At 65.5% G+C, this 56,579-nt stretch carries 54 protein-coding genes and 1 pseudogene (1 of these 55 running past the window's edge); 22 read left to right on the top strand and 33 right to left on the bottom strand.

Features of this window, described 5'->3' with window-relative positions; all coding sequences use genetic code 11:
• The 4 genes in view from VIM54_RS00870 to VIM54_RS00855 are tightly spaced (at most 52 nt apart) and all read right to left on the bottom strand, a layout consistent with a single transcriptional unit that may run on beyond the window.
• On the bottom strand, positions 1-146 hold the start of the coding sequence (locus tag VIM54_RS00870) for a heavy metal translocating P-type ATPase (protein ID WP_331898346.1). 1,747 nt of this gene lie to the left of the window's left edge; the window shows 146 of its 1,893 coding nt (coding positions 1-146); its start codon is at positions 144-146; the stop codon falls past the left edge of the window.
• A complete protein-coding gene (locus VIM54_RS00865; protein ID WP_331898344.1) occupies positions 143-1,045 on the bottom strand; it encodes a universal stress protein in 903 nt (300 codons plus the stop codon). The genes VIM54_RS00870 and VIM54_RS00865 overlap by 4 nt, the downstream gene beginning before the upstream one ends.
• 52 nt (positions 1,046-1,097) lie before the next feature.
• A complete protein-coding gene (locus VIM54_RS00860; RefSeq protein ID WP_331898342.1) occupies positions 1,098-1,736 on the bottom strand; it encodes a response regulator transcription factor in 639 nt (212 codons plus the stop codon).
• Between the two features lie 24 nt (positions 1,737-1,760).
• Positions 1,761-3,467, bottom strand: a complete 1,707-nt coding sequence (locus VIM54_RS00855; protein ID WP_331898340.1) for a GAF domain-containing protein — start codon at positions 3,465-3,467, stop codon at positions 1,761-1,763.
• A gap of 201 nt (positions 3,468-3,668) precedes the next feature.
• On the opposite strand from VIM54_RS00855, the gene VIM54_RS00850 reads away from it, so the two are divergent.
• The 7 genes from VIM54_RS00850 to VIM54_RS00820 all read left to right on the top strand — a co-directional run bounded on the left by VIM54_RS00850 (position 3,669) and on the right by VIM54_RS00820 (position 11,573).
• Entirely contained in the window at positions 3,669-4,589 is a 921-nt protein-coding gene (locus VIM54_RS00850) for a universal stress protein (protein ID WP_331898338.1), read from the top strand.
• The gene (locus tag VIM54_RS00845; RefSeq protein WP_331898337.1) at positions 4,552-5,094 is read left to right on the top strand and encodes a flavodoxin family protein; all 543 of its coding nucleotides are present in this window, start codon (positions 4,552-4,554) and stop codon (positions 5,092-5,094) included. Before VIM54_RS00850 ends, VIM54_RS00845 begins: the two co-directional genes overlap by 38 nt.
• A gap of 163 nt (positions 5,095-5,257) precedes the next feature.
• Entirely contained in the window at positions 5,258-6,670 is a 1,413-nt protein-coding gene (locus VIM54_RS00840; protein ID WP_331898335.1) for a cytochrome ubiquinol oxidase subunit I, read from the top strand.
• A gap of 9 nt (positions 6,671-6,679) precedes the next feature.
• Entirely contained in the window at positions 6,680-7,696 is a 1,017-nt protein-coding gene (gene cydB, locus VIM54_RS00835) for a cytochrome d ubiquinol oxidase subunit II (RefSeq protein WP_331898334.1), read from the top strand.
• Positions 7,697-7,703: 7 nt separating this feature from the next.
• On the top strand, positions 7,704-9,362 hold the full coding sequence (gene cydD, locus VIM54_RS00830) for a thiol reductant ABC exporter subunit CydD (RefSeq protein WP_331898333.1): 1,659 nt from the start codon (positions 7,704-7,706) through the stop codon (positions 9,360-9,362).
• On the top strand, positions 9,355-11,100 hold the full coding sequence (gene cydC, locus VIM54_RS00825; protein WP_331898331.1) for a thiol reductant ABC exporter subunit CydC: 1,746 nt from the start codon (positions 9,355-9,357) through the stop codon (positions 11,098-11,100). The genes cydD and cydC overlap by 8 nt, the downstream gene beginning before the upstream one ends.
• 23 nt (positions 11,101-11,123) lie before the next feature.
• Positions 11,124-11,573: a pyridoxamine 5'-phosphate oxidase family protein gene (locus tag VIM54_RS00820; RefSeq protein WP_331898329.1), complete on the top strand. Its 450-nt coding sequence runs from the start codon at positions 11,124-11,126 to the stop codon at positions 11,571-11,573.
• A 75-nt stretch (positions 11,574-11,648) separates the two neighbouring features.
• Here VIM54_RS00820 and mgtA read toward each other — a convergent pair whose 3' ends face one another.
• Both mgtA and VIM54_RS00810 read right to left on the bottom strand, forming a co-directional pair.
• Positions 11,649-14,309 carry a magnesium-translocating P-type ATPase gene (gene mgtA / locus VIM54_RS00815; protein ID WP_331898327.1) on the bottom strand — a complete coding sequence of 887 codons (2,661 nt, stop codon included), beginning with the start codon at positions 14,307-14,309 and terminating at the stop codon, positions 11,649-11,651.
• Positions 14,310-14,318: 9 nt separating this feature from the next.
• Positions 14,319-16,790, bottom strand: coding sequence for a phosphoketolase family protein (locus VIM54_RS00810; protein ID WP_331898325.1), 2,472 nt, complete (start codon positions 16,788-16,790; stop codon positions 14,319-14,321).
• Positions 16,791-16,924: 134 nt separating this feature from the next.
• Between VIM54_RS00810 and VIM54_RS00805 the strand changes: the two genes are divergently transcribed.
• Positions 16,925-17,143, top strand: coding sequence for a hypothetical protein (locus tag VIM54_RS00805; RefSeq protein ID WP_331898323.1), 219 nt, complete (start codon positions 16,925-16,927; stop codon positions 17,141-17,143).
• Between the two features lie 157 nt (positions 17,144-17,300).
• Here the strand turns inward: VIM54_RS00805 and VIM54_RS00800 are convergent, their stop codons facing one another.
• Positions 17,301-18,032, bottom strand: coding sequence for a VIT family protein (locus tag VIM54_RS00800; protein ID WP_331898321.1), 732 nt, complete (start codon positions 18,030-18,032; stop codon positions 17,301-17,303).
• Between the two features lie 182 nt (positions 18,033-18,214).
• Here VIM54_RS00800 and VIM54_RS00795 point away from each other — a divergent pair, with 182 nt between their 5' ends.
• The 3 genes from VIM54_RS00795 (at position 18,215) to VIM54_RS00785 (ending at position 19,374) form a co-directional block, all read left to right on the top strand.
• Complete coding sequence (locus VIM54_RS00795; protein ID WP_331898320.1) at positions 18,215-18,592, top strand: hypothetical protein; 378 nt, start codon at positions 18,215-18,217, stop codon at positions 18,590-18,592.
• On the top strand, positions 18,589-18,798 hold the full coding sequence (locus VIM54_RS00790; RefSeq protein WP_331898318.1) for a hypothetical protein: 210 nt from the start codon (positions 18,589-18,591) through the stop codon (positions 18,796-18,798). The genes VIM54_RS00795 and VIM54_RS00790 overlap by 4 nt, the downstream gene beginning before the upstream one ends.
• Before the next feature lie 204 nt (positions 18,799-19,002).
• Positions 19,003-19,374 carry a VOC family protein gene (locus tag VIM54_RS00785; RefSeq protein ID WP_331898316.1) on the top strand — a complete coding sequence of 124 codons (372 nt, stop codon included), beginning with the start codon at positions 19,003-19,005 and terminating at the stop codon, positions 19,372-19,374.
• Positions 19,375-19,441: 67 nt separating this feature from the next.
• Here the strand turns inward: VIM54_RS00785 and VIM54_RS00780 are convergent, their stop codons facing one another.
• The 3 genes from VIM54_RS00780 to VIM54_RS00770 are packed head-to-tail and all read right to left on the bottom strand — an operon-like array spanning position 19,442 to position 23,942.
• Positions 19,442-21,463, bottom strand: a complete 2,022-nt coding sequence (locus VIM54_RS00780) for a glycosyl hydrolase (RefSeq protein WP_331898315.1) — start codon at positions 21,461-21,463, stop codon at positions 19,442-19,444.
• Positions 21,463-22,194 (bottom strand): HlyD family efflux transporter periplasmic adaptor subunit, encoded by a 732-nt coding sequence (locus VIM54_RS00775; RefSeq protein ID WP_331898313.1) that lies wholly within the window; start codon positions 22,192-22,194, stop codon positions 21,463-21,465. The genes VIM54_RS00780 and VIM54_RS00775 overlap by 1 nt, the downstream gene beginning before the upstream one ends.
• Positions 22,191-23,942, bottom strand: a complete 1,752-nt coding sequence (locus VIM54_RS00770) for a cellulose synthase catalytic subunit (RefSeq protein ID WP_331898311.1) — start codon at positions 23,940-23,942, stop codon at positions 22,191-22,193. The genes VIM54_RS00775 and VIM54_RS00770 overlap by 4 nt, the downstream gene beginning before the upstream one ends.
• Positions 23,943-24,337: 395 nt before the next feature.
• Between VIM54_RS00770 and VIM54_RS00765 the strand changes: the two genes are divergently transcribed.
• Complete coding sequence (locus VIM54_RS00765; RefSeq protein ID WP_331898309.1) at positions 24,338-27,490, top strand: beta-phosphoglucomutase family hydrolase; 3,153 nt, start codon at positions 24,338-24,340, stop codon at positions 27,488-27,490.
• A gap of 53 nt (positions 27,491-27,543) precedes the next feature.
• Here VIM54_RS00765 and VIM54_RS00760 read toward each other — a convergent pair whose 3' ends face one another.
• Together VIM54_RS00760 and VIM54_RS00755 are read right to left on the bottom strand one after the other, a co-directional pair.
• A complete protein-coding gene (locus tag VIM54_RS00760) occupies positions 27,544-27,753 on the bottom strand; it encodes a hypothetical protein (RefSeq protein WP_331898307.1) in 210 nt (69 codons plus the stop codon).
• A gap of 344 nt (positions 27,754-28,097) precedes the next feature.
• Positions 28,098-28,508, bottom strand: coding sequence for a hypothetical protein (locus tag VIM54_RS00755; protein WP_331898305.1), 411 nt, complete (start codon positions 28,506-28,508; stop codon positions 28,098-28,100).
• Positions 28,509-28,613: 105 nt separating this feature from the next.
• On the opposite strand from VIM54_RS00755, the pseudogene VIM54_RS00750 reads away from it, so the two are divergent.
• A pseudogene (locus tag VIM54_RS00750) lies at positions 28,614-29,438 on the top strand (transposase); the annotation flags it as partial.
• A gap of 173 nt (positions 29,439-29,611) precedes the next feature.
• On the opposite strand, the gene VIM54_RS00745 reads toward VIM54_RS00750, so the two are convergent.
• The 9 genes from VIM54_RS00745 to VIM54_RS00705 form a co-directional block, all read right to left on the bottom strand.
• Entirely contained in the window at positions 29,612-29,977 is a 366-nt protein-coding gene (locus VIM54_RS00745; protein WP_331898303.1) for an AAA family ATPase, read from the bottom strand.
• 724 nt (positions 29,978-30,701) lie between these two features.
• Positions 30,702-31,232 (bottom strand): hypothetical protein, encoded by a 531-nt coding sequence (locus VIM54_RS00740; RefSeq protein ID WP_331898301.1) that lies wholly within the window; start codon positions 31,230-31,232, stop codon positions 30,702-30,704.
• 275 nt (positions 31,233-31,507) lie between these two features.
• The gene (locus VIM54_RS00735) at positions 31,508-32,044 is read right to left on the bottom strand and encodes a hypothetical protein (RefSeq protein WP_331898299.1); all 537 of its coding nucleotides are present in this window, start codon (positions 32,042-32,044) and stop codon (positions 31,508-31,510) included.
• Between the two features lie 162 nt (positions 32,045-32,206).
• Entirely contained in the window at positions 32,207-32,695 is a 489-nt protein-coding gene (locus VIM54_RS00730) for a hypothetical protein (protein ID WP_331898297.1), read from the bottom strand.
• Between the two features lie 59 nt (positions 32,696-32,754).
• On the bottom strand, positions 32,755-34,518 hold the full coding sequence (locus VIM54_RS00725) for a hypothetical protein (protein ID WP_331898296.1): 1,764 nt from the start codon (positions 34,516-34,518) through the stop codon (positions 32,755-32,757).
• Positions 34,499-35,389, bottom strand: a complete 891-nt coding sequence (locus VIM54_RS00720) for a hypothetical protein (RefSeq protein WP_331898294.1) — start codon at positions 35,387-35,389, stop codon at positions 34,499-34,501. Before VIM54_RS00720 ends, VIM54_RS00725 begins: the two co-directional genes overlap by 20 nt.
• Positions 35,386-35,937, bottom strand: a complete 552-nt coding sequence (locus VIM54_RS00715) for a hypothetical protein (RefSeq protein WP_331898292.1) — start codon at positions 35,935-35,937, stop codon at positions 35,386-35,388. Before VIM54_RS00715 ends, VIM54_RS00720 begins: the two co-directional genes overlap by 4 nt.
• A gap of 49 nt (positions 35,938-35,986) precedes the next feature.
• Positions 35,987-36,283 carry a WXG100 family type VII secretion target gene (locus VIM54_RS00710; protein ID WP_331898290.1) on the bottom strand — a complete coding sequence of 99 codons (297 nt, stop codon included), beginning with the start codon at positions 36,281-36,283 and terminating at the stop codon, positions 35,987-35,989.
• 96 nt (positions 36,284-36,379) lie between these two features.
• Positions 36,380-40,912 (bottom strand): FtsK/SpoIIIE domain-containing protein, encoded by a 4,533-nt coding sequence (locus VIM54_RS00705; RefSeq protein ID WP_331898288.1) that lies wholly within the window; start codon positions 40,910-40,912, stop codon positions 36,380-36,382.
• Between the two features lie 368 nt (positions 40,913-41,280).
• On the opposite strand from VIM54_RS00705, the gene VIM54_RS00700 reads away from it, so the two are divergent.
• Entirely contained in the window at positions 41,281-41,676 is a 396-nt protein-coding gene (locus VIM54_RS00700; RefSeq protein WP_331898287.1) for a DUF4177 domain-containing protein, read from the top strand.
• Positions 41,677-41,816: 140 nt separating this feature from the next.
• A complete protein-coding gene (locus VIM54_RS00695; RefSeq protein ID WP_331898286.1) occupies positions 41,817-42,278 on the top strand; it encodes a DUF1643 domain-containing protein in 462 nt (153 codons plus the stop codon).
• A gap of 191 nt (positions 42,279-42,469) precedes the next feature.
• On the opposite strand, the gene VIM54_RS00690 is transcribed toward VIM54_RS00695, so the two are convergent.
• Positions 42,470-42,976, bottom strand: coding sequence for a GNAT family N-acetyltransferase (locus tag VIM54_RS00690; protein ID WP_331898285.1), 507 nt, complete (start codon positions 42,974-42,976; stop codon positions 42,470-42,472).
• A 25-nt stretch (positions 42,977-43,001) separates the two neighbouring features.
• Entirely contained in the window at positions 43,002-43,871 is an 870-nt protein-coding gene (locus VIM54_RS00685; protein ID WP_331898283.1) for a GNAT family N-acetyltransferase, read from the bottom strand.
• 239 nt (positions 43,872-44,110) lie between these two features.
• Here VIM54_RS00685 and VIM54_RS00680 point away from each other — a divergent pair, with 239 nt between their 5' ends.
• Positions 44,111-44,452: a ribonuclease E inhibitor RraB gene (locus tag VIM54_RS00680; RefSeq protein WP_331898281.1), complete on the top strand. Its 342-nt coding sequence runs from the start codon at positions 44,111-44,113 to the stop codon at positions 44,450-44,452.
• A 142-nt stretch (positions 44,453-44,594) separates the two neighbouring features.
• On the opposite strand, the gene VIM54_RS00675 is transcribed toward VIM54_RS00680, so the two are convergent.
• On the bottom strand, positions 44,595-45,773 hold the full coding sequence (locus VIM54_RS00675; RefSeq protein WP_331898363.1) for an MFS transporter: 1,179 nt from the start codon (positions 45,771-45,773) through the stop codon (positions 44,595-44,597).
• 105 nt (positions 45,774-45,878) lie between these two features.
• Between VIM54_RS00675 and VIM54_RS00670 the strand changes: the two genes are divergently transcribed.
• From VIM54_RS00670 to VIM54_RS00655, 4 genes are all read left to right on the top strand, one after another.
• Complete coding sequence (locus VIM54_RS00670) at positions 45,879-46,151, top strand: type II toxin-antitoxin system Phd/YefM family antitoxin (protein ID WP_331898279.1); 273 nt, start codon at positions 45,879-45,881, stop codon at positions 46,149-46,151.
• A gap of 156 nt (positions 46,152-46,307) precedes the next feature.
• Positions 46,308-46,862 (top strand): MOSC domain-containing protein, encoded by a 555-nt coding sequence (locus VIM54_RS00665; RefSeq protein ID WP_331898278.1) that lies wholly within the window; start codon positions 46,308-46,310, stop codon positions 46,860-46,862.
• A gap of 65 nt (positions 46,863-46,927) precedes the next feature.
• Complete coding sequence (gene pip, locus VIM54_RS00660) at positions 46,928-47,875, top strand: prolyl aminopeptidase (RefSeq protein WP_331898277.1); 948 nt, start codon at positions 46,928-46,930, stop codon at positions 47,873-47,875.
• A 74-nt stretch (positions 47,876-47,949) separates the two neighbouring features.
• Positions 47,950-48,270, top strand: a complete 321-nt coding sequence (locus VIM54_RS00655) for a DUF6966 domain-containing protein (protein WP_331898275.1) — start codon at positions 47,950-47,952, stop codon at positions 48,268-48,270.
• Positions 48,271-48,380: 110 nt separating this feature from the next.
• On the opposite strand, the gene VIM54_RS00650 is transcribed toward VIM54_RS00655, so the two are convergent.
• The 3 genes from VIM54_RS00650 to VIM54_RS00640 all read right to left on the bottom strand — a co-directional run bounded on the left by VIM54_RS00650 (position 48,381) and on the right by VIM54_RS00640 (position 49,864).
• Positions 48,381-49,226 (bottom strand): phosphotransferase family protein, encoded by an 846-nt coding sequence (locus VIM54_RS00650; protein ID WP_331898274.1) that lies wholly within the window; start codon positions 49,224-49,226, stop codon positions 48,381-48,383.
• Between the two features lie 81 nt (positions 49,227-49,307).
• A complete protein-coding gene (locus VIM54_RS00645) occupies positions 49,308-49,574 on the bottom strand; it encodes a hypothetical protein (protein WP_331898272.1) in 267 nt (88 codons plus the stop codon).
• A gap of 2 nt (positions 49,575-49,576) precedes the next feature.
• Positions 49,577-49,864 (bottom strand): winged helix-turn-helix domain-containing protein, encoded by a 288-nt coding sequence (locus VIM54_RS00640; protein WP_331898270.1) that lies wholly within the window; start codon positions 49,862-49,864, stop codon positions 49,577-49,579.
• Between the two features lie 275 nt (positions 49,865-50,139).
• Between VIM54_RS00640 and VIM54_RS00635 the strand changes: the two genes are divergently transcribed.
• Positions 50,140-50,988 carry an alpha/beta hydrolase gene (locus VIM54_RS00635; RefSeq protein WP_331898268.1) on the top strand — a complete coding sequence of 283 codons (849 nt, stop codon included), beginning with the start codon at positions 50,140-50,142 and terminating at the stop codon, positions 50,986-50,988.
• A 122-nt stretch (positions 50,989-51,110) separates the two neighbouring features.
• On the opposite strand, the gene VIM54_RS00630 is transcribed toward VIM54_RS00635, so the two are convergent.
• From VIM54_RS00630 to VIM54_RS00610, 5 genes are all read right to left on the bottom strand, one after another.
• The gene (locus VIM54_RS00630) at positions 51,111-52,046 is read right to left on the bottom strand and encodes a phosphotransferase (RefSeq protein WP_331898266.1); all 936 of its coding nucleotides are present in this window, start codon (positions 52,044-52,046) and stop codon (positions 51,111-51,113) included.
• Entirely contained in the window at positions 52,013-52,441 is a 429-nt protein-coding gene (locus tag VIM54_RS00625; RefSeq protein WP_331898265.1) for a hypothetical protein, read from the bottom strand. Before VIM54_RS00625 ends, VIM54_RS00630 begins: the two co-directional genes overlap by 34 nt.
• A gap of 70 nt (positions 52,442-52,511) precedes the next feature.
• On the bottom strand, positions 52,512-52,919 hold the full coding sequence (locus tag VIM54_RS00620) for a DUF4440 domain-containing protein (protein WP_331898263.1): 408 nt from the start codon (positions 52,917-52,919) through the stop codon (positions 52,512-52,514).
• Between the two features lie 211 nt (positions 52,920-53,130).
• The gene (locus tag VIM54_RS00615) at positions 53,131-53,646 is read right to left on the bottom strand and encodes a GNAT family N-acetyltransferase (protein ID WP_331898261.1); all 516 of its coding nucleotides are present in this window, start codon (positions 53,644-53,646) and stop codon (positions 53,131-53,133) included.
• Positions 53,647-54,117: 471 nt separating this feature from the next.
• Positions 54,118-54,639: a GNAT family protein gene (locus VIM54_RS00610; protein ID WP_331898259.1), complete on the bottom strand. Its 522-nt coding sequence runs from the start codon at positions 54,637-54,639 to the stop codon at positions 54,118-54,120.
• A gap of 225 nt (positions 54,640-54,864) precedes the next feature.
• Between VIM54_RS00610 and VIM54_RS00605 the strand changes: the two genes are divergently transcribed.
• On the top strand, positions 54,865-55,296 hold the full coding sequence (locus VIM54_RS00605) for a GNAT family N-acetyltransferase (RefSeq protein WP_331898257.1): 432 nt from the start codon (positions 54,865-54,867) through the stop codon (positions 55,294-55,296).
• Positions 55,297-55,947: 651 nt separating this feature from the next.
• On the opposite strand, the gene VIM54_RS00600 is transcribed toward VIM54_RS00605, so the two are convergent.
• Positions 55,948-56,370, bottom strand: coding sequence for a GNAT family N-acetyltransferase (locus VIM54_RS00600; RefSeq protein ID WP_331898255.1), 423 nt, complete (start codon positions 56,368-56,370; stop codon positions 55,948-55,950).
• Positions 56,371-56,579 lie beyond the last annotated feature (209 nt).

Raw genomic sequence — 56,579 nt, 5'->3', positions numbered from 1 at the left:
TCATGGGCGCCGGCGAGCCAGATCACTCCGCCTATGGCGCCGACCAGAATGGTCGCCGCGACGACCGGATACCGGGCGAAGACGCGCGACGCGGTGCGAACCTCGGCGACGACGCCCGTCGGGGGCTCCAGGCGCGTTTCGCTCACGTCGTGGCTGGCGCCGCCGTGCGGCTCGGCATGCTCGCCGGTGCCGCTCCGTCCGGCGCCGGGGTGTGCACCACGACCGCCGGCACGTCGAGATTGAGCATCACTTCGTGGCTGACCGAACCGAGCAGTGTGCGGCCGACGAGCCGGCGACTCTGGCTTCCGACAACGACGAGGGCCGCGGACGACGAGGCCTCGAGGATCGAGCGCGGGATGTGGCCGCGGGCGGTGCGTCCGGAGACGCGGGGGGTCGGGAATTCGTGCGAGATGATCGCGAGACACTTGTCGAGGATCTGGTCGTGGGCCTCCTGCAACTGAAGCAGGAACTCCGGCTCCAGCGGAAAGGCGTCGAGCCAGATGTTCGGTTCGAGCCAGCCGTGGATGACGGTGAGCACCTCTCCGCGGCGCTCGGCCTCGCGTGCTGCGAACCTCGCGGCGTTGAGGGATGCCTCGGAACCGTCGACCCCCACGACGACGCCCTCTCGTTGGCCGTGCGGCGCCGGGACAATGGCCACCGGCCCCGGCGCGGATGCCGCAAGTCGGAGTCCGATGGACGCGCCGCGGAGCACCCGCCTCGCCGTTCGATCGTGCACGCCGACCGCAATGAGCGACCCGGGTTCCGATCGGGAGAGGAGCCTGTCGTACGGCTCTCCCAGCACGACCTCGCTGAGGACCGTCACCCCGTGGGCCGACTCCATCGCCACTTGGGCATCCTTCGCGGCCAGCGTTCGTGCGGTCTCCAGGTCGTGCCGGCCGGTGGCGATGTCGCCGAAGACCCAGAGCAACGTGACCGTGCCGTTCCGAGGTCGTTCCCGGTCGATCGCCCAGGCAAGGGCCGCGTGGGCAGCAGGCGAACGGTCCCACCCAACGATGGTCTGTTCGGCGCGATTCGTTGCATCCATGACCCCATGCTCACGGCGTCCCGTTCGAGACGTTAGAGCACAAAGTCCCCCGCTACTGGTCGGTGTGCAGCGTGCCCAGGTGGAGCACCGCCGCCTGGGTCCTGCGCTGCAGGCCGAGCTTGCTCAGCAGGCTCGACACGTAGTTCTTCACCGTCTTCTCGGCGAGCGAGAGTTCGACGCCGATCTGCCGATTGGTGAGGCCGTCGGCGATGAGCGACAGGATCTGCCGCTCGCGGGCGCTGAGCGATCCCAGTCGAGGATCGCTGTCCCTGGTGTGCTCCATCCGCTGAACGACTCGCCTCGAGAGCGCCGGATCGATGAGAGTGCGGCCAGCGGCGACCTTACGGATGGATTCGACGAGCCCGCTGCCGCGCACGTCCTTGAGCACGTAGCCGGCCGCCCCGGCCACCACCGCGGCGGAGAGCGCCTCGTCGTCGTCGTAGGCGGTGACCATGAGGCACCGCACCTCCGGGCTCTTCGAACGCACGTCGCGGCACACGTCGATGCCGCTCCCGTCCGGGAGACGCACATCGAGCAGGGCCACGTCGGGCAGCGTCGCCGCGATCCTCGCCCGAGCCTGGGCAGCCGTGCCCGCCTCGCCCACGACCTCGATATCCGGCTCGGCGTTAAGCAGGTCGGCAATGCCTCGGCGCACGATCTCGTGATCGTCGACCAGGAACACTCGGATCATCGGGTCGCTCCGTCCTTCGGTCGTTCAGTCTGCCAGATCGAATGGGACGCTCCAGCACACACGCGTGCCGCTGTCGTCCGAGTCCAGGCTGAATGTACCGCGGCGGCGCACGGCGCGCTCCTCCAAATTAGCGAGGCCGCTGCGGCGCGGACTCGCGGAGACTCCCCCGGCGCCGTCATCTCTGATCTCCAGCACCACCCAGCCGTCGGTGGCTGCGAGCGAGACCATGGTGTTCTGCGCCCCGGCGTGCTTGGCCGCGTTCGTCAGCGCCTCCCGGGTCACGGCGATCACGTCATCGGCGAGGCCTTCGGTCACCACGAGGTCGACGGGACCGGAAAACTGCACGGTGGGGGTGCGGGCGAGGCCGGGTGCGAGTTCGTTGGCGAGGTCGATGATCCAGTGCCGCACGGTGTCGCGGCGATCTTCGGCCTGCGAGGAGAGCGCGAAGATCACCGTTCTGATCTGCGCGATCGCCGCGTCGAGACTCGACACGCTACGCAGCACCCTGTCCGCCTCAGGCGACGGTGCGATGACTCCGGCGAGGCTCTGCAGTTCGAGCCCCGTGGCGAAGAGCTGCTGGATGACGTGATCGTGCAGGTCTCGCGCGATGCGTCCGCGATCCTCGAGGAGCAGCATCCGCTGGCGGGTCGCCCGGGCCTTGGCGAGCTCCATGGCCACGCTCGCCTGCCCGGCGAAGTCGGCGGCCATTTCGAGGTCGGCTGGAGAGAAGCTCATCGCCCCGTGGACCCGGGCCACGATGAGGGCGCCCTCTGCCCGGCTGCCGACGACGAGCGGGAGGGCCATCACCGGCCCTAGCCGGTTGCCACTGGGCAGCGCGATCTCCTCGCGATCGCCATCGTTGACGAGGCGGGGATGCAGCCCCTCGAGCACGCTCCCCGCGATCGAGCCTTCGGCATCCAGGAATGTTCCCTCGAGGGACTCCTCGTCGACGCCGCGGGCTGTGCCCACCTCGAGTTTCGCCGGATCGTCGGTGGGCAACACGACGCAGACGAGATCCGCCTCGGCCAGGAGAAGGACCCGGCTGACGAGGATGGAGATCGAGTCGCTGCGCTCGGAGGAGAGAAGTGCGGCCGTCACCTCCGCGGATGCGGCCGACCAGGCCTGGCGGCGCCGGGTCTCGGCGAAAAGGCGGGCGTTGTCGATGGCGAAGCCGGCGGTGGCGGCAAGTGCCGTCACGAGTTCTTCGTCTTCCTTGCTGAACTTACCTGACGTCTGGTTGGTGAGGTACAGGTTGCCGTACACCTCGTCGCGAACCCGGACAGGGACGCCGAGAAAGCTGTCCATGTTGGGGTGCGACTCGGGGAATCCGGCCGAACGGAAGTCCTCGGAGAGATGACGCAGCCGGATGGGCCGCGGGTCGTCGATGAGCGCTCCGATCAGCCCGTGCCCCTCGGGAAGATGCCCGATCGACTCTACCTGCTCCGGCGGCATCCCGACGTTGATGAACTGCTCGAGTCCGCCCTGCGGCGCGATCACACCGAGCGCGCCGTACTGGGCGCCCACAAGACCCACCGCGGACTCGACGATCCTGCGCAACACGACGGGGAGCTCGAGCTGCTCGACCACCGCCTGGTTGGCCCGGAGAAGCGCGCGGAGTCTGCTCTGGGTGGTGAGCACGTCCTGGGCCCGGTCGACGAGTTCGCTGAGCGCCCGGTCGAGTTCGGCGCGCGGTTCGTCAGGGAAGTTCAGGGAGTCATCTTCGCTCGTCACGGCTGCACCTCAACTAACTGGCGACTCGGACATCCGCCTGGCCGGGTCCTCGTAACCGTGAGCCTATCCCCGGTTTGCCTACTTTCGGGGCACAAGGGGGCTCTTGCCGTCGGCGGTGGGACCAAAGCCCCTGTCGCGTACCGGCTGGGTTCGGCACGATGGACGAGCCGACAAGCGGCACACGGCAGGGAGGCCCGCACCATGGAACGCACCATCCTGGCGGGGATCGACGGGTCGTCACCCAGCCGCTCCGCGCTCACCTGGACGATGCGGCGCGCCGCGGCCACGGACGCTGGCGTGTTGCTCGTGCACGTGGTCGATGACGAATGGGGCATGATCGGCACCCTCGCTCTCGAGGAGATCCACCGATCTGCGCGCGAACTCGTCGAGACCGAGACGGAATTCGCCCGGTCACTGGAACCGACGGTGCCGGTGACGAGCGAGGTGCTCCGCGGCGACCCGATGGTGGAGCTCGCGAGCGCCTCCGCCCGCTGCGAACTGGTGGTCGTCGGCACCCACAAGACCGGGTTCCTGCACGGAAGGGCCTTCGGCTCCCGAAGCCTCCAACTCGCGGCGAGCGCCCAGGCGCCGGTCGCGATCATCCCGGAGTCCTCGGTACGCAACCGCCGGGGCATCGTGGCAGGCGTCGACGACTCCACCGCGGGCTGGGCGGCCGTGCGATTCGCCGCGGCAGAGGCCGAACGCACCGGCCAGGACCTCACCCTCGTCCGATCGTGGCGCCTCCCCCAGCTGCGGCTGGACCCGGATGACAGGACACTCCAGCACGAAAAGCTCGTGCACGCGTCCGTCGAGCAGATGATGGCCGAGGCCGTGTCGCTGGCGAAGGAGCACTGCGTCACCGTCTCGGTGAAGTCGCGCACCATGCGCCGGACGCCGGCGGAGGCCCTGATCGAGGCCTCCACCTCTGCCCGGTTGCTTGTCATCGGGAGCTCCCGTCGCCACGGGCTGGCCCAGCGCGCCCTCGGCCCGGTGAGCCACGATGTGCTCCTCAACCTCGCCGGTCCGACGCTCGTGGTGCACGGCGACCAGGATGCCGACGACGCCGAACGGGAGGAAGCCCGGGATGAAGGCGCTCGTAATCTACGAGTCGATGTTCGGTAACACGAGGAAGATCGCGGAGCAGATTGCGGCGGGCCTCGCCGGGTCGTCGACCGTGGTGCTCGTGAGAGTGCATGACGCGGATCCACAGGGCATCGGGCTCGCCGACCTTGTCGTGGTGGGTGCACCGACCCACGTGCACGGGATGAGCATGCCCGCGACCCGAGCGGCCGCCGCCGCCATGTCGAACGACCCGCAACGGCACCTCGCGCTCGAGTCGGGCGCCCTGGGCGTCGGGGTGCGCGAATGGCTCGACACCGCGCCGCCGGGCTCCGGACTCTTCGCCGCGTTCGACACCCGGCGGGACATGGCCCGCATCCTCACGGGGGCGGCGTCGGCGTCGATCGGCAAGACCCTCGCCCGCCGTGGTCTGCGGCAGGTAGCGCGGCGTTCGAGCTTTCTCGTGGACGAGAACGAGGCGATCAAGGCCGGCGAACTTGAGCGCGCTCGCGCGTGGGGCGAACAGATCGGGCGGCTGGCGACAGCGGCCCTCACGACCGCGCCGTGAGGGCGTCGCAACTTGCGGGACCAAAGTCCCTCGCCGGTGCACCGCCGAAAAATACTCTGGCTCTGCCCCGATGACGGTGTGACCGCCTGAGCGGACACGCCCACGCGGCGGCATTCGACATACTTCGTCGCGGACCCAGCGTTCGCCGGAACGGGAGCGCCACGTGAACGACCTGCTCAGTCCCCTCGTGCTATCGCAATGGCAGTTCGGGTTGACGACGATCTACCACTTCCTGTTCGTGCCGATCACCATCGGGATGGCCACGACGACCGCGGTGTTCCAGACGGCATGGGTGCGCACGTCGAAGGCGAAGTACCTGCAGCTCACCCACTTCTTCGGCAAGCTGTTCCTGATCAACTTCGCCATGGGCGTGGTCACCGGCATCGTTCAGGAATTCCAGTTCGGCATGAACTGGTCGACATACTCCCGGTTCGTCGGTGACGTCTTCGGAGCACCTCTCGCCCTTGAGGGCCTTCTGGCCTTCTTTCTCGAGGCGACATTCATCGGCCTCTGGATCTTCGGCTGGGACAAGTTGCCACGCGGCCTGCACCTCGCGACCATCTGGCTCACCGCCGCCGGCACGATCCTCTCCGCATACTTCATCATCGCGGCCAACGCCTTCATGCAGCATCCGGTGGGCTTCGAGCTGAACAAGGTGCGCGGGCGGGCCGAGCTCACCGACATCTGGGCGGTGCTCACCAACAAGGTGGCTCTCGCCGCCTTCCCGCACACGATCGTCGCGTCGTTCATGGTGTCTGCCGCCCTCGTGATCTGCGTCGCGGCCTGGCACCTGGCCCGCAACCAGCACCTCGACACCATGCGCCCCGCCATCAAGTTCGGGATGTGGACGATGATCGGCGCCGGGATCCTCACCGTGCTCACCGGCGACCAGCTCGGGCTCGCGATGGTGTCCACCCAGCCGATGAAGATGGCCGCCGCCGAGGCGTTGTACAAGACGTCAAGCGGAGCCGACGCCTCATTCTCGATCTTCACCCTCGGCACACCGGACGGGGTGAGCGAGCTGTTCTCCATCCGCATCCCGTACCTGCTGTCGTTCCTGTCGACCCACACCCTGGGTGGCACGGTCGAGGGCATCAACGATCTCCAGGCCCAGTACACGACCCTCTACGGGCCGGGCAACTACACCCCGGTGATTTGGGTCACCTACTGGGCGTTCCGCTGGATGATCGGCCTGGGCCTCGTGTCGGTGATCATCTCGATCGTGGGCCTCTGGCTCATCCGCGGGGGTCGGATGCCGAAGCAACGCTGGGTCTGGCGGGTCGCGGTGTGGGCGTTCCCGCTCCCCCTCGCAGCGATGATCGTGGGCTGGATCTTCACCGAGATGGGCCGCCAACCGTGGATCGTCTTCAGCCTGCTCAAGACCAGGGACGGGGTCTCCCCCAACGTCACCGGTCTCGACGTGCTGATCTCGATCGTCGCCTTCACCCTCATCTACGGGGCACTCGCCGTCGTCGAGTTCAGGCTCATCAAGCGGGCAGCCCAGAAGGGGCCGGATGACGCGGTCCCCCTCGACGACACATCCGGCCGGCCGTCCGACGCCGTCACGGTCTACTAGGAGCACACCATGGATCTCTCCCTACTCTGGTTCGGCATTGTCGGCTTCCTCTTCATCGGCTACTTCGTGCTCGACGGTTTCGACTTCGGCGTGGGAATGGCCCTGCCCTTCCTCGGCCGCGACGAGATCGATCGTCGCGTCATGATCAACACGATCGGCCCGGTCTGGGACCTCAACGAGACCTGGCTGATCGTGGCCGGCGCATCCCTCTTCGCCGCCTTCCCCGAGTGGTATGCCACGCTCTTCAGCGGGTTCTACCTCGCGTTGCTGCTCATCCTGCTCGCCCTCATCGCGCGCGGGGTGTCGTTCGAATACCGCCACCATCGCCCCGAGTCCCGCTGGAAGAGCTGGTTCGACGGGATGATCGTCGTCGGCTCGGCCGTACCGGCCCTGCTCTGGGGCGTCGCGTTCGCCAACATCGTGCAGGGGGTGGCACTCGACTCGAACCACAACTACACCGGCACGCTCTTCGACCTGCTCAACCCATACGCGCTGCTCGGCGGCCTGACGACCCTGCTGCTGTTCTTCACCCACGGCGTGGTCTTCATCTCGCTCAGGACGGATGGCGACCTGCGCGTGCGGGCGCAGAAACTCGCCGTGCGCTCGGGCATCGTCACGATTGTCGTCGCGGCCTCTTTCCTGCTCTGGACCAACCTGGCCCACGGCAAGCCGCTCTCCTGGATTCTCGCCGGGGCGGCCGCCGTGTTGCTCATCGGATCGTTCCTCGCCAACTTCCGAGCGAAGGAGCGTGGCGCCTTCACGCTCATGGCCGTCACCATCGCGGTCGCGGTGCTGAGCCTCTTCGCGGCGCTCTACCCCAACGTGATGCCGGCGAGTAACGACCCGGCCAACAGCCTCACTATCGCGAACGCGTCGAGCACGCCGTACACGCTCACGGTGATGAGTTGGACCGCCCTGATCTTCCTCCCGCTCGTCGTGCTGTACCAGGGCTGGACGTACTGGGTGTTCCGCAAGCGGGTCACCCGGGCATCCATTCCCCAGCCCACGAGCACGACGGTGAGCTGACCAGGCGGTGCGTCCGTTCGACCCCCGCCTGCTGCGCTACGCGACCGCCGCGCGCGCGTTCCTGGCGCTCTCCGGTGCGCTCGGCGTGGCGCGCACCGCGTGCACCGTCGCGTTCTGCTGGCTGTTGTCGCGCGTTCTCGTGGCCGCCATCCACGGGGTGCCGCTCGAGGCCGCCTGGGGTGGGATCGGCGCGCTGGCCGCCGTGGGGGTGCTGCGGGCCGTGCTCGTCTGGCTGGCCGATTACGGCTCCGCGCGCGGCTCGGCCCTGGTGAAGAGCCAGTTGCGCCGGCGGCTCGTCGGCGGCCTCGCGAGGCTCGGGCCAGGCTGGCTCGCCGGCCGCAACCGGGCCGAGATCGTCACCACGGCGGGGCACGGTCTCGAGGCCCTCGACGGGTACTTCTCGCTCTTCCTGCCGCAGCTGGTGCTCACCGCCGTGGCCACGCCCGTGATCGTGGCCGTCATGCTGCTCCAGGATGCGACGAGCGGCATCGCCGTGCTCGTCACGCTGCCCCTGATCCCCCTCTTCATGGTGCTGATCGGCTGGGCGACGCAGACCGTGCAGCGCGCGCAGTGGCGCAGCCTCACCCACCTCTCCAGCCGGTTCCTCGACCTCGTGAACGGGCTGGCCACGCTCAAGATCTTCGGTCGCGCGGAACGCCAGCGTTCCCGCATCGAGGCGATCACCGAGGGCTACCGGGTCGAGACGATCAAGGTGCTGCGCATCTCATTCCTCAGCGGGTTCGCCCTCGAACTCATCGCCAGCCTCTCGGTCGCCCTCGTCGCCGTCTCGGTGGGCTTGCGACTCGTGAACGGCGACCTCGGCCTCGGTGTCGGCCTGTTCGTGCTCCTGCTCGCCCCCGAAGCCTTCCTGCCGCTCCGGCAGGTCGGGGCCAACTACCACGCCGCGGCAGACGGCATCGCGGCCGCCGAGGACGTCTTCACCATCCTCGATGCGGCGGACGCGATGCCCGCGCCGGCGATGAGGGACACCACCGTCTCGAGCCGGACGCGTCGCTCGACGGCGCCCGCCGGCATCCGATTCTCGCGCGTGACCGTCGACCACGAGGGTGAGCGGGCCGTGCACCCCTTCACCGCCGAGATCGTTCCCGGGAGAGTGACGGTGCTCGCCGGGCCGAGTGGGTCCGGCAAGTCCAGCATCATCGCCGCACTGCTCGGATTCGTGCCGTACGCCGGGAAGATCGATGTCGGCATCGACATCGACGGCGACCGGTCGGCTGACAGGCTCGATCGGGTGGCCTGGGCCGGGCAGAACGCCGGTCTCCTCGAGGGGACGGTCGCGGCCAATGTCGCGCTCGGCGCGGAGAATGTGGACCGAGCGCTCGTCGAGCGGTCGCTTGCGCTCGCCGCGGCCTCCGAGCTCGCCCCGGACTCCCTCGTCTCGGTGAACGGCGGCGGGCTCTCCGGCGGGCAGGCGGACCGAGTGGCGGTGGCCCGGGCCGTCTACCGCTGCCTCGATCGCGACTGCCCCGTGCTCGTGCTCGATGAACCGAGCGCCGCGCTCGACGGCGAGACGGAGGCCGAGCTTCTCGTCGGCCTCCGCGCACTCGCAGCGGCCGGGATCACCGTGCTGGTGGCGAGCCACCGGCCGGCCGTTCTCGCCGCGGCGGACGACCTGATCCGGATGACGGAGTCCGCGAATGCCTGACTCTCGAACGATGGCCGTGTTGCGCCTCGCCCAGCCCCGGCTCGCCAGGTTCGCCCCCGGCGCGCTCCTGGGCCTTTTGTCGGCGGCGAGCTCCGTCGCGCTCCTCGCCACGTCGGCGTGGCTCATCACCCGAGCGGCCGAGCATCCGCCCATCCTCTTCCTCTCCGCGGCGATCGTCGGCGTTCGCGCCTTCGCGCTCGGCAGGGCCGGATTCCGCTACGCCGACCGGCTCGCCAGCCACGATGCGGCCTTCCGCCAGCTCGCGGCCGTGCGGGTGGGGATCTACTCGCGGCTCGTGCCGCTCGCGCCGGACGGCCTGGGCGCGACCGCGCGGGGCGACCTCCTCACTCGTCTCGTCAACGACGTCGACGAGTTGCAGAACCTGCCGCTCCGGGTCGTGCAGCCCCTCGTGACCGCCGCGGTCACCGCCGTGCTCAGCGTGATCGGGATCTCGCTGATTCTCCCGGCGGCTGGGCTCGCTCTCGCGGTGGCCCTGGCCATCGGATTCACCGTCTCGACCGTCGCCCACTCGGCGATCGCCGGGCGCGCCGAACGGGCCATCGCCCCCCTGCGCGGGGCGCTGGGTGACCGCCTCCTAGAGTTCGTCAACGGCCTCGACGTGTTCATCGCATTCGGCGCCGTCGCGGAGCGCCAAGCCGCCGTGGACCAGGCTGACGCCCGGCTTCGCACAGCGACTCTCACTCGTGCCGCCGGTGCGGGGGTGACGGCGGCGGTGCTCTCCGCGCTCGCCGCCATCGCCACGGTCGGCGGGCTGATCGTCGGAATCCCGGCCCTCGCGCACGGCTCGATCACCGGCCCAGCCCTGGCCGTCATCGCCCTCGTGCCCCTCGCGGTCTTCGACGTCGTCGGCACGGCGCCGCTCGCGATGGCCGCGTGGCGGCAGGTGCGGTCGAGCGCCGAGCGCATCGGCGCGTCCGTGCCGGCCGACCCCCCGGTAGAGCTCCCGTTCGAGGTCCCGGCAGGCGCACCGAGTCCGAGGGCGCGGCGTCCCCGGTCGGCGGCGCCCGACGGGACCATCCTCGATCTGGTCGACGTGGCGGCGAGCTGGCCCGGCGCCGCGGAGCCTGCCGTGCACGGGGTGAGCGTGCGGCTGCGGCGCGGGGATCGTCTCGTCGTGCGCGGACCGAGCGGGTCGGGTAAGACGACTCTCGCCCATCTGCTCGTGCGGTTTCTCGAGTACTCGGGGAGCTTCCGCCTCGGCGGCGTCGAGGCGAGGGATCTGCCGCTCGAGACGGTGCGCGCCACGATCGGCCTGGTCGAGCAGTCTCCGCACCTCTTCGACGAGAGCGTTCGCCAGAACCTGCTGTTCGCGCGGGACACCGCCACCGACGACGAGCTGGTGGCCGCGCTGGAGCGGGTCGGTCTCGCAACCTGGCTGAGCGAGAGGGGCGGGCTTGATGCCCGGGTCGGCGATGCTGGGTCGCTTGTGTCCGGCGGTCAGGCCGGGCGGATCGCCCTCGCCAGGGCACTTCTCGCGGACTTCCCGGTGATCGTGTTCGACGAACCCACCGCGAACGTCGAACCACGTCTCGCCGAGCGTCTCCTGCGAGACATCCTGTCGATCGCGACGGACGAGCACCGCACGGTCATCCTGATCTCGCACCTGCCCGTGCCGGACGCGCTCGTTTCGCACCACCTCGACCTCGATTCCCGTCGCGGACCGCTCGAGGCCGCCGGGACCTTCGACTCTACGACGAGAAGTGCCCCCGCCGTTTAATGGCAGGACGGGAGGAGCACGTCATGTCACACCAGGAAGAGAACGTCGATCTCTGGTCTCCCCAGGGTCCGGTGACGGTGCTCACCGAGGCCGAGTCGTGGGAGTTGCTCGACGGATCCGCCTTCGGCAGGCTCGGCGTGAGCGTCGCGAACCAGCCCGAGATCTTCCCGATCAACTACTACGCCGACGGGGACACTATCCTGTTCCGCACCTCGGAGGGCACCAAGCTGCTCGAGCTGACTATCAACTCCCACGTCGCCTTTGAGGCGGATGCTTACACCGACGAGTGGGCATGGAGCGTGATCGTGAAGGGACGCGCCCACGTGATCGAGAACCAGGAAGAGGTCTTCGAGGCCGACCAATTGCCCCTCACCCCCTGGATCCCCACCCTCAAGTACATCTACGTGCGCATCACGCCGACCGAGATCACCGGGCGCCGCTTCCTGCGCGCACCGGAACCGGAGCGCTACTAGCCGCCCCGGACCGGACCAGGCCGCACCCACCCTCCTGGGCACATTTGTGGTGCTGGTGCGACCTGGTTCCCGGGCTCAGGATCGCGGCGAGGCGAGCCTTTCGGGGCTGCTGAACCGTGCGGCACGGCGCGAGATCCGATGGGCTCGACCACGCGCTCGCGGCACGACCACCGCGGGACGGGGGCGTGCGAACAACCAGGTCTTCGCCAGTTCCACGAGAACGAGATACACCACGATCATGCCGACGAGCGCGAGGAAGAACGGCGCGGGAAGCGGCTTGAAGCCGAGCACGGTGGCGATCGGGGAGAACGGCAGATAGGCGCCGATCGCGACGACGCCGAGCACCGCGCTGAGCAGGCCGACGGATGGCCGGCTCGTGAAGAACGGCACCCGCCTGGTGCGGATCGCGAAGATGATGAGCGTCTGGGTCGCGAGCGACTCGATGAACCAGCCGGCCCGGAACTCCCCCGGTGCGGCGTGGAACACGAGGAGCATCAGGGCGAAGGTGGTGAAATCGAACAGGGAACTGATCGGGCCGAACACGAGCATGAAGCGCCGGATGAACTTGATGTCCCAGTGCGACGGCGCCACCAGCTGTTCCCGGTCCACCCGGTCTCCGGGTATCGCCAGCTGGCTGCTGTCGTAGAGCAGGTTGTTCAACAGGATCTGACCGGGAAGCATGGGCAGAAAGCTCAGGACCACCGACGCGACCGACGCGCTGAACATGTTGCCGAAATTGCTCGAGGTACCCATGAGCACGTACTTGATGGTGTTGGAGAAGATCCGACGCCCCTCCATCACGCCCTGGGCGAGAACGCCGAGGTCCTTGTCGAGCAGGATGATGTCCGCGGCATCCTTGGCGACATCCGTCGCGCTGTCTACCGAGATGCCGAGGTCGGCGCGGTGCAGGGCGAGCGCGTCGTTGACCCCGTCGCCCAGGAAGCCCACCGCGCGCCCCTGCTGCCGCAGTTGGGCGATGATGCGCGCCTTCTGCTCCGGGGAGACCCGGGCAAAGATTCCTGCCCGACGCACGGCGTCGGCCAGTTCGACATCGGACAGGGCGTCGATCTGCACACCGGTGAGCGTTTCGCCGGACTCCAGCCCCAGGTCGCGGCACACCTTCTCGGCGACCTTCGCGTTGTCGCCCGTGGCGATCTTGACGGTGATTCCGAGAGAAGCGAGTTGGGCGAGCGATTCCCGGGCGTTCGCCTTCGGCGGGTCGACGAACACGAGGAATCCGGCGAGGCTGAGGTCCTTCTCGTACGCCGCGGTGATGGAATCCAGCCCGGTCACCACGCGGGACGCCACCGCGACAACGCGTGAGCCCTGGTCGTACTGGCCGTCGAGCAACGCCTGGGCTCCCGGGGGTAGGGCCACGCAGCGCGCCATCACGTCTTCCGGCGAGCCCTTGGTGAGCAGGAGCACCTCACCGGTCGCCTCGCGCACGAGAACGCTCGTCATCCGACGCTGGTGGTCGAAGGGGATCACGTCGAGCTGGGTGACCGTGCCCACGTCGGCACCCGCGGCATCCGGCGACTCCCACAGGGCCGAGTCCAGGGGATTCTGGCCCAGGATCGACACCTGCGGCCGCGAGTAGTCCACCTCGGTCGCCAGAAGTCCCCAGCGGAAAACCTCCGGCGCCGTCGAACCGCTGCCGACCGGGAGGGCGGCGGTGAAGCCGATGCGGCCCTCGGTGAGGGTGCCGGTCTTGTCGGTGACGAGCACGTCCATGTCGCCGAGGTCCTCGATGCAGATGAGGCGCTTGACGAGCACCCGGCGACGGGCGAGCGCCCGGCTGCCGGTGGCGAGACTCGTGCTGACCACGGCCGGGAGCAGCTGTGGAGTGATCCCCACGGCGATGGCGAGCGAGAACAGCAGCGATTCGAGCAGTGGGCGCTGCAGCAGCAGATTCGCCACGAAGATCAGGGCGGTGAGGGCGATGGCCACCTCGAGGAGCAGCATCGAGAACCGGCTCAGTCCGAGCTGGAACTCCGTCTGGGGTTGCCGGGTACTCAGGCCCATCGCGATCCGACCGAATTCGGCCCGCCCGCCGGTCGCCACGACCATCCCCGTGCAGCTTCCGGCGTGGATGATCGTGCCCATGAAGATGCAGGAGCTGAGGTCCCCGAGGGCGGCGCCGGCCACGACCGGCGCGACTGACTTCTCCACCGGGAGGGACTCACCGGTGAGAATCCCCTCCTCGCAGAGGAGATCCTCGCAGGCGATCACCCGGATGTCGGCCGGGATCACCGCGCCCAGGGCGAGGCGCACGACATCGCCGGGCACGAGGTCGATCACGTTCACCTCGGCCGGGTTGCCGTCGCGGATCACGATCGCGCGATGGGCGATGTTGGAATGGAGCGCCTCCGATGCCCGCTCGGCGCGATACTCGTTGCCGAATCCCAGTCCGACGCTCACGATCACGATCACGCCGATCACAATCGAGTCGGTAGTCTGCCCGACGAAGAGCGAGATGGCGGCCGTGACCACCAACAGGATCAGGATGGGGCTGCGCAGCTGGCGGCCGAGCACTGCCCAGCCATTCGCCTTATGGGTTCGGAGCGCGTTCGGCCCGAGGAGCGCCAGCCGACGAGCCGCCTCGGCGCTCGACAGCCCGGCAGGCGTCGAGCCGAGCGCGGCGGCGACCTCGTCCACCCCGCGCGCCGCGGCGTCCTCGATCGACAGCGATCCAGCCGCCTCGGGTGCGAGAGATCGCCCGGCGACTCCCGTTGTCACGCCAGCGCCTCAGGCGCCCAGGACGGCGTCCGCCCCGGTGTCTATGGCGTCTCCGATCGGCTCTTCGGTCTCGCCATGCCGCGCGTCGAGCCAGCCCCACCCAAGGACATCCGGGCTGTCGATCCCATGCTCGTAGGCGAATGCGCGGTGCCTGGCGCGCTCGTCGTCGAAGTGCTGGGCGAGCCCCGCGTAACGCTCGCCGAGCCCGGGCACGTGCCGAATCACATCCATCGCGAGGCGATATCGATCGAGATCGTTGAGCATGAGCATGTCGAACGGTGTCGTCGTCGTGCCCTTCTCCTTGAACCCGCGCACGTGGATGTTGTCGTGGTTCGTGCGGCGATAGGCGAGTTGGTGCACGAGGGCCGGGTAACCGTGGAAGGCGAAGATCACCGGCTTGCTCGTGGTGAAGATGGCGTCGAAGTCGTTGTTGGGCATGCCGTGCGGGTGCTCGAGCGGATCCTGCAGCCGCATCAGGTCGACGACATTGACGAAGCGAACTCGCAGCTCGGGAATGTTCTGCCGAAGCAGGTGCACCGCCGCCATCGCCTCGAGCGTCGGCACGTCGCCGGCCGCGGCGAGCACGACGTGGACGTCTTCCCCGTCCCGCTCGGTGCCGGCCCAGTCCCAGATGCCGATTCCGCGCGCACCGTGGATCCGCGCCTCCTCGAGGCTCAGGAAGGTCGGAGCCGGCTGCTTGCCGGCGACGATCACGTTCACGTAGTCGCGGGTCGCCAGGCAGTGCTCCGCGGTCACGAGCAGGGCGTTGGCGTCGGACGGGAGGTACACCCGCACGACCTTGGCGCTCTTGCTCACCACGTGGTTGAGGAATCCGGGATCCTGGTGCGAGAACCCGTTGTGGTCCTGGCGCCAGACGTGCGAACTCAGCAGGTAGGTGAAGGATGCGACCGGGCGCCGCCAGGGCACGTGGGCGCTCGACTCCAGCCACTTCGCGTGCTGGTTGAACATGGAATCGACCACGTGGATGAACGCCTCATACGAGTTCATGAGACCGTGCCTGCCGGTAAGCAGGTAGCCCTCGAGCAGCCCCTGGATGAGGTTCTCGCTCAGGATCTCGATGACCTTGCCCTCGGCCTCGAGGTGTTCGTCCGTGGGCTCGAACGAGCCCTGCCACTGCTTGGCGGTGACCTCGTAGACGCCGTCCAGCCGGTTGGATGCCGTCTCGTCCGGGCCGAAGATGCGGAAATTTCCGGGGTTGGCCTTGACGACGTCGGCGAGCCAGTGTCCGAGCACGCGCGTGGCCTCGGACGTCACCCCGCGGCGCCCGCTCACATCCACCTGCCGGTTCTCGATCGGCGGCAGGGCGAGGTCCCTGAGCAGCAGTCCACCGTTGGAGGCGGGAATGGCGCTCATCCGTTTGGCACCTCGAGGCCGGATGGACTCGAGGGTGGGGGTGGGCTTGCCCTCCCGGTCGAAGAGTTCCCGCGGGCGGTAGCTGTGCATCCACGCCCCGAGCAGGGCGAGGTGTTCCGGGTTCTCACGCACCTCGGCGAGCGGAACCTGGTGGGCACGCCAGGTACCCTCCACCGGCAGCCCGTCGACGAACCGGGGACCCGTCCAGCCCTTCGGCGTGCGCAGGATGATCATCGGCCAGGCCGGCCGACCCACGGAGCGGCCGCTTCTGGCGCGCCGCTTGATGCTCTGGATGTCGTCGAACGCCTGCTCGAGCACCGCGGCCATGGCATCGTGCACGACCATCGGATCCTCACCGTCGAACCCGCCCGAGACGATTCGCGGCGAGTAGCCGTAGCCGCGGAAGAGAGCGAGCAGCTCGTCTTCGGGAATCCTGGCGAGCACCGCGGGGTTCGCGATCTTGTAGCCGTTGAGGTTGAGGATCGGCAGCACGACGCCGTCGGTCTGTGGGTTGAGAAACTTGTTGAGATGCCAGCTCGCGGCGAGGGTGCCCGTCTCGGCCTCTCCGTCGCCGATCACGCAGGCCACCGTGAGCGACGGGTTGTCGAGCGCCGCGCCGTAGGCGTGAACGAGCGAGTAGCCGAGTTCGCCGCCCTCGTGGATCGAACCGGGAGTCTCGGGCGAGGCGTGCGACGGGATGCCGCCGGGGAAGGAGAACTGCCGGAACAGCTCCGCCATGCCCGCGGCATCCTGGCTCACGTTGGGGAACAGCTCCGAGTATGTGCCGTCGAGCCAGGCGTTGGCGACCATGGCCGGTCCGCCGTGCCCCGGGCCGGCAACATAGAGGACGTTCGCCTCGCGCTGCACGATGATGCGGTTCAGGTGCGCGTAGATGAGGTTGAGCGCCGGGGACGTGCCCCAGTGGCCAAGCAGCCTCGGCTTGATGTGCTCGGGGGTGAGGTCCGCGGCGAGCAACGGGTTCGTCTTGAGGTAGATCTGCCCCACCGTGAGGTAGTTGGCGGCCCTCCACCATTCGTCCACCACATGGAGCGGGTAACTGGATCTGGTTGCGAGTTCGTGGGAGGTGGATTCCGAGGACGATGCCATTCGGTGGTGATCCTTTCGTTGCCTCTGACAGGGTAGACAGAGGGTCAAACAGGCGGACAGGGCCGAAGGTCCTAGGCTGCCGCCAGCGTACGCTTAAGCACGACTCGCCCTCGAAGTCCGACCCCGCCTGCGGCGTGGCGAGGCAGTCAGCCGAAGAGTTCGCGACCGTGCTTCTCGAGCAACTCGTGCGCGTCGGTGCAGGTCTTCGGCAGCTGCTCATCACGGTGTCGGTGGGCCCGCTGTACGGATGGGCCGCGACGACCGTGCCGTCCGGTGCGCTGTTGGTGCGCGCGGTGCCCTCGAGCCCCTCGAACACCTGGCCGGCGGGCAAGGGGAAACCGTGCGACGAGTAGAGGTAGCCGAGCAGATTGTCGAACGAGCGGTTCTCGAACATGAGCACGACGAGATGGTCGAAACCGGCCCCCCGCCGCGCTCCGGAAGGTCCGACTCTTGAGCCGTCGAGTCGCCGGTTATGGGGCTGAGGTTACATCAGGATGCGCGAACGGTCGGCTACACGATGCCTGTTGTGCCGAGGAGCGCACCGATGGCGAAGGTCACGATGAGGGCGAGCGCGCCCCCGACGACCACGCGCACGGCGGCGGCGAGACGGGAGCTGCCGCCGAGATGCGCCCCTACCAGCCCGGTCGCGGCGAGGGCGACGAGCACGACGACGAAGGTGGCCGGAACCCGCCAGGCGGCCGGCGGCAGAAGGATCACGATGAGGGGAAGCACCCCGCCGATGAGAAAGGCCACGGCCGAGGCGAACGCCGCGTGCCAGGGGCTCGCGACGTCGTTCTCCACGATGTTGAGTTCGGCCGAGAGGTGAGCGGCGAGCGCGTCGTGTTCGGTCAGCTCGGAGGCCACCTGCCACGCGGTCTCCTCGGAGAGGCCCTTCGACCGGTAGATCCCTGCGAGCTCGGCCAGCTCCTCCTCCGGAGACTCAAGCAGTTCGCGTCGCTCCTTCGCAATCAGGGCGCGTTCGCTGTCTCGCTGGCTGCTCACCGAGACGTACTCGCCCAGCGCCATCGAGATACCGCCACCGACGAGTGCGGCCACGCCGGCGGTGAGGATCACGGCGGTATTCGTCGTTGCTCCGGCGACCCCCACCACGAGCGCGGCGACGGACACGATGCCGTCGTTGGCACCGAGCACTCCCGCCCGCAGCCAGTTCAATCGTTGGGCGGTGCCGTCCCGATGGGGTTCGAGTTCGTGCTGCTGGGGAATCGGCTGGTCTGTGGTCACGTGCACAGCAAAACATGCGGGGCACGCGCCGTCCAGCAAGGTCAGGCTGTCCTGACCTGCGTCGTCTACTCCCGGCGGGGTCGATTGTCGACGGTCGAGCCGGAATCCGGCCCAGGGGCATTCGGTACTCGACGATTAGTCGCACTCGCGCGGGGAGCGCAGACAGGGAGACGACGGCTGACGTGGACGCACCAGAACCACAGCTGCTGCGCGGGCGGTACCGCGTCGGCGAACTCCTCGGACGCGGCGGCGGTTCCGTCTATCGCGCCCACGACGAGTTCCTCGCGAGGGACGTCGCTGTCAAGATCTTCCCGGCGAGCACCGGCGAGCACCGACGAGCACCGACGAGACCGAGAACCGCCGCCAGGAGGCGGGAGGTCAACGTGCTCGCCAGCCTCAACCACCACGGCCTCGCCACTCTCCTCGACGCGGCCATCGACGCGGCCATCGACCGGGACGAGTTCGACAGTCCGCGCATCTACTTCGTGATGGCGTTCGTCGATGGCGAAGACCTCACGCGACGAATCGCCAGGGAGCCCCTCACGAACCCCGGGAGATGATCTGCGGGTACGAGATGCTCATCTGGATCTTCGTGCAGATGATCTTCATCCCGTTCAGCCCGTTGCAGGTGGCGTACATCGTGATCGGGATGCTCGAAGTGGGGCTGTTACTCGTGCTCCTCGGCCTCTTCACTCCGGCCGAGGCGACCGGCCGCCGGCGCGGTCTGCTGCGCCTCGAGTTCGACGTCGACGCGAAGGCTCGATAGGCGTAGAATTCGATCAGAATAACACCGCCCACTCGAACCGAGCCAGTCGGTCCGGCGGACGAGGAGCCGCGGGTCGGCACTCCGCGAGGCAGGCCGGTTCCGGGCTCCCACAATCGCTCGCGAGATCGCGCGGCCGGGTAAGCGACCGCGCGGCTCGCGAGTCTCGAGCACACCCATCCTTCACTCTCCCAAGGAGCAGACACAATGTTGAAGGAACTCCACACGGTTCTGCCCGCTGCCGACCTGCAGCGCGCGAAGACCTTTTATCACGACAAGCTCGGCATGGATCCGCAGGACGAAGTCGACGGCAACCTTTTCTACCGGGCAGGCGCCGGATCGTTCGATCTCTATGAGACGAGTAACGCCGGTACGGCCAAGAACACCCAGATGATTTGGATGACCGACGATCTGGATGCCGAAATGGCGAGCATGAGGACCCACGGAATCGTGTTCGAAGATTACGACATTCCCGGAATGAAGACCGTGAACGGTGTCGCGACGACCGAATCGATGCGGTCGGCCTGGTTCAGAGACAGTGAAGGCAACTTCATCTGCATCAGCCAGATGACGCGCTGACTAATCGTCCCGACAACCACAAACGCCCCCGCCAGCGTGGCGGGGGCGTTCGTTGCGCGCGGACAGGTCAGCGCGTCATGATCCACGCGAGCAGGTAGCTGCGCGAGTTGCCATCGTCGATGAACTTCTCCGGCAGGTCCCGCGCGGTGGCCAGGGCGGTCTTCGCCTGCTCGGGTCCGGCGAGGGCCGAGTACATCAGCAGGTAGTCGCCGAACTGCGCCCCGTAGCCGGCCGGTGTCGCCTCGGCCACGTTCTTGCCGATTCGCGCCGCGTCCCCGGCGAGATACGTCGAGACCGGGCTCATCGGGATGAGCTGGATGCCCAGCTTGGCGTTCGCCTCCGCGCTGAACCACGTGGAGTAGTCGCGTTTGCCGCCCCAGTTGAGGGCGACTATCGAATGCGAGTAGCCCGCGTATGCGGCGTCCGACGCAGTGAAGTCGGTCCAATATGCCTTGCCGGACGCCGCCTCGCCCGACAACATCCACAACGCCTCCTTCTTCAGCGGCGTATTGCCGGTGACGCCGCTCCACAGCGCGAGGCCGTTCCAGGCGCTCACCGCCTCCGAACTCGACTCGAGGTTGTTGCCGTCGGCGAAAGGCGAGTAGCCGGATGCCCAGGAATGCCCGGAGTACGCGTCGAATCCGCGGCGGTCCGGGAAGTACTTCGACGGACCGCTGGTGGCGAGATCGGCCGCGATGAGATTCATCACCGGTGTGATGTCCTTACGCAGGACGACATCCTGCGCCGCGGCGACGCTCGCCGCGTAGAGGAAGTAGCCGTAGTGGAAGTTGTGGTCGTTGAACTGCTCGGACCCGAACGATGCCGTGAGCCCGACGAGCCCCTTCATCTTCGCGTCGTAGACGAAGCAGCGCTCCGCACTCGACTTGCAGCCTGCCGGATTGGTCCACTGGCGGAGCGCCGTGCCCAGGGTCGCGCCGACCGACTTCGCCGCGGCGGTGTCGCCGAGCTGGTTGGCGAGGGTCAGCAGGTTGGCGAGACGGTAGAGCGCCTTTCCACCGAAGTAGGTGTCGGCTGGCAACGCCGTCGTCGCGGCGACGTCCTTGCCCAACTGGCTCCGCAGCGCGCTCTTCTCCGACTCGCTGAGCGACTTGACGTCGAGGGCGTCCGACGGCGTGACGACCGGGTTGCTCCAGGCGAGGGAGGTGCCGGCGCACAGGGACATCGTGCCGTAGGCGGACGGGTAGCTGCCGAGGGTGCACGCCGGCGTGGACATCGCCTTCTGCTGGTGTGGCAGGGCGGCGATGAGCGTGTCCTTCTGCCCCTGCGTGCGGTAGCCGAGCCTGGTCGTGGCGTTGGGGCCCTCCGCGGTGTAGTCGAGGGTCACCGACTGCAGCGGTGCGACGTGGGCGGCGACGGCCCCCAGCGTACCGTCCTTCGGCACGGGGAACCAGACCGCGGTGTCCCCCTTGTCGAGCGACAGGGTCGTGCCGTCCTGCGCCACGTTTCCCGCGGTCCGAAGGCCGTAGGTGGTGTTGCCGACCCTGGTCGACCACACCCCGGTGCCGGCTGCGGTGAACTGCTGCCCCATCCGCATGGTCAGTTTCTTCACTGCCGCGAAGCTCACGAGCGGCGAGCCCTCGGCGATGACGGTCGACCCCAGCTGGGCGCCCGAGCCGTCGAGGTGCGCGACGGTCACTGAGACATCGTCGTACGCGGTGATCTCACTCTGTGCCGCTCCGGCATCCACCGTGATGCTCGGGGTGTTGCCGCCCGTGATGGTGTCCGGAGTGGTGGTTACCGTGGGCAGCCCGAGAGTGAAACCGCTGTCGGTGAGGCCGAACGAGAGGGGCAGCGGGAAGACCGGCAGCGGCTTCTCGCCGAAAACGAGGCCGGAGAACCAGCGATTGGTCGGCGGGGCGAGCCCCTTCGCCAGTCGCATGGTCGGGACCTTACCGACCGACTTGGCCGGCAGTTTCGCCACGGTCGAGCCGATCTGGGAGTCGGGGAGAACCGAGCTCGTCGAGGGGTCGGCCGGCGCGTTCGGACTCCCGCAGGCCGCAACGGCGAGCAGAACCGCGACTCCCGCCGCCAGGATGCCCGTGCTGCGGGTAATTGTCGTGCGATTCATCAGATTCCAATCTGCTCGAGCAGCGAGAAGAACGAATCCTTCACGCCGGCGAGGGGTCCGTCATCGCGCAAGTGCATGATCGCCGTCACCGGGGTGCCCGGTTCGACGAGGCCATCGTGGCTGCCCGCGATGAGGTCCTTGCTCGTGATCTTGATCGCGGCATCCGCGGCGCCGGCCACCGTCTGCACCTTCACGTCGGACACCGTGCCGGTGACCCGCTGGTGGTTGGGCAGCACGATTTCGACGCGCGCGCCCCTCTCGACCCGGGCGAAGTCGTAGGAGTCGACACGGAACTTGGCGAGCACGAAGAACGGGCCGGTGCGGTCGATCGTGGCGAGGGGCTGGCCGGCGCCGACGAGTCCGCCGACCTGGGCCTTGATGTCAGACACCACACCGGGCTCGGTCGCCATGAGGGTGAGGGTGCCGTCCTTCGACACGGTGTAGGCGGCGCTCACCGGCACGGTCTTGGGCGACGACAGGTCGCGTAGGAGGGTCGCGCTTTGGATGGTCATGAGCGGATCGCCCTTCTTAACCTTGTCACCCGCCTTCACGGCCTCGCTCACGACGGAGCCGGCGTAGTCGGAGCCGACGGAGTACGAGATGGCGTTGATCGACGCGGAGCCGCTCGCCACCTGGTTCTCGCGTTGGTTCAGAACGAGCGTCGCTCCCGCGACGATCGCGAGCACGATGAGCAGTCCGCCGAGAAGGCGGAATCGGTTTCCCCAGGTCATCGGGTCACCATTCCTTTCGAGTCGAAAGCATGCGAGGGCACCGCCGGGGCAGCCGGAGCGCGGTGCGCGGCTCGCACCACGGGCGGCCGGGCAAAGGTCGGATAGAGCTGCGGCACCTCGGGCACCGTCACGCGGGCGACGTGCGCCTCCTTCAGCGCGGCGACGATGAACACCGCGAAGACCGCGGTGCTCGTGAGGTTCCAGGCCGTGGCGAGGGTGAGCGTGCCGTGGCCGACATCCTTCATGATCGCTACAGCCGAGGTGAGCAGCAGGAAGGCGAAGACGAGCACCTGGGGAATCATGAAGTTGAAGGGCGACACGCGTTTGCCGGCGCCTCCGGTGACGTGCCACTTCTGCTCCCGCGCGGCGAACACGTTGGTGAACGCGCGGATGTAGATGGGAAACGACACGGTGGCCATGACGAGCGTGGCGGGCCGGAACGAGCCCATGGTGTTGAACGCGAGCATGATCTGCAGGCCATAGAAGCCCAGGTAGAACAGCAGCCAGGTGAGCCAGGTCACCGTGAGGTTCACCGGTCGCAGGTCGAAGTAGATCTCCAGCGGCGGCACGAGCAGCAGGAGCAGCGGCGTGATGCCGACGAGGTAGTGGGTGGCCGTGACCGTGTACTGCAGTCGCTGGTCCATGGTGAGGCGGTGGCGCGGGCGCAGCGGGTTGTGCCGCAGGAGTATCTCGAAACCGCCGGATGCCCAGCGCAACTGCTGCTTGGTGTAGTCCTCCACGGTCTCCGGAGCATCGCCGACGGCGAGCGTCACGGGGATGTAGACGGAGCGCCAGCCATTCTCGTGAAGCATGAGCGAGGTCCACACGTCCTCCGACTTGGAGTCGGTGAACATGCCGCCGATGTCGTTGATGGCCTCGCGACGGAAGATCACGTTGGTGCCGACGCAGAACGCGGCGTTGAAGCGGTTGCGACCGGGCTGGATGAACCGGTAGAACACCGACTGCATGAATCCGGCGCCGCTCGAGACGAGGTTCTTGATGTTGCCGTAGGTCTGCGGCGTCTGCACGAATGCGACGTTGCCGTCGATGAAGAACGGGACCGTCTCGTAGAGGAAATCCTCCTTCGGCACGAAGTCGGCGTCGAAGATCGCGTAGAACTCGCCGTTGCTGATCGACAGCGCGTGGTTGATGTTGCCGGCCTTCGCCCCGTGGCTGCTCAGCCGCCGCACGTAGCGGACCCCGAGGTCCGCCGCGAGGTCGCGCACGGCATCCGATTCGCCGTCGTCGAGGATCCAGGTGATGTGCTCGCCGCGCATCGCGATGGCCGCCGTTGCTGTGCGGCGGATCTTCGACAACTCTTCGCCGTAGACGGTGATGAACACGTCGACGCCGATGCGCTTGTCGTCGAGGTAGATCGCCCAATCTTTCGGGCTCGACTCCGTGCCTTCGGATTCGATGGTCTCGGCGTCGAAGATGCGCTCCTGGGAGTGGTGGAAGGCGAAGTCGCGAGGATCGACTCCCCCCGAAAGGATCGTCCACATCGAGACCAGGGCCTGGGTCACCAGAATCACCTCGGCGGTGATCACGAGGCTGTACGGCAACCAGTCTCCGCGATTGGCCGGGTTGAGCAGGAAGAACGTGTACGCGAGTACACCGATCGTGGCGATGAGCACGAAGAGCACGAGGGTCGGCGAGTTGGCCGCGCCATTCTCGGCGACACGGGCGAGAGGGGTGTGCTGCGAGCGGCGGTTGCCGCGAAAGGGTCTGTCTTTCCAGAGTGGTGCCATGATGCTGATCTCCATTCCGTTGGGCAGGCGCGATGAATCGCGCCCGGCACGTGGTGCCGGGCAACGGCGACGATGGCGTTGGCGGTGGGGCTCTCTGTGCCCTTCACCTGCTGCACTGAAACGACACGATCAACGCGCGTGACCCACATGACGTGAGTGTCAACCGGAGGTGTCGCGGCGGATGGTGCCGAGTACAGGCTAAACACAGCAAGGCTGAAAAAACCCGCACAGTTGGCTGGTTGTACCCCTGATCGGGGGCCATTCGGCGTAATTGTCCCCCGTTGTGGGGACAGGCACTTGTCCCGCACAAGTCGAGGAATCCATCGCTCGCCCCGCCTCCGCTGGCGGGACCAAAGCCACTGGTGCGCCCACCCGGCGGCCGCAAGACTGGCACGATGGGCGAGCGGCGAAGCACCACTCACGGGTCAACCTCGTCGCCATTCGACGCCGTCATTCTCGACCTGGACGGAGTCGTCACCGACACCGCGAGCGTGCACGCGAGGGCGTGGAAGAAGCTTTTCGACGCGGCCCTCCCCCGGCTTGCGCCGGCGGCTCGCCCCTTCGACGACGCCGACTACCGCAGTCACCTCGACGGCCGCACGAGGGAGGATGGCATCCGGGAGTTCCTCGCCTCGAGGGCCATCGACGAAGACGCCGAGTCGATCGCCGCCCTCGCGACCGAAAAGCAGCGCCTCTTCGAGGCGGAACTCGCGACGACCGGGGTCAGCACCGTGCCGGGCACCGTCGAATTCCTACGGGCGGTGCGCGGGCGCGGCATCCGCACCGCACTCGCCACATCGAGCCGGAATGCCGCAAGTGTCGCCGCGGCGGCAGGGGTCACCGACCTCTTCGACGTCTGCGTGGACGGCAACGACCTCCGACGACTTCGGCTCGCCGGCAAGCCGAGTCCCGCCCTGTTTCTCGAGGCGTGCCGTGCCCTCGCGGTGGAACCGGACCGCACAGTAGTGGTCGAGGACGCGGTCTCGGGGGCGCGGGCGGGAGCGGCCGGCGGCTTCGGCCTGGTGGTGGGACTGGATCGATCCCCCGCGAACTCGCCACTTCTGGTCGCCGGCGCCGACGTGGTCGTGCGCGACCTGCGCGAACTGGACCTCGCCGTGGTGGGCCGCGATGGCCCCACGAGCCAGTGGATGCTGAGCTACGACGGATTCGACGCGGCGCAGGAGGGCACCCGCGAGGCGCTGTGCACCCTCGGCAACGGGTACTGGGGCACGCGCGGCGCCGCGGCGGAGGCCGATGCCGACGGCGTGTACTACCCCGGCACCTATTTCGCCGGCGTCTACAACACGGTCACGAGCGAGCGCGACGGCGTCGCCATCGAGAGCGAGAGCATGGTGAACGCTCCCAACTGGCTGCCCCTGTGGTTCCGGGTGGATGGCGGGGCCTGGTTCGAGCCGTCGACCGGGCGACTCCTCGACTACCGGCAGGAGCTTGATCTGCGCCGAGCCCTGCTGACGCGCGACCTCCGATTCAGCGACGACGACGGCCGGATCACCCGCGTGCGGTCGCGGCGGCTGGTCTCCCAGGCCAGCGCGCACACGGCGATGATCGAGACCACGATCGAACCGGAGAACTGGAGCGGAGCGCTCACCGTGCGGTCGGCCATCGACGGTCGGGTGACGAACCGCAACTCCGCCGGGTCGCCCATGCTCACCCGACGGCACCTCGCGGCCAGGAAGACGCAGGAGCTCGATGCGGAGAGCATCCTGCTCGAGATGGAGACGATCCGTTCCGGCATCCACATCGCGACCGCCGCGCGCACGAGGGCATTCGACGGGGACGAGCAACTGACTCCCACCCGCAGCTTCCTGGTCGACGAGGAGGGCTGGGTGGCCCACGAACTCGACCTCACAGTGACCGCCGGGCGCGGCATCCGGATCGAGAAGGTCGTGGTGGTGCGCACCTCCCGGGACCGCGCGATAGCGTCACCGGCCGAGGCCGCCGCGACCCTGCTCGGCCGAACTCCGGGCGCGGACGCCCTGCTCGCCGCGCACGAGAGGGCATGGCGAATCTTGTGGGACGAGTTCCGGGTCGAGCTGCGCTCCGGCGAGCGCCAGTCTCTCGCCCTCAACCTCAACACCTTCCACATCCTGCAGACCCTCGCCTCCGTGACCGCCGACCTCGACGCCGGCGTCCCGGCGCGGGGACTGCACGGGGAGGGCTACGGCGGCCACGTGTTCTGGGACGAGTTGTTCGTCTACCCGTCGCTCACCCTCCGCCGACCGGACCTCAGCCGCACGCTGCTCGGCTACCGTTATCGGCGCCTCGACGAGGCGAGGTCGGCCGCGCGAGCTCAGGGACTGAGCGGAGCGATGTTCCCCTGGCAGAGCGGCATCGACGGTCGGGAGGTCACGCCCCGCGAGCTGTACAACCCGCTGACCGGCAAGTGGATGCCCGACAACTCCTACCGCCAGCGCCACGTCGGGCTGGGGATCGCCTACAGCGCCTGGCAGCACTACCAGTCGACCGGCGACCTGAACTTCCTGGTGGACCAGGGTGCCGAGCTCGTGATCGAGGTGGCCCGCTACTTCGCGGATCTGGCCAGGCACGAGCCGGACGCCGACCGCTACTCGATCAGTGGAGTGATGGGGCCGGACGAGTTTCACGACGGCTACCCTGACGAGCCGGGCGGTGGCCTGCGCAACAACGCATACACGAACGTGATGGCCGCGTGGGTGCTGCGCCGAGCCGCCGACACCGTGTCGCTTCTGGCCAGCCGCTCGTGCCGACCGCTCTGGGACCGGCTGGGACTTCTCGCGACGGAGGCCGATCGCTGGCTGGACATCAGCAGGCGCCTCACCGTGCCGTTCCTCGAGGACGGCGTGATTGCCCAATTCGAGGGCTACGAGACGCTCGCCGAGCTGGATTGGGAGCGTTACCGAAGCCGCGACGGCTCGATCGGCCGCCTCGACCTGATCCTCAACGCCGAAGGCGACAGCACCAACCGCTACAAGGTAGCCAAACAGCCGGATGCCCTCATGCTGCTCTACCTGTTCTCCGCCGAGGAACTGCGTGAACTGCTCGGCGAGATGGGCTATCCCCTCCCCGCCGAGGCGGTCGTGCGCACCGTGAACCACTACACCGAGCGGTCCACCTACGGCTCGACCCTCTCCAACGTCGTGCACTCCTGGATCGAGGCACGGCAGCGGCGCGAGCGATCCTGGGACTTTCTCACCCGGGCGCTCGAGAGCGACCTCTCCGACATTCAGGGCGGGTCGACCAGGGACGGCATCCACGTCGGCGCCATGGCCGGCTCCATCGACATGGTGGGCCGCTGCTACACCGGGCTGGAACTGCGCTCGGACATGCTGTGGCTGCATCCACTGCTGCCCCCGGAGATCGACTCGATCGCGTTCGACTTCACCTACCGGTCACAGCAGCTCCGGCTGGAACTCTCGCACACGCTGCTCACCATCGCGGTGGAGAGCAGCGGCGCGCCCGCGATCACGGTGGTGGTGGACGGCCATCGCTCCGAGCTGGCGCCGGGGCAGTCGAGGGAGTACGTGCTCGACGGAGCCGGCGCGGCGTGAAGTTTCGCACATTCGCTGTCGGGCGCGGGGCGCCGTGCCTCGCCCATTGCGCGCTACTTCGAGTAGGCCACGATGAAGCCGATCTCAGGGGCGTGCTTGAGGGACGCGGGAACGATCTGCACGCCGCCGACATAGTCGCCGCCCACCATCAGGATGACGAGCACGCCCCTGAACCGGTCGATCGCGAGGTTCCTTGCCGATTCGGGCGCCGACCGCGACCGTGCGTTCGACTCTTCCCGCTCGACTCCGGCGCCGGCTCGCATGCTGCTAGCCGTACCCCTCAGGCGCCGCCCGGTGACGTTGACTCACGTCGAAGTCGCTCCCGCCCTCGGAAAGGGGCCACCGCGTGCAATCGGGGCCAACGCGTCGGCCCCGATTGCACAATTTGGCCCATGCGGCGGAGCGGACGGACGATGAGTGGTGGGGCGGACGGGACTTGAACCCGTGACCGACGGATTATGAGCGCAAAATCCAACAACACCTGCCAGCGAAGTGCTTTTATGCTGATAAACCAGTCTTTTCGGTAGTCAAGCCAGCTCCGAGTGGCCCGGGGTGATCCCCAGAGTCCCCGGAGTTAGAGCGGAGTCTTGAGCGGAGTTGCAGCCCACTAAACGATGCGAAGCCCACGGGCTGCCGCGACCATGCGAGAGGTATCAGCGAGGTCTGTATACGAGCCTCGGTTCACCGCAGTGTCGTGTCCGAAGAAGGCCGCTCGAATCACCTCGGGCGCTTCATCGAGCAGCAGTGAGTTCAACGTCGCCCGCCACACGTGTGTACGCTCGGTTTCCAACAATTCGATGTCGAGAGCCTCGGCCAGTTCGACGTAGAGCTTCGCGACCGCCCCGCCGCAATTGAGGCGATCCCAATTAGTCGTCGAGTCGGCCGGTGAGCCGATCACATGGGCTGCTTGAGTCGGGGCAGCATTCTGACGAGTAAGCAATCTCTCAGCGACCCGGTCGTCGAGGACGGGCACGCGTCGCTCGCGATGAGTTGTCGAGATGTCTTTGGTGACCGTCACGTGAATAGCGCCGTCCTCATCGGTCTCGATGTGCCGCCCCCATGTGATCGCGTTGGCCTCCGATACTCGAAGCCCCGTAGCTGCTTGCAGAAGGGTGAGGTCTATGAACTGCCGCCGGAGCTCGCCCGGCGGGAGTCACGCCTGGTGAAACTCGCTGAAGCGCGCGCCGCGTTGGAGGCTGATGCGGCGGCCCGCGCACGGAAAGAGGCGGAGAAGAAAGCACGAGACAAAGGCGACGACGATACCGACGTCGCCCAGAAGGGTGAAGAAGCAGCGAAGAACGCGGTCGTCGCTCCGAAAGCTCAACGCAACTTCACCGACCCGGACGCACGGATCATGAAGACCGCGGACGGGTCCTTTCACTACTGCTACAACGCGCAGGCGGTCGTGGATGCGGACCATCAAGTGATCGTCGCGACAACGTTGACGAATATTGCCGTGGATGTTGAACAGGTCATCCCCATGGTCGAGAAACTGCACGAAACGGTGGGCGACCTGCCAGGACAAGTCCTCGCCGATGCCGGCTACTGCCCGGCGACGAACCTCGACTATGTGAAGACTCTTGAAACGAACACGAGCGGCCAGACGGAGTTCTTCATCGCGACCGGTCGGCTGAAACACGGCGAACTCGTTCCGGAGATTCCCCGGGGTCGAATCCCGGCGAATGCGACGCTCCGAGAACGCATGGCACGCAAACTCAAGACGAAGAAGGGCCGCACGGTTTATGCCCGGCGCAAAGCGATCGTGGAACCGGTATTTGGTCAGATCCACACCCGGCAAGGGAAATTCGTCCTACCGCGCGGACTGGAACAATCAGCGCACGAGTGGGACCTGTCGGCTGCCTGCCACAACCTGATGAAACTCCACAGCATGCAAACGCGCGCCCTTCTGGCCGCGCAAGCCGCGCTAACAGCCCGCCCCGCAATCTAACGCGCAGGACGGTGGCGCACAAACCTCTGCCGGCGGGACACGACACAGCGTGACGCGGCACTGGCCCCATTTTCGGTCGGCACCACAACGCGACGAACCCGGCAACCTCGAACTCACCTGACCAGACTCAGCCCCACTGCAGCCGATCGCCTCGCCCCAAAGGCCTTGCAAGACTACTGACCCACGCTCCTAGCTCGGAGAGTAGACCGGTCATCCGCCGGCACCAGATCGAATACGGCTTGGAGGCCCTCTGCTTTTGCGCCATCTTCGCCTGTCGCCTCTTCAAGGCCGATGCCCAGCTCGATGGCCCCCTGCTCTGCTCCTTCTCTCACGAGGTCCTGAGCGTCGCCGAGCCGCACAAGTGGCCCATTCAGAACCACCCTGTTCTCATTCTGGAGGCTTTGCGCTATCAGCAGCAGCGACTGGATGATCGACGACTTGCCGCTGCTATTGACCCCGGTGAGCACTGTGGCCTTACCAGGCCGAATATCAATCTCGGCGGTCCCGACACCCTTGAAGTTCTTTATTCGCCATAACATAGATTGATCCTGTCAGATGAGCGGGCCTCATGCGCTGTGGCGCGGGGTAGAAAGTTGACAGCTCACGTCAGGTACGAAACCAACCACTGTCTTTGCGAAGAAGGAATGGCCGTTAGCCCCTTCTCTCGAACCAACAGAGACATCTGATGCGCGTTCGAGCAAGTCCGAGCGGGAGGCACGCCGTCAGAGGACCGGCCTGAATAGTCCGCTGAAGCGATTTCGCCGGATCAATTAGCAGCTCCCATTCGTGGATCAATACGACAGGCGTTGCAGGGCATACTTGGGGCATGGAAGGCTCTGATCGACCCCCGGGCCGACGTCCGAATTGGAGACCTGATCGCCCTCTACGACGGCACTGGGTGCCGGGTACCGGGTACCGGGTACCGACGGTCACACCTTCAGCCTCCGGAAAGGTAATTGAGATCCGCGCAGTGGTGGAGATTGTCGCCCGAATGGACCGGAACTCGGTCGCCGTTTCAATTTCGGCAAGCAAGCTGGGACGATGCTAATGGTCGAGCGCAAGTAGTTGAGCGCCCTGGTTGACGATTCATTCCTGCAAACAAGCCGTCGTGCGCACGATGATGTGGCGCGACAGGTCCGCAAGCGGCTCTAGACTGCCAACCCTCGAATCGCACGGGTCACTTGATCCGCGCCCGTCGTCTTGCGCCTCGCCGTCGGGCCGGGTAGTAGTCGGTCACGGTCTGCGTTCCCTGGAAGCGATTTTCTACTGAGATGGTGCGGACACAATCGCAGCGGCCACCGCGGAAGACGGTGCAGGGACTTTGCCCGGCCAGTCGCCGAGTCGTTTCTTGAGCTCGCTCAGGTCGATGGAGACGGCTGTGGGGTCGTTAGGTAGCGAGTATGCACTGCTCCATCCCGCGCTTTTCGCCGCGGTGACAGAATCGAACGAGGAGCTTGACTCCACAGTGACGAGTATGTCCTCCGTCGGTTTCGACTGGTTCGCCGACCACGCGACGCGAATCAAATAGTCGACCAAAGCGGCAGGGTCCTTCACCGTGTAGTTCGGTTTCACCGTGATGAGCGCTGCCGTTCCGGTCACCTTCTGGAAGCCGTCGTAGGAATTGCTGACGAAGACCTCGCCCGAAGCCAGGCCTGGTATGGACTTGATATGTTTGCTGGCATCGTGCTCGGACTGACCCCGGTGTATAAAGACGCACCCGGATAACGTCAGCGCGATCACGGAAGCCAGAGCGACGACGGTTACCGCCCCACGAGGGGTTCTCTTGCGGTTCATATGGCTCTCCCCTTACCGGTTGGCATAGAAGTCGGTCACCGAAGAACTTCCGCTGAAGAATTTCGCGATGGCCGGGTCATTGCTCAAGCCCGGGTTCTCCTTCGCCATGACAGCGTATCGATTCGCGTCGTGCGCGTTCATCGGTGAAAAGGTTGTCGATGCGCTTTCGTTCACGAACGGATAAGCGTCGTGCTGGATGGTTGTCCAAGATGAACGTTCCATTGTTCTGTTTCAGCAGAACCAACGTACGCGCTCGGGCCGGGGACCGTTTCGGGTCACGGCGACGTTGTGACGGTCCCGAGCAGCCCATCCGTCTCCGGCACCTTCCCCGGCCAGTCGCCGAGTCGTTTCTTGGCTTCGCTGAGACCCACGAAGACTGTGCTCCGTTCATTGTTGAGAGAATGAGCGCTTGTCCATCCGGCGGCTCGCGCCGCAGCGAGTGCATCTATTGGGACGGTGGATTTGACAGTGACCATCAACTCCATGTTCGGCTTGGCATCATTGACCGACCAAGCCACTCGAATCAGGAATTCCACGAGCTCCTCCGTGTCCTCGCTGCGATGATCAGGGTCCACCGTGACGACTACCAGCGTGGCGTTCTTTTTCGTGAACCTGCTATACGAACTGTTCGAATACACGTCCGTCGACTTCGAGATTCCCGGGAGGGACTTCACCTCGCTCGCTGCGGCGCCTGCGGTCTGGCCGCCGCGCGCAGATGAGCAACTGCTGAGGCCGCCCACGAGCGCCAGTGCGACAATTGCAGGGTAAACGCGGTGGGACCAGTGTGATTTTCCCTGAACGTGTTTCATCATCGAGAAGCGTAGTAGTCGGTCACGGTCAATGTGCCATGCAAGAAATTCGCGATGGCGGGATCCTTGTTCACGTCGGGGTTCTCCTTAGCCATGACGGCGTAGTGGTGATGCCCGCATCGTGAAACACCTTGAGGTCGAAATCGGCCACACACCTGCAGGGGATCAACGGGTCGAAGGATCGGGTGAAACGGGATCCTTCACAACCACCCCGGCAGGCATGGCGGGCACCTTTCCCGGCCATCCGCCCAGACGCTTCTCTACCTCCTTGAGGTCGATAAAGACGCCGGTCGAGTCATCAGGGAGCGAACTCGCACTTTTCCATCCCGCGCCTTTTGCAGCCGCTGTCGCGTCTATCGGGGCGGCGGAATCGATCACGACGAACAACTCAGAGTTGGGCTTGTTGTCATTCACCGACCACCCGAGTCGAATCAGGAAGTCCACCAGCTTTCCTGGATCCGGTATTTGAAAGCCTGGTTCGACCGTCAGTTGCACGGTGGTGCCGTTTTCCTTCGTGAACCCGCTGTAGGAACTGTCTGACGCTACGTACGTCGAGGCTGCGGAGCCCGGAATCGCCTTCACCTGGCGCGTCGCGGCAGCAGCAGTTTGTCCTCCGCCGGCGGCGCAGCCAGCCAGACCTACCGCGAGCGTCACAGCGACCAGTGCAGCAACAGCCCGTCGGGGCCAACCTGAGTTTGTAAGAGCATGTTTCATCATCGAGTAGCGTACTGGTCAGTGACGGTCAGGGTGCCTTGGAAGAATTTCCCGATTGCTGGATCGTTGTTCACAGCCGGGTTCTCCTTTGCCATGACGGCGTACCTATTCGCGAGGTGCGCGTTTAGCGGTGTTGAGGCAATTGGCGTGGCTTCGTTCGCCAGCCGGTATGCATTTTGATGAATAGTCGTCCAGGAGGATGGGTTCGCCGTTCCATCCAGGGTCGGGACGGCATCCTGTCTGGCTTCGAACGCCGTGACGTGTGTAGTGGAAGGGATGTCCATCCCGCCGATCGGCGCTCCCGCTGTGACAACCTGTTGGATGTTGTACCCGTGAGGGTCCGCCGCCATGGCGCCAGCCGTGATTCCTCCCAAACTGAATCCGGTGAGCATTACCGGCGGCGCACCTGGACCGGTTGCAATACCGGCCTTGCTCATCGCGTCGAAAACTGCATGAGCAAGCGCCGTCTGGTCACCGTACCGCATCGCGTAAAGATCAGAAGTCACATCGTTTGGGATCGAGCCAGCAATTGGCATCCACGATTGCGTGCTGGGGATTTGAACTATGTACGAGTTCTGGCCATCTGCGTGAGTGCTCTCAACGATTCGAATGACCGAGGCACCACCTAGTCCCACTCGATCAATTTGCGCAGATCCGGCGAGCATCGATGCGACGTCGTTGGGCAAAATGTGAAACTTTGGGTCAAGGTTCAAGGCGTTTTTCGAACCATAGATCTCGTTACCGGATTGCCCGGCGGCAGTTCTTGCTCGGTTCTCGATTATCCCTTCCGAAAGCCCCGATCCGCCAAGATGTGCGTCTCCATCGCGGAACATGCCGCGGGTGTGGCCGTCGTGGATAAGCAGTCCGAGGATGTCGTCGTAGGAGGAGCCGGTGGCGCCGAGGATGCCTTGGAAGTCACCGGCGGTGTTGGCCCAGGCGTCGTTCCAGGAGAATGGCGCGGCTGCTACTGCCGAGAACAGGCCGACGATGTCCCACGGGTTGTTGGTGAGAGATTTGCCTGCGGCGTCGCGGATGCTTCCGCCTGCCTCGGTGAGTATGCCGGATGTCAGTGCGCCGATCCCCGCGAAGATGATTCCGGCAATGAGCGGCGGAAGGGTTATCGCCGAGCCCACGAGGTCGACGGTGGCGGTGGTGACGCCCCAGACGCCGCCGAGTATCGATCCTGCTGTTTGGCCCTCCGCCAAGACAAACGAGCCGCTGACGGTGGAGAGCCCGCCGAGAGCAGAGCCGGTGATCCTGACATCGGCACGGAGGGTCGCGGCGGCGCTGCTGAGCGCGCTGTCGGCGAGCTGGTAGGTGGTGACGACGGAGGCGGTGATCAAGGCGAGTCCCTCGGTGACGACCAGGTTCGCGCTGAGGCGCGCGGCCGCGTTCAGCGCTGCGGCTTCGGCATTCGCGCCGGTGATCGGGGACAGGATAAGGGAGGCGACCAGGTCGGGGTCCGTCGCGACGGAGCCAACGGTACCGATCAGCGGCACGACGAAGCGGTTGAGGCCTTGGATGGCCGCCGTCATCGCCTCGACCTCGCCGAAGGTGACGGACAGGTTCCGGCCAGCGGTGGCGTAACTGCGGCCCGCTACGGCGGTGTTCTGTGCCACGTCGTGATTCACCGCGCTGACTGTGTTCTGTGCAGTTTGGGCAAGTTTCTCGCCGCCGCTCGTCGCGGAGTCCGCCACGTCGTTGTAGCCGCTGACGGCGGCGTCAACTACCGAGGGGTTGTTGTCAGGCTTGTCGTTCGACATAGTTGTCGCGGACCCCTTCTGAGACGAGGCTGAGGAGCTCGACCTCGATGCTCTTCGCGGTAACAGCACTGATCGTGACGCTGCCGCCGTCGGTGACGGATTGGGCCGTGACTGAAGCGTTCGGGGCCGGCGACGCGGCGACGGAAATCTTCAGCCAACCGTTGGCACCGAGAAACCAGTCGCCGGAGTAAACGCATCCGCCGGACAGTGTGAACACCTTCACTCGGAATCCCGCCGTGATGGGCCCGGCGAGCTGGCTGAACACCGTTTGGGCATCCGCAGCGTGGATGTCGGCGGCAACGGCGTCGATCACGCGCGGGTCGCCGGCACGGATCGCCGCGACGAGAGCGCGGGATTCGACCAGTCCGACAGTCAGCGGCCCGCTGCTTGGCGCGACTGGCGCCCCGGCTGTGCTCGGCAGCAGCTCCGCGAGCGACTTCGACAATACGGCGACGGGAGCGAGAGTCAGAACGATGCCAGCAGGGGCAAGGGGCGCCTGCGCGTTCTGGCGCGCGCTTGCGGCGGTCAGGCCTGAGGCTACGCCCCCAGTCACTGTAGACGAGTGGGCGGTCACCTCCGTGTCAGTCCAGGCGGTGACCTGGAAGATAAAGTCGCCCGACATCTGTAGCGCGAGGGCGAGTTTCACGGCGGGCGCTATCGTCGCGGTCCAGTCCACTTCGGATGCGATGGTCGCCTCACCGACCAGCTCGCGTTTTCGCATCGCCGCGAACGCCGCGCCCTCGTCCGGGACGGCGTTCGACTGGATGAACGAGGGCAGCACGAGCCCCGGGATGTGCTCCCTGAGCAGGCTCAACTCGTCGAGGGTGAGCTCAAACCGGCTCACTCCAGCTGTGGTGCTGGCGGCGCTCACTGCCATCCTCGTGCTCGAAAGGTCTGGGACAGGTCGAGCCAGTCTTTCGATCCGGCCTGCGGCAGGGCGGGCACCGCGCCGACGACCGTCTTCGCCTGATGGACCTGCTCGCGGGCAATCTCGTGCCCGCCGAGGGTGAAGACGGCGACATGCACCTTAGTGGGGTCGCCGCCGGCAACAGCGGTGAGGACCCGCATGAAACCGGTGACCGCCGTGTGCACGACGTCTTTGACGACCTCCACGGCGTTAGACGCGACATGTGCGGCACCATTCCAGGCGTCGGTAACCAATTTTTGCGCCGTCGCGATTGCAGCCTTCGTCTCGTCGACAGCGCGAGCGTGTGCTTCCAGGGCCGCTGCGGCATCATCGAGGACCTGCGCCTGGCTGCCCAGGTCGAGCGCGAGCCCGCGGACCTTCGCACGGAGGGCGTCTCCGGCGCTGGAGGACCACGACATGGACTCCGCCTGCGCCAGGAGCGACTTGGCGCGCGCCCGCACCTCATCTCCGTTGCCGCGCAAGACGGACGCGCGCGCCCGCAACTGGCTCATCTCTCCGTACATCAGGTCACCACATCACCGTGAGGTGAGGAGGAAAGACTCAGCGTCCGATGCGCGCAGCGATCTGCGCGTCCACGTCCTGGACCGTGTGCGCCGTTGCGCGGAGGAACGCGGCGAGGTCGTTGAGGCCGCCGATGGTGTTCTGGGCGCCGGAGGTGAAGCGGTTGTAGGCCTCGGAGAATGCGCCGGAGGACTTGTCGGTGGTGAAACCCTGGGCGACCAGGGCACTGATCTGGCCTTGGAGCTTGCTCAGCGTCGCGCTGATCTCCTCACGACCGGCGACCAGGATGTCGGCCTTGCCGGTGAGCTCCTGGTACGAAACATTGATGTTAGCCATGACGATTCCCTCACTTGTCGAATGAACACGCGCTGCCCCTCGTTCGCGGTGCACCGGTGAGTCTACGTTTCGAATGCCAGCCTAAGCAATTTTTGCTCAACGTTTTGTCGCCGCCCGACGGTGCGCACCCTCGGTTGCTTGTTCGGCTTGTGGGAATGCCACTTGAACACGGGAAAGCTGGCCCGCGGTCACGAGGATGCCGCGGCCGACAGGGAAGTCCGCGCGGGTCACCCTCGGGAACTGCACCCGGAACAGACTGATCCCGTCGGTCTCCTCGGGTTGGAGGACAATGCCGGCGCGAGCGGTTTTCAGCTCGGAGAAGATCTGCCAGGCGGAGCCGGCAGTGACGGTGTCGGCTTCGGCGATCACGGGAACGTCAGCACGACGTGCAGCCTTGATCAGCCGCGCGACAGCAGTCTCGGCCATCAGCCCCTCGAAGTCGCCGATGTTCTCGATGACAATGACGAGGTTCGTGTCACGGCCCGCGATCGGACCCTCCAACGCGACGGCCAGCCGGGTGGCGAGGGCGTCGGCCTCGTCCGCGTCCCGGGAAGCTTCTTCCCAATCCGCAGCCGAAGCGAGGGCACTGCGCCGGGCAACGAGGAGATAGGGCACGAGGTCAGGTCGGGTGCGGCGGATCGACTGCACGATCGTGGTCATCGCGGTCGTACGACCGGAGCCGAACGGGCCCGTGACGACGAATATCCCATCGAGCGGGATCCCTACCGGCTTCAGCGTCTCGTCGCTGACCCCGATCGTTGGGCGGCCGCGAACTGCCGCGGGGAGGTCGTCGAGGGAAATGAACTCGGCGAGGCGCTCGATCTCCGGAGCGGGCGCCAGGTCTGCGAGTTCCGCCGCCAGTTCCTTGGTGGCCAGAGCCTGGGCGGTGAGGTCGGGTGAGCCGCCGAGCACGGAGAGCTGAACCTCGTGAGCACCGACGAGCGCGCGGCCGGCGGGCGCGTCGGCGAGCACGTCGTTGGGCACGCCGAGAATGGCGTATTCGGTGTCGCCTGCCAGGCGGAGCACGATCTTCGCCTGGACGTTGGCCAGCAAAGCCGACGGGAACGCGGCTAGGCGGTCGGCGGCGATGATGAAGTGGATGCCCACCTGTCGGCCGATCGCGACCAGTTTGGTGACCTCGTCGAACATCGTGCCGGAGAACTCATACTCGTTCCGGAACGTTGACATCCCGTCAATGAGTACAAGGATCCGTGGCTCCGCTGGCGTGTCGGCGATCGCCCGGTATGCCGTGAGGGTCGCAGCACGAGCGGACGAGTATCGGTTGATCCGCTCCGCCGCACGGGCGCTGAGCTCCGTGACGAGGCGGGTCACCCGCTCGACGTCGCCGCCGGAAATGATCGCGCCGACCGTCGGGAGATCTTCGAGGCTGGCCAGGCCGCCGCCGGAGAAGTCGAGACCGTAGATGTGCACTGGGTTCGTGGTCGCCGCGCGGGAGGCGGCAATCGCGACGGTGCGCAGAAGGGTGCTCTTGCCGCTGCCGCCGGTGCCGAAGATGGCGACGTTCGCGTCGGCGTCGAGCGTCAGCTCGAACGGCCGCTGGCGTTGGAACTCTGGCTCGTCAACGATCCCGAGCATCAAGACGTCGTTTGACGGCTGCACGAGGTCACGGAGATCGTGAATTGTCCCGAGCTGGTCCTGCCACGGCTTGCGCGGCACGGCCAGTTTCCGCCGTTCGGCGGCGAGCGAGATGGTGGCGGACAGCCGTTCGATGTCGCGCGCCAGCCCATCCTGCCGGGATCCGGCAGGCCGTGGCGAGACCCAGCCGGCTCCGCGGCCGAACTCCAGGTCGGCGACCTCCACATCCGACGTCGGTTGACCCTCGGGGCTGGTGCGGCCGCCGAGGTATGCGGCCTGGAAGTCCAGCACCCGTCCTGGACCGAGTTTGGCCGCCGCACGGCCCGGTGTGCCCGGGTCGAAGAAGGCGGCGGAATTCGCGCCGAGCACGTCGAGGCTGTCCGCCTCGTCCGCGACGCGCAACGCAACGCGAAGATTGGTATTCGCACGCAGGCTGTCCTTGATCACCCCGGCTGGCCGCTGCGTGGCCATCACCAGATGCAGGCCAAGCGAGCGGCCGCGCTGGGCGATGTCGATCATGCCGTCGACAAACTCGGGCACCTCGGAGGCGAGCGCCGCGAACTCGTCGATGACGATCACGAGCACGGGCGGGGCATCAGGATCCGAGCGCTTCTCCAACGCTTCGAGGTCCTTCGCCCCCTTGCTGTTCAGCAAGTGCTCGCGGTGCCGGAGCTCAGCGCGCAACGAGGTCAAGGCGCGGCGTACGAGGTGAGTATTGAGGTCGGTGACCAAGCCGACGGTGTGAGGCAGCGTCGCGCACTCTGCGAATGCCGCCCCGCCCTTGTAGTCGACGAGGAGGAACGTGACCCGGTCAGGCGAGTATTCGGTGGCGATGCCCATGATCCAGGTTTGCAGGAATTCGCTCTTGCCCGAGCCGGTCGTGCCGCCGACGAGTGCGTGCGGTCCGTGCGCCCGCAGATCGAGATAGAACGGCTCCAAAGGCCCCTGACCGACCAATGCGCGGATGCCGCCAGGCTCCCGATGTGTGCCGGGCACCCAACTCGCGGTCAGCGAATCGTTCTTAGCCCAGCGTTGCACCACGGCGTCCGGCTCGTCCGCGACCGGGCCGTCGAACAGATCGAGAAAGCCGACGTTGTGCGGCAAGTCGGACTCGTCGACCACCTGTGCGCCGGAATCCTCGACGGGAGCGAGCAGCCGCGCCACCTCTGAGGCTGCCACCTCATCGAGTTGCTCGATAGAATCCAGCTCAACAGTCTGTCCGCTCCGGACAAAGCCGATACGGCCCTTCCACGTCACCGCGTCCAGTTCCAGATAGGTACGGCACACCACCGGAAGCTGCTCAACGGTCGGAGCGAGCCAGATCAGGAACACGCCGACATCCGGGCCGTCCTCACCGAGAGCGACCAGCCGAGCCCGGTCAGCGGGCGACTCTGCCGTGACGATCGCAACCACCGCCGGGGTCGCGGGCAGCTGATCCACGGCCGTGCCGTGCTCGTCGTCGAGGCTCTTCGCCTCGTCCAGGCGCGATCGCACCTGCGTACCTTTGCCGGCGCCCGCCGCGCGGCGCTGCACAATAAGCTCTTCAAGCTCGGCAAGTAGCACGGTCGCCGCCGCGAAGTCACCGGCTAAACCCCTGGACTTCAGAGGGCTGAAGGCGGAGTCGACGTGGGGCAGCCATTTCAGCCACGACCACTGCGCGCTCGCATCCCCGGCGCCGAACGCGGTCACCACGAGATCCGCCGGGGAGTGCAGACCGACGAGTTGCACCACCAATGACCGTGCAGCGTCCAGGGCCTGCGTGGAAGACCCGGCAACCCCGATTGCCCCGGCGCGCTCCAAGTTCTCTATCACTGGCACGGCGTCGACCGTCCGAAAGTCCTCGACGAGCGCGGTGACCTTCCGCCAATCCTCTGGAGACGACGCGTTTTTCGACGGCGCGGTCACCGTGTTGCGGCTCGCTTGAGTGCCCGTGCCGAAGCGGATTTCCAGAAAGGTCGTGTGCTCGGGCTTCCGCGTCCAGAGCTGTGGGGAGCGGCTACGGATCGCCTCGCCGACCTGGACGACAGAGGGCGACTCGGCGGTGCGGGCAGCGACCTCTCGCTCCCGCTCCGCCAGCAGCGACTCGCGCGTCGCGTCAAGAGAGTCGGCGAACCGGGCCACCTCGTCCCGCGACTTCCTCTTGTTCTGAGCGCGGTTCTCGATCCAGGTGCCCAGCATGATCACCGGCGACAGAGCGATGAAGATCAGGCTGTACACCTGCTGAGTCACGAAAAACAGGATGGCACCCATGACCACAGGAGAGACGACCGCCAGCATGGGGAAGCGCGCCTTCTCCGGAATGCCCGGCAGCTCCGGCGCCAGAGTGACCTTCCCCCGATAGGCCGCCTCCACCCGCGGTGACCGGGCGAACGTCGACGAACTCGACTCGCCGGCGCCATCGAGCGGCACGGTAATCGACGGGGAAGGGAGTGAAGTCCGACCCTTCGCCTCGGACAGTTGCGCAAGACGGAGAACGGAATTGCCGACTTGCACTCGCGAGGCTCGGGTGAGGATCGCTCGGTTCACCAGCACCCCGTCCACCTCGACGCCATTGGCGGAGTTCAGGTCCGAGATCGTGATCGACTCGGCGACGGTGATGCTCGCGTGACGGCGTGATACCTGTTCGTCGGCAAGTGCCACCTGCGCCGCTGCATCACGACCGATGTAGTTGACCCCCGCGGCAACCGTGAACTCCGAGCCCTCATCCGGTCCCGAAAGAACCTGCACCAGCGCGACGGGGCGACCGTACAGATCGTCGCCCGCGTGCCGTCTCGACGAGGAGACTACCTCGACCGTGCACCCGGACCGCAACGCAGACTCGTGCACTGAGAGCAGAGGATTCAACAGGCGCAGCTGGCCACCACCCGGAAACTCAACCCGGAGGGTGACGTCACCCCCGAGCCTCGGCGAATGAGCTGAATCAGCCTCGACAAGATACCGGGCAATGTCGCCGATCGTCGCCGTCACGTCCGCGGTCACCTGCACGTCGCGAACGGCCAACCCTTGCTGCTTGAGCGACAGCTTCAATCTCATGAATCCCCCTCATGTGCACAAGCACGAGCCTATGGCAGCCGAACAAAACAGGATCGCTACAGAATCGAGACGATGGCCACTATCCGAGCGTTGCGCGTCATCCCGCTCTCCAAACATTCACGTGCTCTAACACTTGACCACCGGGGCCGGGAATGGTCACGCCCGGCTACGAGTTCGACAGCCCCTGTCGCGAACCGTACGTGCGGACGATCCCGGACGACCAGGCCGATTGGGTCACAGAGCTGCAGCAGCCGGTGCGGATGGGTTAGGTCTCGACGCCTGAGGCAATCGGCGCCGCCAGCGATACCGGCTGATACGTTGTAGCGCACGTACAGGCGCGTCGCGACCTGAATCACTGAAACGAGGCAATGGTGGCGAACGCAGCACCAGGTTGGTACGACGACGGTTCGGGTCGCCAGCGACGGTGGGACGGCGAGCAGTGGACGGATGTCTGGCAGGAGGAGGCGCCGGTGAACAGTCCTGTCGCGCTGATCGAGCACATCAAGTCGGAGGCCGTCGCGGGAGGTCGACCGCGGCCGGCGCCAAACGGTCAGAGCTACGTCGTGTTGCAGGTGGTGCTGAGGGAGAAGCTATTCGGTACCGGATCCGGCAACCTCACCGAGCTGGAAAAGTCCATCAACGCCCAAGCCGCACTCGGCTATCGACTGCACACCATCACGACGTCAGCCTCCGGCAGTAAGGGCCTCGGGGGCGGCGACCGCATCCAGGCAACGCTGGTCTTCGAGCGACTGGGGATCAGCTGAGGGGCAAGAGGGCGTGCCGGACCTTCGGCGACATCGCGCACAGAGCGATGTGCTTACGAGCGCCGAGGTTCGTGCAGGATCGACACATCGCCTGGCCCGATGTCGCCACGTGACAATACGATCTGGCCGGAGGAGGCCCGATGCCTGAGTTCATTTCCGCCACCGCAGACATTCGTGGCGAGTACCGCTACACGCTGACCCGCGTATGGGACCCGGCGCTGCCGATGATCACGTTCGTGCTGCTCAACCCGAGCACCGCCGACGCGGTGCAACTCGATCCGACACTGCGGCGGTGCGTCGGTTTCGCGAAGCGCGAGGGGTACGGCGGCATGGTGATCCTCAACCTGTACGCGTTCCGCACCAAGGACCCGAAAATAATGATGGCCGCGACCGACCCGGTGGGACCGGATAACGATCGCGTGCTTGCCGACGTCACCGGCACCGTCGTCGCGGGGTGGGGCACGAACGCCGACCCGGCCCGCGTGACCCGGGCGCTGGCGCTGCTGCCGCGACTTCACGCGTTGGGCGTCACGAAGGATGGGCACCCCCGGCATCCGCTTTACGTGCCTGCCGATGCGCCGCTGATCGAGTGGATGTCGTAACTGCGTGAAGCAGGTGTCTCGCCCTTTGTGACCGGGCTTGTGATCCGGCAAAGACGAAGGCCCGTTCTCCGGGTGAGTCGAGAGCGAGCCCAGGCCGCGGTGTAGTGCGCACTGCGCCGCAACGGGGTGCTAACCGTTCGTAAGCCGAACGTCTTGCGGACGATGATCCGTGACTGTCGGCTCCTGCTGTGCTAGTTGCTCACGGGCCGGATCATGGCAAGGCGGGGCCAGGCCTCGAGCCCTCGGGCGGCTTCCGTATCCATTCGAGCGCCCATTGCTGGGCCCCAGCTACGCGGCGGAATAGCGCGGAAGCCGAGACGCTCATAGTATGGCGCGTTCCACGGAACGTCTCGGAATGTCGTCAACGTCACTGCGGGCAGCCCGTGGTCCCGCGCCCAGGAATCAGCCACGGTAATCAGTTCTGCTCCGATGCCATGCCGCGCACGCTCCGGGTGAACCGTGACCTGCTCAATATGAGCGGCTCCGTCAACCTGCTCGACGAGCAAGTAGGCGACGATCTCATCATCGATCCACCATACGAACGCTCCACGGTCCAAGACGAAGCGCTGGAAGTCATGCGCACTGATCGGTGGATCATCGGCGACTGCTGCCATGTCGATATCTCGAAACAACTCGCCGGCGGCTCGCTCGATCTCTGCGATCCGATTGTGGTCTTCAAGACCGGAAAGACGTCGCACCGATCGATCCTCCCTTCAGGACGGTTCAGCGACGGAGTTGCGCCGGACGGTCGTAGTAGCTGCCGCGGTCTCTGACGGTGAATCCGGCGGAGAGGTAGGTCGCTGGGGGTGCCGGGTAGTCGTCGTTGGGTGCGGTGTTGATGAACACCTCGATGCCTCCTCGGAGGGCGACCTGGGCGCACACCTCCATGCACAGCGCCGTGGCCAGTCCCTTCCTGCGGTGCTCCGGCGCCACGCCGAGCGGTTCGATTTCGGCGCAGCCGTTGGCGGGATCCCACCAGGCGGTGCAGCATGCGGCGAGTGTTCCATCCGGGGCCTCGACGACCAGGTCGAGCTGCTGCTCATACAGCCACGCTCGACGGACCTGCTCGAAGTGCGCATGTGTGAATCGGCTGGTCAACGCGGGATCCACTGAGTAGGTACTGCCGTCGGGCCACGGCATGGTGGCCGGCCGCCACGCCGCCCGATGGATGGCAACTCGCTCTTCTTCTTCGCCGTGGCGCATTCCGCGAATGCTGTACCCCTCCGGGAGAACCGGTCCCTCTGACTTAGCTTTGCGGAACATCCCCCGGACGGCAGGGGCACCCTCTCTGCGTGTGAAGCCAGATTCAGTCACCAGCTCCTGCAACCCGCGGTCACCCTCGAAGACAACGATGCTCAGCTCTTCGTCTGCCGCCTGCTCGACGGCCCAGTTCAGGAGTGCAGGGGCAGCGTCGAGGTCATCGGGAGACGCTTGAACGAGCAGGTCGCCATCGGTGACTCCGGCCCATCCCACGATGCGACCGTCGTGCTCGGCGAGCACCGTATGTGTAGGGAGTTGGTCGCTCGCCGCCTCCCAGCCCAAGCCACCGGGGTGGGTAGCGAGCGGCCACAGCAGACTGACGAGTTGCTGCACTGCAACGGTGTCATCCGGCCGGTTCCAAGAACGAAGCGTGAGCATCGGGGAAATGACCTTTCCTAAACGGGACCAAGCCTTGCAGCCTATCGCCAGACCCCCGTCGGAATTGTCGCCGTTCGATCTCCGCATGCCGAACCTCCAATGCGTAACTGTCTTCTTGCAGGAAGGCCGTCAGCATTTGCTGACCGCACAGGGTCAGAAGCCTTAGGATCACTCACAAAGACAGAGAGGTGCGCATGTCTGACCATGCAAAGTCCCTGGAGGAGCAGCTCTCCCTGGGCGCCGAACAAATAGCTCAACGCCTCGAAGTGGGTGACAACCTTTCTGCTGTTCGCGAGGTCGAACATTTTTCATACTTTGCCCGGCGCAAGCATGCAGATCAGGCCGGCGAATTGCTTGCGGCGCGGGGGTTCCGCGTTGAGATTGGCCGACGCGGCCTGAAGACGATCTTGATCGCCAGGCGAAACGAAGACGTCTTACCGGCAACGGTTGAGGCGACCGTTCGAGCAGTATTCGCGACCGTGACGACGAACCGAGGCGACTACGACGGTTGGGGTGGCACCGTCGCTACACCGTGATGCGCTTTGATCGCATCCACTGAAGGCTCCCGCAGGGGGAACGTCCTGTGGGACGGCACGTCCAGGCTGTCCCTTCACGCAGGGTGCGCGCTCGCAAGAGGATTCAATATTCGTTGGCCGGCGTGTTGTGTGGTTTGTCGGTTCAGTGGAGCTGCCAGAGATCCCGACCTCGGGCGAGGAGTCCGACCAGTCCGAGGCCGGCGCATGCCCACAGTGTGGTTGTGATGGATGTGGTGCCGGTCAGTATTCCTGCGGTTAGGGCGCCGATGGTGGTGAAGGTGAGGGCGCTTGCGCGGTAGGCGCTGCTGACTCGTCCGAGGAGGTGGTTCGGGACGATGCGCTGGCGGGTTGTTACCGATGCGACATTCCAGGTGCTGACGGCTGCTCCGAGGAGGACAAGGAGGCCGGCCGCAACGGCGGGGGTGGATGTCGTTGCCAAACCGGCGAAGACTCCGATGGCGGCGACGACGGATCCGGTGAGCACTTCTCGGAGCGGTCGGGTCCGCATCAACTTCGGGGTGCACAGTGCGCCCGCGATGCTACCGACGGCGAAGGCGCCGAGAAGGAGGCCGTATCCAATGCTGTTGGTGTGCAGTTGGTGGTGAGCGTAGACGACCAGCATGGCCAGTAGCGCGCCGCTTGCCGTGCTGAGCGCAACGGTGAGAACCGCCATGGTGCGTAAGGTCGCACTCTTCCACAGCCACGCGATTCCTTCGCCGATGTCTCGCCGCAGGTTCATCGGCGACTGTCGTGGGGAACGGGAGGTTGGCGAGAGGAACGCGATCAGCGTGGCGCTAATCACGAACGAGATCGCGTCCAACGTGAGGGGGACGCTGGGTCCGAAAACAAAAAGGAGTCCGCCGAGCGGCGGTCCGATCAGCTGTGTTGCGCTGAGTTGGCTCGTGAACAATCGCGAATTGCCGGCGGGCAGGAGATCGGGGCTGAGGAGTTGGGGCAGTAGTCCGATCGCCGCGTTGTCGTAGACGGTCTCGGCGGTCCCGAGCACGAAAGCGACCAGTGCAAGCAGCGCTATGGGCAGCGATCCCTCGGCAAGGAGAATGACCGTCGAGACGCCGACGATGATGGCGCGCGCAGCGTTGACCATCCACATCACGCGACGCCGCTCGAAACGATCGGAGATCGCCCCGCCGAGGAGCCCGAACACTGGCCATGGCAGGAAGCCTGCGGCGGACACAATCGAAATCGCGAACGGGTCCGATGTTGCCGAGGCCGCAAGAAGGGGAATGGCGGCGATCCGCAGCCCATCTCCCAGCGCCGAGATTGTGGATGCGGCCCAAAGCCGAATGTAGTCGCGAGGCATCGACATCGGTGGGGTCCACGCCCCCCCTCTGTGCTCGATAGCGTACATAATGTACGCATCGAACATAGTTCTAAACGTACGTCCTGTACAGAAAGGGGAATCAGGATGAAAGAGATTCCCGTAACTCAAGCGCGAGCGGTCTTAGCAGAACTGGTGAACGAAGTGGCCTATGGCCGGGAACGCGTCACCTTCACCCGCCACGGTAAGCCGTTGGCGGTTCTGGTCTCCGTAGCGGAGGCGAAACTCCTCGATTCGCTGGCAATCCAGGAGGCAACCACCCCGCACGCGCTTCAAGTCCTCGACCTGACCGCCTCGCAGCACACGTTCGAGCAAGCCGCACTCCACCCGTCGTCCTCTTCAATAGACGGGCCTTCTTAGCACTACAGGCAATGGTCAGGGGTTCTGGTGCTGTGTCACTTGGGAACCCGTTTCGGGACGGGAGTATTCAGGAATTGGTCCACTGCGTTATGACAGGCTCGTGCACCGACCTGCCATCCAAGATGCCGTGTCGGCTCAGGTGGGATGATTGGCCGCATGGTGCAACCATTGTCCGCGGTCGTCGTTTCCGTGAGCCGCGACTTGGTTCACGGATTTTCGAAACCATCATGCGAGGCCATCACACTTCTGGAGGGGCTTGGTGTCGAGGGAGACGCGCACTCTGGGACGACCGTTCAACACCGCTCTCGAATAGCCAAAGACCCCACTCAACCGAACCTCCGTCAAGTGCACCTTATTCACTCGGAATTGTTTGCGGAGGTGGCTCGCGCCGGGTTCAACCTTGGTCCCGGGGACATGGGCGAGAACGTAACTACCGCGGGCATCGACCTCTTGGCTATGCCGCAAGGCGCCAGGCTCTTAATTGGCTCAGATGCCGTGGTCGAACTGACCGGACTTCGAAATCCGTGTGCTCAGATCAATGCATTCGAACCTGGACTCCTGAAAACGATGGTTGGGCATGATGACGACGGACATGTCATACGCAAGGCCGGGGTTATGGGAATCGTCTTGCGCTCCGGAGTTGCCCGACCCGGCGACAGCATCACGGTCGTTCTCCCGCAGTGGCAGCACCAAAGGCTCATTCCGGTTTAGGAACGATGGACGCCTCCTGCGCGACAGGCGAACAGATAATGCAGAGGTCTCGTAGGCTCAGTGCCGTGCCCTACCCACCGATCCAACCCTTTGATACCGGGTTTCTGACAGTGCCCGACGGCACTCAGATCTACTGGGAGCTCTCGGGCAACCCGCTGGGCAAACCGGCGTTGTTCTTGCACGGTGGCCCCGGGAGCGGGTTAGGGGCAGGCGGCTACCGGAGCAGGTTCGATCCGGAGCGCTATTTGGTCGTGGGCATTGACCAGCGCGGGTGCGGTCGGAGCCTCCCCCTCGTCATTGACGCCCTCGATCAGCTTTCGTCGAACACCACCCAGTCGGTCATCGCCGACATCGAGGCCGTGCGGGCGAATCTGAACGTGGATCGCTGGCTGGTTTCTGGAATCTCCTGGGGCACGACGCTCGCGCTCGCATACGCCCTGTCACATCCCGACCGAGTCACGGAGCTGATCCTGGCGGCGGTGACTACTACCAGTCGGGCGGAGGTTGAGTGGATCACGGAAACGGTCGGGCGGCTCTTCCCGGAGGCGTGGTCACGTTTCGATGCTCAGTCCGGCCGGCAGCCCGGAGAACGAGTCGTCGAGGCGTACGCCCGACGGCTTGCCCAAAGCGACGAGGACGAGCGCCGTCGGGCGGCACAACAATGGGATGAATGGGAATCGGTCCACATCTCATTGGACCCGAACTGGAGCCCGGGCCTGTTGCATGAAGACCCGATCCGTCGCCTCGTCTTCGCAACACTGGTGACGCACTATTGGGCACACGACGGCTTCCTCCCCATCGGCGAATCAATCCTCGAGCGGGTGGCCGAGCTTGCTGGTATCCCTGCAGTCCTCGTCCATGGTCGACGTGACGTTAGCGGTCCGACGATCACGCCCTGGTTGTTGCACCAAGCCTGGCCAGCCAGCGAACTCATCATCATCGATTCTGAAGGGCACGGCGGACCCCTTACGACAGAAGCCATGTGCTCCGCATCCGACACTTTCGCCAGCTAACCCATTCCACAAGCACGGCCGGCGCACCCCGCCGCAAGCCGGACCTCTAACGGACGCTTGGTAGTCTCGGGGTCGTGGCGAGCGACGAACTCAGTTTGCGCGAGAATCTCCAGGCAGCTCTCGGCGAGGTAATAGGGCTGCTGGATCAGTACTTCAGCTACCGCGGTCCCATCGCAATCCTTTCGGAGATTGCTCGTCGCGTCGAGCTTGATGACCAAGACGCACTCGTGGAGCTCAGATCCAAGTTCGGCGGGATGGGCTCGTTGAACGACTTCTATCTGGACGGTAATCCGTGCGGGACGCTGTCCGCGCGCGAGCGAGCCGACATCAATGCGCTGTATCAAGTGGCAAAGGAGAGAGTGCACGAGAACTTGATGTTGCTGCTTACCACATGAGGCACGGAGCCCCATGACCTGACAGCCGCTGCAACAGGCCTGCGGCCCAGACACCCAACGACCGAGCGTGTCGACGCTGAGTCAGATGGGAACGGTCAGCGCTGCGAATGTCAGTCGGGTGACGCTGTGAAGCGAGCCGTTGCTCGGCTGATCGTGCGTTGAATCTCCTCCTCGGGTCGATCGTTCAGGAGTTGAAACGCAACCTGCTGGAGAACGAATGTGGCGTGGCGAGTCCGCGCTCGACCCAGGTGGTTCGGCGACACTATGCCTGCGAGGCATTCGAAGCCGTGCCAGGCGGCCAGCGCCGCGATGTCAGTCGACCGATCGCTTGCAGAGGATAGGTCCCAATCCACCACGCCCACGATTAGGCCGTCTCTCCAGCGCACATTGTGTCCAGCGAGATCGCCATGGCTGAAGGTGTCAGGGTGAACTTCGAGGGCGGCCAGCGCTTCGACCGCTCGTCGTGCATTCTCCCGGGCTGCGCCAGGCAGGCGGGGAATAACGCGTTCGAGCTGAACATCCAACCAGTGGTCCCCGCCGCAGAAGACCAGCGGTCGCTCTAGCAAGCTCAGGATGGGATCCAGTGAGATGCGCTGCAGTTCGGCAAGGAGGAGGTGCAGTTCGCTCGGGGATGCAGCACCCGGTGGAGCCGTTTCGCCGGCAACATACTCGACCGCGACGGCACTGGTTCCGTCAATCGTCACCACTTCACTGAGCGACCGAGGCACCCGGAACCTCAGTGCGGGCAACTGATCGACGAGCTGCTGCCGGCGGTCCATGGCCGTTCCGGCACCCTGATCCCGAGCGATGCGAATGACAGCAGATTCGCCGATAAGCACAATTCGATGAGCCGAACCGGAGTCGATGATCCGTTGATTCTGCACCCTGTACCCACGGGGAAGCTGAGCCAGCACGGCGTCCAGGACTGCCGCTTCGTTCTGAGGCGCCCGAAACATGCTTCCGAGACTACGGGCCGCACCAGAGTTGCCCACGCGAAAGGCATGCCCGCAAGGCGAACGCTCAGCGGTGCGGCGTCGTTAGGGGATGTCTGTCAGTGTCTTCTCGACGGTCGCTAGGCGCTGGTCGAGTGCGTCGAGCTTCGCCAGGACGGCCCGGCTCGCCTCCGTGTTCGCGTCCAGTGTTCTGCGCAACTCCGGACTGGCGACTTGAGATGTGCGCTGCCGGTACTTCCAATAGGTGGCCAGGGTCAAAAAGGTCGATCCGCCGATGATCGCAACGACAGGAATGATCCAGCCGACCGCACCCACGTTTGACCAGTCGCTTGCATACAGGATTGAGTTCATTGTTAGTTCTCCTCGGGGAGGGCCGCCGCGATCGACGCTGGTGTGATGGTGATACTGAAGTCGCTGAGTTCGAAAAGCTTGAGCGCTTTGCCGTCTTCGGACAGCGCGAGATGTCCGTGAACGAAACCGGCTTCTTGAAGCTTGGTGAGGTGCATATAGAGCAGGGCGCGCGACATTCCCACGCGGCGAGCCAGTTCACTCACATGCGTTTGACCGGTCATCAACTCTGCGATGATTCGCATACGTTGCGGGCTGGCGATGGCGGCCAGGCGTTGACTCAGCGCGACCATTCGCATCACCTCCACCTGTCATAAAAACCCTACACGTGCAGCATCTGTGAGGTCAATACCGATTGCCGCTTGGCGAAACTGCTGAGCGGATGCCCGTTAGCGGGGACGTCCACCGCGACAATCCGGAGCCGCTTCGCCTATCGGTCGAGCATGCCGATGCTGTGTCGTTCGGGAAGGGTAGCCCGACACTCCTGAGGCCAATCCGCCTCCAGGCTGGTGGGCGAAGGCCGTCTCGCCGGGGAGCAATTTCGCGGTGCTGAAGCTACAGTCAAACCATGCGCATCGCCACGGATCTCGGTTGGCTCGACGCCCGGGTCGTCCCAGGGCCGCCCCGGGTGGCCGTCCTGTGGCACAGCATGTTCACCGATTCGCGCAGCTGGGACCGTGTGGTGGACGACTTTCGCAAGCAACGCACCCTGGTGCTGGTCGACGGGTGGTCCTTCGGAGCAAGCGACGACCTCGACCAGCTGGTGGACGACTTCATCGAGCGCTGTGTGCAGGGAGCTATCGCGGTCGTCTCCCAGATCCAACAGGAGTTGGCCCCGGGGCCTGTCGACTGGGTGGGCAGCGCGTGGGGAGGCCACGTCGGGTTGCAGCTGGCCGCGGTCCGGCCCGATCTGGTGCGCAGCCTGATCACGGTCAGCACTCCGGTCCAGGCAGCGAGTGCGGCGCTGCGAAGGCAGGTGGGAATGCTGCTCCCCGTCTACCGCGCCATCGGGATGCGCGGGCCGGTGCGCCAAGGGTTGATTGACGGGATGTTCACCGATCTCACCCGCCGGACAGATCCGGAGGCTGTCGACGCGCTCGTCGCCCCGATGTCCCGAGGCAACCGGGCGGCCATCAGCCGGACCGTCCATTCCGGTGTTCTCAACAGGACGGATCTGGCTTGGGCCGCGGCACGAGTCACATGCCCGACCCTCATGATCGCCACCGACGACCGGGGCGAGTGGAGTCCCGCAGAATGCGCCAAGACCACGGCGGCGATGAAGGATGCCCGCACAGCCGTCCTCACCGGAACCCGCGCCCTCCCCTCCCTCGAATGCCCCACCGAACTCGCCGCCCTCGTTACCGACTTCTGGGCCGGGCAAGTAACCGACGAGACCGCCACCCTCAACCCGGCGTAGACATGATCAGGCGTGCTGATGCTGTGTCACACGGCAACGCTCAGTGCCGCGCTTGTATCGCGAAAGACGATCCGGCTGCGGGCCGCTTGCGCGCCGACGGGCCGAGCTCCGTGCCGCGGTGCTTATTCAGTCAGTAGCCGTTCCAAGGTTTGTAACGCTTGGCTAAAGAACACCGGATTGGTGTGTTCGTAGTAGTGCAGGCCACCAATCGCCATCTCGAAAGCCCAGCCGCGTCCGCGCTCCTGGGCCGCAACGTCGAGCCCCATTGCGGTGACGAAGGTACTGCGTGCCGGTTCCTCGAAGAGAACCCACGCAGGTTGGAGATCTGCAGCCGGATCGCCAATTGCCGGAATTCCAACATCCACCATGCCCGTGAGCACACCGTCGTTCATGAGGAAATTGCCAGGCATCGGGTCGCCATGGATGCGCAGCGGAGGGTCGATATGTGGTCGAGCCGAAAGCGCCCGCTCCCACACGGCAGTCGCCCTAACCCGATCGATGAGATGGGCTGATCGGTCAATCGACTCCCGCACCCAGGTCGTGTCGGCGAGCGGGCTTCCCCCTCGACCCACGCCATTCCACGGCCGACCGCCCGACCGCAACGACTGAATCCAACCGATAACGGTTGCGAGGTCAGTCGCGAGACGAACATCCCGAGACACTGTTAACCGGTCGAGTGATCTTCCCGGCAACCATGTCCAGAGGGACCAGACACCCGCGTACCCTTCAAACGGTTCACCGACACCAATCAGCTGTGGCACGGCGATGTCGAGAAGGTCGGTGAGAATGACCGCGTGCTCCTGTTCACCGCGAACACTCTCTCGTGCGACATCCGAATCGGTCGGCACGAGCGGCAGTCGGGCGACGACGTGCTCACCGACGCGAAACGGCGCGACAACGGTGCCGGCTGACTCGACACGCTCTACGGGGAACCCAGTAAAATCGCTGAACTGCGCCGCGATCGCAGAGGCCACATCGTCCGCGGCAAGCTCCACTTGACCCTCATGCATCACATAGTCCATCCTCACGCAGGCGGCGCCCGCAAGCGGAACGTCCATCGATCGCCCATGACCAGGTTCCAGGGGGCGAGATCGTTATGACAGATCAGCTCCTGCGTTGGCGCAGGGATGACGACATTCCAGATCGCGGTATCCCGGGGAGCGAACCCTTCGCTCGCGTCGTGGATCGCGCGAACCATCCTGCCAACTCGAGCGAGCTCTGCATGAGTCAACGAATCCGCCTGGAGCGCAAGCCGGCCGGGTACGAACTCGATCGACTGGCGCCCCTCCGCGTCTCTGCCGAAGACGGCCGGGACATCGACCCCGGCCCGCCGGACGACCTTCATGAAGTCATGGACGCCCGAAGTCGAAGGAGCCCACGCCTTCCGCACCGTGTCACCGACTCGGACGACGGAACCGCTGACGTTACCTCCGGAGAGCTGCTCCTCTTCCATCACTCAACCTTAAGGTTCGGCTCCTACCGTGGTCATCCCGATATTCGAGTCCTTTGATGCTGTCGGCGGATCAAGTGGTCTCATCGACGCTCACCTCAGACGCGCCAATTCCGGAGACCGATGGCTCCTTGGTGCCTTGATGGAAGATCAATCGCGCCCTGTGAACTGTAAGGAGCCAGATCGACGAGCGTCGAGTCCACCGATCCTCGACCCTCAGACGATAGGTCAACAGGAAGGTGGAATCGCAGAGGGTTTGTAGCTCTATCTCGCTCATGTCGACCGCGCCGTGAAAGTCATCACCGCTCTCCTCGGCGAGAGCAGCGATCGTCGCCTCTCGATCCCACAGCCGGCCCGATTGACCGATCTCTCGAAATGACGGGTGCAGGAGGGCTTCGACCGATGAACGGTCTCGTCGAACAGCGGGGTCGAGTAGCCGGCGCTCGGCGGCAAGAACAAATTCCCTCGCCTTGGGCGTCATTCTGTGGACCGCCGTGCGTTCTTCGGCTTGTGAAAACGTCGGAGGTCCACTACCTCAATGACTGGATTCCGTTCAGCTTCAACGACGAAGCCGTCCGCTTCGAAGATCGGACGAGCGGTCACGCGCGGGTCAGTCGATCCCCCCGACGACCAATCCGATCCGCTGTCCCACGACCACTCGCTATGGACGTGGGCACTGGCAGCGAGCGTAGTCATCGCACCATCCGTAGTTCAACTAGGTTGGGCTCCGCTGGATCGATGAACTCAGTGCCATCGACCACGAACCCGTTGCGTTTGTAAAACGCAATAGCTCGATGATTGCCGCGAAGCACCCACAGTTGCGCCGGATCGTCGCGGAGTACAGCGTCGAGCATCGACTGACCCAGCCCGCTGCCGTGGGCAGCTGCGAGCAAGTAGATCGAGAACAGATGCAGCGGCCGAGCAGGTGGAAACCCATGCTCGGCATCATGCCCGCGAGCCTCCCCTGAGTTCGCGAAGCCGACGGGAGCTGCGTCACGCTCTGCGACCACCATGCGCCCCGGCCGCGGCACAAGAGACAAATACCGCGTCCAAAACTGCTGACGCCGGCCGATTGCCTCCTCAGAGAAATGATGATCGGCGAGCACGCCAGAATAGGTCTCCCGCCACGCATCGACGTGCACCCGAGCTATGCCCTCAGCGTCAGCCACCGTCGCGTTGCGGACACCGTTTGAGTCCGTGTTGCTCATCCTCCGAGGCTACCGGGGCTTGGAGGCCCTTTTATGGCTGACGCCTCTGCGCGCCGATCTCTTCCATCAGCCCAGGTACTCGGCTCCTGAGGCCCACTAACGTCTCAACAGGTAGTCCATCCGCAAAGAATTCGCCGCTAGCGATCCGTATGCTCACTACCCGATCGGTGCACTCAATTCCCAGCTTCGCCCCGCGATCAGCGACAAACGGATAACCGTCCTCACCCGTAGTTTCCAGGCACGCCACGGCTACCGTTCCATGGTCCTCCTACGTCGTAGACAAGCACCCGCACGTCGCACAAGAGCGTTTCGACTGACGATTGGGTCCTCGTCGCCATCCTCGCAGGCGAGAGTCCTGATACTCGCCCGTGCCGTCGTTCGCGAGAGTCGGAAGCAGGTCGTCCGAGGAGCCCAGAGCGGGAATCGCGACACCCGCTTTACCCAGTTGAGTTTGAGGATGCCTGGTGACCGCTACCCCGCGGCGGGCTCGGACTGTCTTCGCACGAGCGAGTACATGTACATGTCGCGGCGCTCGGGTCCGACGTGCTCCCACAGTCTGAGTAGTCCTTCGCGCGCGAAACCGGCCGACTCCGCGGTACGCCACGATCCCTCGTTCCAGGGCTCGACGTAGAGTTCCAGACGCTGGACGGCAAGGCTTTGAAACGCCCAGCTGACGAGCGTTCGTAGTGCGTCCGCCGAGTACCGTCGGCCGCGATGCTGTGGCGCGATCCAGTATCCGACGCTTGCTCGCTCCTGACTCGGCTCCCGGAACGTGATCCCCACCTGGCCAACCGCGAGCCCTGACGCGTTGTCAACGACGACGAACTGAAACCCTTCGCCGTTCACCGCGCGGCTGCGTTGCCGGTCGATGTAAGCCTGCACATCGGTCGCGCAGTCTGTCGCAGGCACGGAGGTAATGAGCGGGATAAGCGGGTCGTCGACGACGGACAGCACTAGCGGCGTATCGGCGTCGCTGTACTCGCGGAGTGTCACCCGCTCCCCCGTCACCGTAGGTGTCGCTTGCTGCCCCATCTCTACAGAGTGGCACGAGAGGCCGTTGTCAGTCGTCGTGTTCAGTGTAAAAACGGGTAACGGTCTTCACCAGTAATCAGTTTTGTGACATCCGTAGTCGTCTGAACAGCCACATTGCATGTCCGCAACGGGAACCTCAAACGACGCGGAGCTTGAGACCCTGGTGGCCTGTGACAGCATGTGCCCATGTCGAACATTGAGATTTCGGAGTCGAAGATCTTCTCGCGTGCTGACCTCGTAAGCCTCTACGCGAGCGTCGGATGGGGCGCCTACGCGAGGGACCCGGATGCCCTCGTGAAGGCAGTAGAGCAGTCGTCTTACGTTGTCTCTGCCACGGACTCAGCGGAGAACCTGGTGGGCCTGATCCGGGTCATCTCCGATGACGTCTCGATTTGCTACATCCAGGATCTCCTCGTGCACCCCGACCACCAACGAGCCGGGGTCGGCAGAGCCTTGATAGAACGGGCCCTGACACGGTATGTCCACGCGCGACAGAAGGTGCTGATCACTGACGATGAGCCAGGTCAGCGGGCATTCTACGAATCGATCGGCTTCATCGAGGCGCATGATTTTGAGCCGGCGCCGCTGCGGGCGTTTGTGCAAATCAGAAGCCACTAGGCCGAAACCGTTTCCGGAATCGGACCCCCGGGCAGGACTTTGCTCAGAGAGCAGCGACTGGCCGGGTCGCGGCAGTGATCACGCGAGCCTGTAGGACGAGCCGGACGGAGTGCATATCACCAACCCTCAGCCGGACATCGGGGTGTCCGGACAGCGGATCGGATCGTGACATCGCATAGCTACTGCGCGTTGCTTCACCATCGTGAGGCGGGGGTGCCGCGTGTTGCGCGATTGGCGCGAAGCCCGCTAGTCGTCGGCCGTGGCTTCGCGTGACGACGTTGCTGGCCTACCCGCGAGCCGTGGCTTTGGCGGCGGTGCATCCGTTGAAACCACGGGGAGCGGTTTTGAATTCGGCACCGACCGCTGACTTTCGGTCAACCGCTTTGTTCCGGCCGGCGTGGGGTTTGGAGTGTCGCTCATTGCACTAGCGCTTTGGAGGTTTCGGCGAGGACGAACTCTGCACGACCGTTGGAAGGGGTTGTAGTTTTGGCACCACTTGCTGACTTTTTGTGATCGGAACTGCAACCTCGCCAGAGCCACTCGACTTGCCTTTCGTCATCACTGCCTCACTTCTTCGAAGGAGCTTTAGGGAGAGGCGCGTCCAACTTCATCGTGGGTAACGGTTAGCGGGCACTTCTGCGAGTCAGCTAGTCAGGATCGGATCGGCCGCGTGCTGGGGCGGACCATCGCCGTCGAGTCCGGCGCGCCGAAACCGAATTGCGCATACAAGCCGTGTGCATCGCCGGTGAAGAGCGTCCAACGGAACTCTGCACCGGGACCGTCATCGATCATCGTCCGGATGAGCAGCTTGCCCGCTCCATTTCCGCGGGCTCCCGATGCCACGACAACGTCCGCCAGGTACGCATCGTTCACTCCGTCAGATATAGCGCGTGCGAATCCGAGCTGGGCGCCGGTCTCATCGTCGTAGACGCCGATGAGCCGCCATGCGCCGTCGAGTTGTGCTTCAACCTGAGCTCGGGTCCTCCACCGATGCCAGTACACCTCGGTCGACAGCATCTGCCACACCCAGTCACGATCGATGCGCGACGGATCGTCGTCTGCAACCAGTCCCATGAGTTCATCCTGCCAGCCGTTGAGGACCCCTATGGACCGGCCAGAACTTCCGCGCAACAGCCCGATAGCCGATCCCTCAGCGGACGATCTCCCGTCCGGTTCAGCGCCTACTGCTGGTCGTCGAACACAGTTTGAAGGAAATCGTCCACGACTGCGTTGGCCTCGGTCGGGCGCTCGAGGAGGAGGAAGTGGCCGGCCGCATCGACGCG

Source organism: Lacisediminihabitans sp. (assembly GCF_036569425.1).
Taxonomy (GTDB): Bacteria; Actinomycetota; Actinomycetes; order Actinomycetales; family Microbacteriaceae; genus Lacisediminihabitans.
Note: the sequence above shows the minus strand (reverse complement) of the source record. Positions and strands in the feature narration are given on the sequence as shown.

What these genes read in the sequence shown, in the direction of transcription:
- VIM54_RS00695 (WP_331898286.1), top strand. Translation starts at nt 41,817, where the DNA reads ATGCCTGAGTTCATTTCCGCCACCGCAGACATTCGTGGCGAGTACCGC.
- VIM54_RS00600 (WP_331898255.1), bottom strand. Translation starts at nt 56,370, where the DNA reads ATGGGACTGGTTGCAGACGACGATCCGTCGCGCATCGATCGTGACTGG.
- VIM54_RS00820 (WP_331898329.1), top strand. Translation starts at nt 11,124, where the DNA reads ATGTCACACCAGGAAGAGAACGTCGATCTCTGGTCTCCCCAGGGTCCG.
- VIM54_RS00645 (WP_331898272.1), bottom strand. Translation starts at nt 49,574, where the DNA reads ATGAACTCAATCCTGTATGCAAGCGACTGGTCAAACGTGGGTGCGGTC.
- VIM54_RS00765 (WP_331898309.1), top strand. Translation starts at nt 24,338, where the DNA reads ATGGGCGAGCGGCGAAGCACCACTCACGGGTCAACCTCGTCGCCATTC.
- VIM54_RS00735 (WP_331898299.1), bottom strand. Translation starts at nt 32,044, where the DNA reads ATGATGAAACACGTTCAGGGAAAATCACACTGGTCCCACCGCGTTTAC.
- VIM54_RS00760 (WP_331898307.1), bottom strand. Translation starts at nt 27,753, where the DNA reads ATGCGAGCCGGCGCCGGAGTCGAGCGGGAAGAGTCGAACGCACGGTCG.
- VIM54_RS00630 (WP_331898266.1), bottom strand. Translation starts at nt 52,046, where the DNA reads ATGGACGTTCCGCTTGCGGGCGCCGCCTGCGTGAGGATGGACTATGTG.
- cydC (WP_331898331.1), top strand. Translation starts at nt 9,355, where the DNA reads ATGCCTGACTCTCGAACGATGGCCGTGTTGCGCCTCGCCCAGCCCCGG.
- VIM54_RS00810 (WP_331898325.1), bottom strand. Translation starts at nt 16,790, where the DNA reads ATGGCATCGTCCTCGGAATCCACCTCCCACGAACTCGCAACCAGATCC.
- VIM54_RS00715 (WP_331898292.1), bottom strand. Translation starts at nt 35,937, where the DNA reads ATGAGCCAGTTGCGGGCGCGCGCGTCCGTCTTGCGCGGCAACGGAGAT.
- VIM54_RS00790 (WP_331898318.1), top strand. Translation starts at nt 18,589, where the DNA reads ATGATCTGCGGGTACGAGATGCTCATCTGGATCTTCGTGCAGATGATC.
- VIM54_RS00770 (WP_331898311.1), bottom strand. Translation starts at nt 23,942, where the DNA reads ATGGCACCACTCTGGAAAGACAGACCCTTTCGCGGCAACCGCCGCTCG.
- VIM54_RS00670 (WP_331898279.1), top strand. Translation starts at nt 45,879, where the DNA reads ATGAAAGAGATTCCCGTAACTCAAGCGCGAGCGGTCTTAGCAGAACTG.
- VIM54_RS00665 (WP_331898278.1), top strand. Translation starts at nt 46,308, where the DNA reads ATGGTGCAACCATTGTCCGCGGTCGTCGTTTCCGTGAGCCGCGACTTG.
- VIM54_RS00860 (WP_331898342.1), bottom strand. Translation starts at nt 1,736, where the DNA reads ATGATCCGAGTGTTCCTGGTCGACGATCACGAGATCGTGCGCCGAGGC.
- VIM54_RS00850 (WP_331898338.1), top strand. Translation starts at nt 3,669, where the DNA reads ATGGAACGCACCATCCTGGCGGGGATCGACGGGTCGTCACCCAGCCGC.
- VIM54_RS00775 (WP_331898313.1), bottom strand. Translation starts at nt 22,194, where the DNA reads ATGACCTGGGGAAACCGATTCCGCCTTCTCGGCGGACTGCTCATCGTG.
- VIM54_RS00725 (WP_331898296.1), bottom strand. Translation starts at nt 34,518, where the DNA reads ATGTCGAACGACAAGCCTGACAACAACCCCTCGGTAGTTGACGCCGCC.
- VIM54_RS00675 (WP_331898363.1), bottom strand. Translation starts at nt 45,773, where the DNA reads ATGCCTCGCGACTACATTCGGCTTTGGGCCGCATCCACAATCTCGGCG.
- VIM54_RS00615 (WP_331898261.1), bottom strand. Translation starts at nt 53,646, where the DNA reads ATGAGCAACACGGACTCAAACGGTGTCCGCAACGCGACGGTGGCTGAC.
- VIM54_RS00785 (WP_331898316.1), top strand. Translation starts at nt 19,003, where the DNA reads ATGTTGAAGGAACTCCACACGGTTCTGCCCGCTGCCGACCTGCAGCGC.
- VIM54_RS00635 (WP_331898268.1), top strand. Translation starts at nt 50,140, where the DNA reads ATGCGCATCGCCACGGATCTCGGTTGGCTCGACGCCCGGGTCGTCCCA.
- VIM54_RS00865 (WP_331898344.1), bottom strand. Translation starts at nt 1,045, where the DNA reads ATGGATGCAACGAATCGCGCCGAACAGACCATCGTTGGGTGGGACCGT.
- VIM54_RS00780 (WP_331898315.1), bottom strand. Translation starts at nt 21,463, where the DNA reads ATGAATCGCACGACAATTACCCGCAGCACGGGCATCCTGGCGGCGGGA.
- VIM54_RS00700 (WP_331898287.1), top strand. Translation starts at nt 41,281, where the DNA reads ATGGTGGCGAACGCAGCACCAGGTTGGTACGACGACGGTTCGGGTCGC.
- VIM54_RS00745 (WP_331898303.1), bottom strand. Translation starts at nt 29,977, where the DNA reads ATGTTATGGCGAATAAAGAACTTCAAGGGTGTCGGGACCGCCGAGATT.
- VIM54_RS00710 (WP_331898290.1), bottom strand. Translation starts at nt 36,283, where the DNA reads ATGGCTAACATCAATGTTTCGTACCAGGAGCTCACCGGCAAGGCCGAC.
- VIM54_RS00680 (WP_331898281.1), top strand. Translation starts at nt 44,111, where the DNA reads ATGTCTGACCATGCAAAGTCCCTGGAGGAGCAGCTCTCCCTGGGCGCC.
- VIM54_RS00640 (WP_331898270.1), bottom strand. Translation starts at nt 49,864, where the DNA reads ATGGTCGCGCTGAGTCAACGCCTGGCCGCCATCGCCAGCCCGCAACGT.
- cydB (WP_331898334.1), top strand. Translation starts at nt 6,680, where the DNA reads ATGGATCTCTCCCTACTCTGGTTCGGCATTGTCGGCTTCCTCTTCATC.
- VIM54_RS00625 (WP_331898265.1), bottom strand. Translation starts at nt 52,441, where the DNA reads ATGGAAGAGGAGCAGCTCTCCGGAGGTAACGTCAGCGGTTCCGTCGTC.
- VIM54_RS00845 (WP_331898337.1), top strand. Translation starts at nt 4,552, where the DNA reads ATGAAGGCGCTCGTAATCTACGAGTCGATGTTCGGTAACACGAGGAAG.
- VIM54_RS00650 (WP_331898274.1), bottom strand. Translation starts at nt 49,226, where the DNA reads ATGTTTCGGGCGCCTCAGAACGAAGCGGCAGTCCTGGACGCCGTGCTG.
- VIM54_RS00705 (WP_331898288.1), bottom strand. Translation starts at nt 40,912, where the DNA reads ATGAGATTGAAGCTGTCGCTCAAGCAGCAAGGGTTGGCCGTTCGCGAC.
- VIM54_RS00605 (WP_331898257.1), top strand. Translation starts at nt 54,865, where the DNA reads ATGTCGAACATTGAGATTTCGGAGTCGAAGATCTTCTCGCGTGCTGAC.
- VIM54_RS00740 (WP_331898301.1), bottom strand. Translation starts at nt 31,232, where the DNA reads ATGAACCGCAAGAGAACCCCTCGTGGGGCGGTAACCGTCGTCGCTCTG.
- VIM54_RS00620 (WP_331898263.1), bottom strand. Translation starts at nt 52,919, where the DNA reads ATGACGCCCAAGGCGAGGGAATTTGTTCTTGCCGCCGAGCGCCGGCTA.